Consider the following 55911-nt stretch of genomic DNA (forward strand, 5'->3'; position numbering starts at 1 on the left):
TCGAGCCGAGATCGCCATTGGCGAGCAGATGCGCGAACGCCCACAGCTTGACGCCCGCCAGCATCGGATGCTTCAGCGTGGTGTAGATGCGGCCGCGGATATAGGCGGCCACCACCAGGATCACGGCCGGCAGCATCAGCGCCACCGTGATGTGCTTGAACGCGGTCGGCGGCGTCCAGACGTCGATCCACCCGGTCGCGCGGTAGTGGGCGAAGCCCCAGATGATCAGCGCGAGACCGGCGAACGACACCAGCGAATAGACGCCCTTGTAGGCCCCCTCGCCCATCGCATTCACAATGCCGGCGCGCATCTCGCGCAGGCTGGTCAGCACATGGATACCAAGGAACAGCACGAGACCCAGGATCATGACGAGAAGTCCCACGATGTTCCTCCCTGATTGATTGCTGCCCTCGCCTAACATCTTCGCCGGGCGGGTGGCAATGCGCCACGCCGGGTGGCGGGTCACGGATTGCCGGTTGGCTTCGCCAGTTCGCGATTGTCGACATAGCGGATCATGATCGGCCGGCCGGCCAGCGCGCCGCCGAGCCCGCCGGTGAATTTCAGCGGCAGGCAGGCACTGAGCGAGGCGTTGATCGCGTTGAGGTAGATCGTGCGGGTATCCGCCGGGATGCCTCGCGTCGCGAATGTCAGGCGCGGCATGCCGATCATCTCGCCGGTCCGCTTGAAGCTGAAGCGCACCGACATCTGCATGCCCTCGCGCGCATCGTCCGGCGGCGGCGGCGCCCAGCAGGAACGCAGCGCGGCGAACAGATCGCCGATGGTATCGAGATCATGGTCCGGCCTGCGGTACTTCTCGGCCTGCCCCTCGGGCGGCACCGTCAGGATCGTGAGCTGCAGATTTTCGCCGTACGGATAATTGATTTCGGGCAGGCAGGGCCCGTGGTTGAACACGCTGCAATAGGACGGGATGCAGGGCCCATAGTCGAGCACGCTGCAGGGCGTGTGTGCAAACGGCACCGGGTTGGTCTGCTGCCGCTGTCGCGCGCCGGCAGTGCCCGCGAGGGCAAGGGCCACGGCGATAGCGAGGCAAATGACGACGCGTCGGAACATGCGGTTGGACCCGGGATGCGTTCCCGTGAAAATGGTACCGCGGCCGGACCGCGGCAAGCGGGGCCGCGTTCACTTCCTTGCGCTCGCCCCAACCTCGGTGTCATCGCCCGGCTCGACCGGGCGATCCAGTATCCCAGAGACGGCAGTGAGTCACGGAGAAGCCGCGGCGTACTGGGTCCCCCGGTCGTGCCGGGGGACGACACCGAGTATGTGGCGGCGCTACGCCTTCTTCTTCACGTCCTTGACGTTGGAGAAGGTGATGCCCTCGGCGCGCTCGCGGGTGTAGCCGAGATAGAACTCGTTCTTGGCCATGAACACCGGATCGCCGTCGACATCGTCGGCGATGCCGGAATTGTTGGCGGCGACGAAGGCCTCCAGCTTCTTGCGGTCGTCGGACGAGATCCAGCGCGCCAGCGAGAACTCCGAGATCTCGAACTCGACCGGCAGCGAATATTCGGCATCGAGCCGCGCCTTCAGCACGTCGAGCTGCAGCGGACCGACCACGCCGACCAGCGCCGGCGCACCGTCGCGTGGACGGAACACCTGCACGACGCCCTCCTCCGACATCTGCTGCAAGGCTTCCTTCAGCTTCTTCGCCTTCATCGCATCGGTCAGGCGGACGCGGCGGACGATTTCCGGCGCGAAGCTCGGCACACCGACGAAGGTCAGATCCTCGCCCTCGGTCAGGGTGTCGCCGATCCGCAACGTGCCGTGGTTGGGAATGCCGACGACGTCGCCGGCAAACGCCTCGTCCGCCACCGAGCGGTCCTGCGCGAAGAAGAATTGCGGGCTCGACAGGCTCATGTTCTTGCCTGTTCGTACCAGCTTGGCCTTCATGCCGCGGGTGAGTTTTCCGGAGCACAGCCGGGCGAACGCGATGCGGTCGCGGTGGTTCGGATCCATGTTGGCCTGGATCTTGAACACGAACGCGCTCATGCGCGGCTCTGCCGCCTCGACCTTGCGCAGATCGGAATCCTGCGCACGCGGCGCCGGCGCGAACTTGCCGAGGCCCTCGAGTAAGTCACCGACGCCGAAATTGCGCAGCGCGCTGCCGAAATAGACCGGCGTCAGATGGCCCTCGCTGAATGCCGCGAGCTCGAACGGCTTGCAGGCTTCGGACGCGAGCGCGAGCTCATCCCTGACCTCGGCGACGTCGAGATTGGGGTTGCGCTTGCCGAGATCGGCGATGTCGATCTGCTCGGTGGCGCCGGTCTTGGCGCCGCCGCCCTCGAGCAGCCGCACGCCGCCATTGACGACGTCATAGGTGCCGAGGAAGTCGCGGCCGCGGCCGACCGGCCAGGTCATCGGCGTGGTGTCGAGCGCCAGCGTCTTCTCGATCTCGTCGAGCAGATCGAACGTGTCGCGGCTCTCGCGGTCCATCTTGTTGATGAAGGTGATGATCGGGATGTCGCGCAACCGGCACACCTCGAACAGCTTGCGCGTGCGCGCCTCGATGCCCTTGGCGGCGTCGATCACCATGACCGCGGAATCGACCGCGGTCAGTGTGCGGTAGGTATCTTCCGAGAAGTCCTCGTGGCCCGGCGTGTCCAGCAGGTTGAACACCAGATCGTTGAACTCGAAGGTCATCACCGAGGTGACGACAGAGATGCCGCGCTCGCGCTCGATCTTCATCCAGTCCGAGCGCGTGTTGCGCCGCTCGCCCTTGGCCTTGACCTGGCCCGCGAGGTTGATGGCGCCGCCGAACAGCAGCAGCTTTTCCGTCAGCGTGGTCTTGCCGGCGTCCGGGTGCGAGATGATCGCGAAGGTGCGCCGTCGCGCCACTTCCTCGGAAAGCGGCGAGCGGGACGGCGATTCGGCTGAAACTGAGATGTCGGACATGGCGGGGCAGCGTTTGGCAGGGAAAACGGGCGCAATCAAGGGCGTTTTGTCGCAATGCGGAATGGCCGCACCACCCACATATAAGCACGGGAAAGACGACCTTTTCCTCACCATACCATCCGCGGGGACGACCCTGCCTTATCTGGAGGGTTCGTTATGGCTTGGGCCATTCTGTTCACCGCAGGCCTGCTCGAGATCGGCTGGGCGATCGGGCTGAAATATACCGAGGGTTTCTCGCGGCTGGTGCCGTCGGTGCTGACGCTCGCGGCGATGGCCGGCAGCGTGATCCTGCTCGGCATCGCGCTGAAGACGCTGCCGATTGGAACCGCCTACGCGGTCTGGACCGGGATCGGCGCGGTCGGCACCGCGGCGCTCGGCATCATCCTGCTCGGTGAACCCGCGACCGCGATGCGGCTGGCCAGCATCGGGCTGATCGTGTCCGGCATCGTCGGCTTGAAGCTGGTCGGGTAATTATCTGAGAACCTGCACCGCCCAATAGGTCGCGGCCGCAACCGCGGCCGAGGCCGGGATCGTGATCACCCAAGCGTAGACGATCGAGCTCGCCACGTTCCAGCGCACGGCGGACAGCCGCCGTGCCGCGCCGACGCCGACGATGGCGCCGGTGATGGTGTGGGTGGTCGATACCGGGACCCCGAGATAGGTCGCGATGAACAGCGTGGCGGCGCCGCCGGTCTCGGCGCAAAAGCCCTGCATCGGCGTCAGCTTGGTGATCCGCAGCCCCATGGTGCGCACGATCCGCCAGCCCCCCATCAGCGTGCCCAGCGCCATCGCGCTCTGGCAGGCCAGCACCACCCAGAACGGAATCTCGAACGTGTCGCCGAGATGGCCCTGCGAGTAGAGCAGCACGGCGATGATGCCCATGGTCTTCTGCGCGTCGTTGCCGCCATGGCCGAGCGAATAGAGCGACGCCGAGGCGAATTGCAGTATCCGGAAGGCGCGATCGACGGCGAATGGCGTCGAGCGCACCGAGAGCCAGGACACGATCGCAACCAGCACCAGCGCCAGCAGGAAGCCGACCAGCGGCGACAGCACGATGGCGAGCAAGGTCTTGGTGAGCCCGCTCCACACCGCCGCCGAGATGCCCGCCTTGGCCATGCCGGCGCCGACCAGGCCGCCGATCAGTGCGTGCGAGCTCGACGAGGGAATGCCGAGCGCCCAGGTGATCACGTTCCAGACGATCGCGCCGACCAGCGCGGCGAAGATCACGGTGGCGTCCACCACCGACGGGTCGATGATCCCGGTGCCGATGGTGTTGGCGACGTGCAGGCCGAACACCGCGAAGGCGACGAAGTTGAAGAACGCTGCCCAGAACACCGCATATTGCGGCCGCAACACGCGGGTCGAGACGATGGTCGCGATCGAGTTCGCGGCATCGTGCAGGCCGTTCAGGAAGTCGAACAGCAGCGCGACCGCGATCAGGATGGTCAGGACCGGAAGACCCAGCGTGGTGTCCACGTGATGTCCCCGACCTACACTTGCTCGATGACGATGGAGTTGATCTCGTTGGCGACGTCGTCGAAGCGGTCGGCCACCTTCTCGAGGTGATCGTAGATCTCCGCGCCGACGATGAAGTCCATCGCGTTGGCGTTGCGGTGCTTCAGGAACAATTCCTTGAGCCCGATATCCTGGAGATCGTCGACTCGGCCCTCGAGCTTGGTCAGCTCCTCGGTGATCTGGGTCAGCATCGAGACGTTCTGGCCGATCGCCTGCAACAGCGGCAGCGCGCGGATGACCAGATTGGCGCATTCGACGATCAGGCCGCCCATCTCGCGCATCGGCGGCTCGAACTCGCGCACCTCGAACAGCATGACGGCTTTGGCGGTCGCCTGCATCTGGTCGACCGCGTCGTCCATCGCGGTGATCAGGTTCTTGATGTCGCCGCGGTCGAACGGGGTGATGAAGGTGCGGCGAACCGCGGTCAGGACCTCGCGGGTAACGCTATCGGCGTCGTTCTCGAACTGGTTGACGCGCTGGCAGAAGACCGGGGTCTCCTCGCCGCCCTTCAGCATGTCCTGCAGCGCCAGCGCGCATTTTACCGAGGTCTGGGCGTGTCGGGCGAACAGCTCGAAGAACCGCTCTTCCTTGGGCAGAAAGGCGCGAAACCAGCGCAGCATGTCTCTATTCCATCATTCAGGGACAGCCCTTTTAGCGACTGTCACAGAACTGTCATAGAGCATCTGCCTGGGAAAATACCCCGACCGACCGCCCCAATGGGCGGTCGTCCACCGCTAAAGTCGGCCGAAAATCGCGTGCCCTGCCCTACAGCGACCGCCGCAGCAGGTGGGCCAGCTCGCCGACCAAGCCGCGCCGGAACAGCAGCACGCAGGCCACGAAGATCACGCCCTGGATCACCGTCACCCACTGGCCGAAACCGGCGAGATATTGCTGCATGGCGATGATCACGAACGCGCCGACCACCGGGCCGAAGATGGTGCCGAGGCCGCCGACCAGCGTCATCAGCACGATCTCACCGGACATCGACCAGTGCACGTCGGTGAGCGAGGCATTCTGCGCCACGAACACCTTCAGCGAGCCGGCAAAGCCCGCCAGCGTGCCCGACAGGATGTAGGCCAGCATCTTGTACTGGTCGGTCTTGTAGCCGAGCGAGATCGCGCGCGGCTCGTTCTCCCGGATCGCCTTCAGCACCTCGCCGAACGGCGAGTTGATGGTGCGGTAGATCAGCAGGAAGCCGCCGAGGAATCCGGCCAGCACGACGTAGTACAGCACCGTCGGCTTCGACAGGTCGAAGATCCCGAACAGGTGCCCCTGCGGAATGCCCTGAATGCCGTCTTCACCGTGGGTGAACGGCGCCTGCAGATAGAGGAAGTAAAGCAGCTGCGACAGCGCCAGCGTGATCATCGAGAAATAGATGCCTTGCCGCTTGATCGAGATGAAGCCGGTGACGAGGCCGAGCAAGGCCGCCGCGGCGGTGCCGGCGACGATTCCGAGCTCCGGCGGCAGCCCCCACACCTTCAGCGCATGCGCCGAGACGTAGCCGGCGGTGCCGAGGAACATGGCGTGGCCGAACGAGAGCAGGCCGCCATAGCCGATCAGAAGGTTGAAGGCGCAGGCCAGCAGCGCAAAGCACAGCGCCTGCATCACGAAGAAGGGATAGATCCCCGTGAACGGCACCACGGCCAGCAGCACGGCCATCACGGCGAATACGATCATCTCGTCGCGCATCGCGCGCGGCGTCACCGGAAGTGTATCGTCGGTCAATGCTGACATATCAGGCCGCCCGTCCCGTCAGTCCCGTTGGCTTCACCAGCAACACCACCACCATCAGGACAAACACCACGGTGTTGGAGGCCTCGGGATAAAAATACTTGGTCAGTCCCTCGATCACGCCGAGCGCGAAGCCGGTGATGATCGAGCCCATGATCGAGCCCATGCCGCCGATCACGACCACCGCGAACACCACGATGATGAGATCGGCGCCCATCAGCGGGCGGACCTGGTTGATCGGCGCCGACAGCACGCCGGCGAGCGCGGCAAGACCGACGCCGAGCCCGTAGGTCAGCGTGATCATGCGCGGCACGTTGATGCCGAAGGCCCGCACCAGCGTCGGGTTCTCGGTGGCCGCGCGCAAGTAAGCACCGAGCTGCGTCTTCTCGATCAGGAACCAGGTGGCAAGGCACACCACCAGCGAGAAGATCACGACCCAGCCGCGATAGATCGGCAGGAACATGAAGCCGAGATTGACGCCGCCCTTGAGCTGATCCGGGATCGAGTAAGGCAGGCCCGAGGAGCCGAAATAGTTCTGGAACACGCCCTGCACGATCAGCGCGATGCCGAAGGTCAGCAGCAGTCCATAGAGATGGTCGAGGCCGGCGAGCCATTGCAGCATGGTCCGCTCGAGGATCATGCCGAAAATGCCGACGATGACGGGTGCGATGAGCAGCGCCCACCAGTAGTTGATGCCGCCCAGGTTGAGCAGGAAATACGCCACGAAGGCGCCCATCATGTAGAGCGCGCCGTGCGCGAAATTGATGATGTTGAGCATGCCGAAGATGACGGCGAGCCCCAGACTGAGCAGCGCGTAGAACGAGCCGTTGATCAGTCCCACCAGAAGCTGTGCGTAGAGAGCCTGCATCGAATGAGCTTTCGCTGGATAGATGAAGCCCGCCGGCCACGCCCATGGCCGGCGGGCATGATCGTTACTTCTTCAGGAGCGCACAGGTGCTCTTGTCGAGCGGCGTGAAGGCCTGGTTGCCCGGCACGGTGCCGACCAGCTTGTAGAAGTCCCAGGGTCCCTTGGACTCCGAGGGCTTCTTCACCTCGAACAGATAGGCGTCGTGGGTGACGCGGCCGTTGGCCTCGACCTCGCCCTTGCCGAACAGCGGATCGTCGGTCGGGATGGTCTTCATCTTCGCGACCACCTTGGCGCCGTCATGCGGATTGCCACCGAGCGCTTCCAGTGCCTTGAAGTAATGCAGCAGGCCCGCATAGACGCCCGCCTGCACCATGGTCGGGGGAGCGCCGCTCTTCATCTTCTCCGAGAAGCGCTTCGAGAAGGCGCGGGTCTTGTCGTTCAAGTCCCAGTAGAACGTCTCGGTGAAGTTGAGGCCCTGCGCGGTCTCGAGCCCGATCGCCTTGACGTCGGTGAGGAACAGCAGCAGCGCCGCGAGCTTCTGGCCGCCCTTGACGATGCCGAACTCGGCAGCCTGCTTGATCGAGTTGGTGGTGTCGCCGCCGGCATTGGCGAGACCGATGATCTTGGCCTTGGAGGCCTGCGCCTGCAGCAGGAACGAGGAGAAGTCAGCGGTGTTGAGCGGATGCTTGACGCCACCGACCACCTTGCCGCCATTGGCGGTGATGACCGCGGTGGTGTCGCGCTCCAGCGCCGCGCCGAACGCGTAGTCCGCGGTCAGGAAGAACCAGGTGTCCCCGCCCGCCTTCACCAGCGCCTGGCCGGTGGCGTGCGCCAGCATGTAGGTATCGTAGGTCCAGTGCACCGTGTTCGGCGTGCACTGCGCGTTGGTGAGGTCAGAGGTCGCGGCGCCCGAATTGATGTAGACGCCGTTCTTCTCCTTCACGACGTTGTTGACCGCGAGCGCGACACCGGAATTCGGCACGTCGACGATGGTGTCGACCTTGTCGACGTCGAACCACTGGCGGGCAATGGTGGTGCCGATGTCGGGCTTGTTCTGGTGATCGCCGGAGATCAGGTCGATGGTCCAGCCCTTGGCCTTGAGGCCGGAATCCTCGATCGCCATCTGCGCCGCCAGCGTCGAGCCGGGGCCCGCGAGGTCGGCATAGAGGCCGGACTGATCGGACAACACGCCGATCTTGACCGTCTTGTCGTCAGCGGAGGCGACACTTGCAACGGAGAGCACCATCGCGGTGCCGAGCAGCAGCGCAGAAATCGTATTCTTCATAGGGTATTCCCTCGTCCTAAATTTTCTGGCTCGGGCGACTTCAGACGCCGAGATAGGTATGCAGCTTGTCCATGTTGGCCGACAGCTCCGAATTGGCGAAGCCGTCGATCACCTTGCCGTGCTCGACGATGTAGTAGCGGTCGGCAACGGTCGAGGCGAAGCGGAAATTCTGTTCGACCAGCAGGATAGTGAATCCCTGCGACTTCAGGCGCGCAATGGTGTGCCCGATCTGCTGAATGATGACCGGCGCCAACCCTTCGGTGGGCTCGTCCAGCATCAGGAAGCGCGCGCCGGTGCGCAGGATGCGCGCAATCGCCAGCATCTGCTGCTCGCCGCCCGAGAGCTTGGTGCCCTGGCTGTTGAGCCGCTCCTTCAGGTTGGGAAACAGCGTGAAGATCTGGTCGAGCGGCAGGCCGCCCGGACGCACCACCGGCGGCAGCAGCAAATTCTCGCGCACGTCGAGGCTCGAGAAGATGCCGCGCTCCTCGGGGCAGAATGCGATGCCGAGCCGCGCGATGCGGTCGGAGGTGGCGCGGATGATCTCCTTGTTGTCGAAACGGATCGAGCCGGAGCGCTTGTTGATGACGCCCATGATCGACTTCAAGGTCGTGGTCTTGCCGGCGCCGTTGCGGCCGAGCAGCGTCACCACCTCGCCGGCCCTCACGTTGAAATTGATGCCGTGAAGAATGTGGGATTCGCCGTACCAGGCCTGCAGGTCGCCCACCGTCAGCACCTCGGCGCCGGCCGCAGCCACGGGCCTCTCCGCCAGTTTTGCCTCAGCCATGACCCGCTCCCAGATAGGCTTCCTTCACGCGCTCGTCCTTGGAGAGGTCGGCGTAGTTGCCCTCAGCCAGCACCTGCCCGCGCGTCAACACGGTGATGATGTCGGAGAGGTTGGCCACCACCGAGAGGTTATGTTCGACCATCAGGATGGTGTATTTGGCGGAGATCCGCTTGATCAGCGCGGCGATCTTGTCGATGTCCTCGTGGCCCATGCCGGCCATCGGTTCGTCGAGCAGCATCATCTCGGGGTCGAGCGCGAGCGTCGTTGCAATTTCAAGTGCGCGCTTGCGGCCGTACGGCATCTCGACCGCCGGGGTGTTGGCGAATTCGCTCAAGCCGACGTCGTTCAGCAGTTCATGGGCGCGCGGATTGAAGCGGTCGAGCACGGTCTTCGAGCGCCAGAAATCGAATGACGCGCCGTGCTGGCGCTGCAGCGCCACGCGGACGTTTTCCAGCGCGGTCAGATGCGGAAATACCGCCGAAATCTGGAACGAGCGGACCAGCCCGAGCCGCGCCACGTCGGCCGGCGGCATCGCGGTGATGTCCTGGCCCTTGTAGCGAATCTGCCCGCCCGTCGGCTTCAGGAATTTGGTCAGCAGATTGAAACAGGTGGTCTTGCCGGCGCCGTTCGGCCCGATCAACGCATGGATGCTGCCGCGACGCACCTTCAGCGCAACGTCGCGAACGGCAAAGAAACCCGCGAATTCCTTGGTCAATCCGCTGGTTTCGAGAATGAACTCATCGGCCAAATAGATTCCCCCATACGCCATCGCCGCGAAGCCCGTCGCCCGCGTGGCCAGCTCTTTTTCATGTTCGACAGGTTGTCCGTACGTCTTGGAAACCGTCCGGGGGCCTGTCGCCTCCGGGCCGGAATATGCCGTCATCTGTGGCGGTTACGCAAGGTGGAAAGCTGTGCAGTGCAGTATTGGCACGACCAGTTCCGGTTGATCCTTAGTCGAATGGCCTTCGAGCGCGCTTTGCGCCTCGGAAAGCCGTCATTAAGGCTGTTTTGCTCCTGACTTTCCTTTTCATAGAATATTTCCGCCTCTCGCCGAAGCTCTCGCCATAGTATTAAGGGCGGCCAGGGCCTTGCATTTCGAGAGCACCAATTCCTCGGTCATCAAGTCGATCCGGCAACGTGATTTTCTCAACACGTGGCTGCGACTTTATGCCCGTGGCCAGACCATCCCGCGGATCGATGAATTTCAGCCGGAGCGGATCGAGGAAGATCTGCCTGACACCGTGTTCTTCACCGTCGATGCGGCAGCGCAGCCGCCGCAACTGACGATCGAGAGCGACGGCACGCGGATGGCCACAGCCTACGGACACAGCGGCAAGGGCCGCCTGCTCGACGACTATCTCGGACCGCGGCTCGCGCCGGTCGTGATGCCGGTCTACCATGAATGCATCGCGCGGCGGCTGCCCGCCTACACCATCACCGATATCGACGACATCTACGGTCACGTCGTGGCCTATGAACGGCTGCTGCTGCCGTTCTCGGACGGCGGTGCCGTCACGCATCTTGTCGCATCGCTTAAGACGATCAGCGACAACGGCAGTTTCGAGATCCGCAATCTGATGCGCGGCAACGAGACGCTGCCGAACTTCAAGCTGTGCGCGATCATCGACCGCGACCTGTTCCACCGTGCCCCCGGTCGCATCCCGCCCGCGGATGTGCTCGAGTTCGGCTAGCTCATGCCATTCAGAAGCGCCGATCCATCGGTGGTCAAATCGATCACGCAGCGGGTGCTGCTGAACGCCTGGCTGCGCGCGCTGCGCATGCCGGACACCCTCCCCCTGCTGTGCGATTTCCACACCGACGGCACCGCCGACGAGCGGGCCGACATGATGGGTTTTGATGTCGTCGGCAGCGGCGACGCCGCACGCTTCATGATCACGCAGGAAGGTGCGCGGCTGACGACGGCCTATGGCAACGAGCATGTCGAGCCGCGGCTGCGCACCAACCGCTATCTCGACGACGCGATCGGCCCCGAGCGCTACGCCGGCGTGATCCTGTCCTATCGTGCCTGCCTCGCGCGCAAGCGTCCGACCTACACGGTTGCGGAGGTCACCGACGCCGACGGCAAGGATGTCTCCTATGAGCGGTTGCTGCTGCCGTTCGGACGCGGCGACACCGTCGAGCACATCATCGGCTCGTACAAGGCGATCAGCATCGAGGGCGGCTTTCGGCTGCACAATCTGATGGGCGTGAAGGCGAAGGCCGTGCCGGTCGTCACCGTGCGGGCGGTGATCGATCGCAGGTTCGTGCCGGCGGATCGTCCGGCGAGCCATGATTCAGTCGAGCTGATCTAGGCCCGTGCAAAGCCTCAGACTGCAAGACGATCTAAAGGCACCGTAACCCTCAACCTGAGCCCGCTCGGCAGCCAACTGTGCTCAACCTTGCCGCCGAGCTGATCAGAAATGCTGCGCTCGGCAAGCACGCTCCCAAAGCCCTTGGCTGATGGCGGAGCGACAATTGCGGGGCCGCCTGTTTCCTTCCAATCAAGTTGCAAGTTGTCGCCCTCAGTCGCCCATGTGACACTGATCGAACCGGTCGGCTCCGATAGCGCGCCATACTTGGCCGCATTCGTCGTGGTTTCGTGCAGCGCGAGAGCGAGACCGGTCACGGCCATAACACCCACGGGCACAGTGGGGCCCCCTAGGATGATGCGTTCGCGAGACGTGTCATCTTCGTACGGTCGCAAGACCGTTCGCACGACGTCTCCCACGGTCGTTCGCTCGCTGTGCGTCTCCGTACCCATAATCCCGGGACGGATTAGATCCTTGGCTTGCATGAGAGCGTTCAGACGGCCTCGTAAGGATTGAGCCATTTCCTGCGGCGTTCGAGCTGACCGAGCGCTCAGACTTATGATGCCCTGGAAAACGGCAAACATGTTCTTTACGCGATGGTTTGCCTCCCGAGCGAGCAGCCGTTGGCGCTCTTGCGCAGCTACACGTTCGGTCGTCTCACTGACGATGCAAAGTACACCGCCAATTTCGCCCGCCAGTTTTTGAACAGGAGAATAGGAGATGTCGAAGTAAACTGTTTCCGGGTAGCCGTGACGCTCAATGTAGAAGGGACGATCCTTGGCGAAGACTGTTTCGCCGGTATTGAGGACGCCTCTCAGTAGCGGTTCTAAATCATCCCACAACTCGGCCCAATTCTCGCGTGCGGGCCGTCCAAGAGCCGTTGGGTGCTTCTGACCTATCGACGGTGCATAGGCGTCATTGTATAGCGCCACAAACTCCGGCCCCCAGAACAGCACTATCTGTGCTTTTGCCGGCAGCATAAGGCTGACTGCACTCTTGAGGTGTGCAGGCCAGTCCGCGATTGGTCCCAAGCTGGTGGCGGACCAGTCAAGAGACCTAATGAGTGCGGCAGCTTCGCCCCCACCTTGGGGAAAATCGCCTTCGACGTTGCGAGCGGTGCCCATGGCGTTCAACAAGCAGATTTTACCATCGGGAACAAGGCTCGCGACACCAGCCTGTGTCAAGTCCGCTGCGGGTCATTTTCGACGGTCTCAGCGGGGACTATTGCCAGGTTGATGTCCGCTTCTGCCCGTGCGCGCCGGGGAGCCGAGTCAAACTCCCAAACTGGGTCGCGCCGAACGCGTCAGCCTTTCTTGCGCGCCTTCGCCGGCACTTCCTTGGCGTAGATATCCGGCTTGAAGCCGACAACGCGCTTCGACCCGAGATCGAGCACCGGGCGCTTGATCATCGAGGGCTGCTCGGCCATCAGCGCCAGCGCCTTACGCTCGTTCAGTCCTTCCTTGTCGGCATCGGGCAGCTTCTTGAAGGTCGTGCCGGCGCGGTTGAGCAGCGTCTCCCAGCCGACCTCGTCGCTCCACTGCTTGAGCTTGTCCTTGGCGATCCCGGCGGTCTTGTAGTCGTGGAAGTCATAGCCGACGCCGTGATCGTCGAGCCAGGCGCGCGCCTTCTTCATGGTGTCGCAGTTCTTGATGCCGTAGATGGTGATCGTCAAAGCCGTTCCCCGCATGCGATTGCGGCGGAGAAACTAGCCTCACTGCAACGGCAGCGCCAGATCAGACCGCGCCGCGAGGACGTGAAGAAGGCGTAGTGCCCATACTCGGTGTCGTCCCCCGGCTCGACCGGGGGACCCAGTACGCCGCGGCTTCTCCGTATCTCACAGCCGCCTCTGGAATACTGGATCGCCCGGTCCATGTGCGCAATTGCGCACAGGCCGGGCGATGACAGCGGGGTTATGGCGAGAAAACAGTCTCCACACCGATATCAGTGGCACTCAATGCGCATCATGCGTGAAGACGAAATCGTGATCGCTGGCATGAGCCTCGTGACAGGCGAAGCACGTCTCGTGCTGGGCGGCATCGACCGGCTTGCCGTCGATGAAGCGGCCAAAGCCCCAGCCGCCGGTCGAGGCATATTTGGCGGAGTCCTTGACCATGACCTGGACAGTGGTCGCCTGCCCCGTGATGAACGCACCGTTGAGGCCCGCAACCGGCTTGCGCTTCCAGGCGAGCTTGACCAGCACGGTACCGTCGGGGAATCGCGCGGCGCCGTCCTGATAGGCCTTCACGGCGGTCGCATTGCCGAGCACGCTGCGCAGTTCGTCGAGCCCGGTCTCCTCGCCGACCGCGATCAGCTTCCAGTCGCGATAACCGTCCGGAATCTTCACGCCGAAGATCGGCGATGCCAGCGCCGCATCGTCGGCATGTCCGACGGCGAACGGCAATGACGCGCTGATGCAGGCTGCCGCGATCGCGGCAGCTGCCCATTTCACAAACTGTCTCATGATCCGTGATCCGCGCTCTCGATTCTTGTTTGACGCGTTTTCTTCACGCGAACCGGTATCCACTTCGCTCGAAAACGCTCTAGGCCTTGCTGACGTCGATGATGGCCTGCGTGAAGGCCTGCGGCGCTTCCTGCGGCAGGTTGTGGCCGATGCCGCCAGTCAGGGTCCTATGCTCGTAATGCCCGGAGAACTTCTTGGCATAGGCCGCCGGCTCCGGATGCGGCGCGCCATTGGCATCGCCCTCCATCGTGATGGTCGGGATCGCGATGACGGGCGCCTGGGCCAGCGTTTTCTCGAAGGCGTCGTACTTTGCCTCGCCCTCGGCGAGACCGAGCCGCCAGCGATAGTTGTGGATCACGATATCGACATGGTCGGGGTTCTCGAACGCAGCCGCGCTGCGGTCATAGGTGGCATCGTCGAACTTCCACTGCGGCGAGGCGAGCTGCCAGATCAGCTTGTTAAAGTCGTGCCGGTTCTTGCCATAGCCCTCACGGCCGCGCTCAGTCGCGAAATAGAACTGGTACCACCATTGCAGCTCGGCCTTCGGCGGCAGCGGCATCTTGCCGGCCGCCTGGCTGCCGATCAGATAGCCGCTGACCGACACCATGGCCTTGCAGCGCTCGGGCCACAGCACCGCCATGATGTTGGCAGTGCGCGCACCCCAATCATAGCCGCCGAGCACAGCCTTCTCGATCTTCAAGGCATCCATCAAGGCAATGATGTCGGCGGCGACCGCGACCGGCTGGCCGCTGCGCATCGTGTCGCTCGCGAGGAAACGCGTGGTGCCATAGCCGCGCAGATGCGGCACGATCACGCGGTAGCCGGCCTCGGCCAGCGCCGGCGCGACGTCGGCATAGCTGTGGATATCGTAGGGCCAGCCGTGCAGCAGGATCACTGCGGGACCGGTGGCCGGCCCCATCTCGACATAGCCAGTATCGAGCGCGCCGGCATTGATCTGCTTGACCGGACCGATCGTGGTGTGGCTACCGGCCTTGACCGCGGGCAACGCCGCCTTGGTCTGAGCTTGGGCTTGGGCCGATCCAATGAAGCCGAGCTTGCTAGCGGCGAGGATCCCGCCGGCGATGCCGAGGAAGTGGCGGCGTTGCTGATTGACGGATTGGGACATGGCGATCTCCTTAAGTCTGGTGTCGGGATCGACTATCGCAGAGACCGCCCCCGTCCGCTTTCAGAGGGCGTGGATTTATCCTTCAGACCGTCGTGATTTTGGCCCCACGCCGCCTGTGCTAGGTTCCGCCCCGCATTCAGCCGCCGGCCGCCGGACTCTTCGATTTGACCTACCATTTCAACGACTTGACCCTCGATTCCGAGCGCCGGGAGCTGCGCCGCGGCGATGCCCTGGTGGCCGTCGAGCCGCAGGTCTTCGATCTGCTCGAGTTCCTGATCCGCGCCCGCGACCGCGTGGTCAGCCGCGACGAGGTGCTGGCGGCGGTCTGGCACGGGCGGATCGTCTCGGAAGCGACGCTCTCCAGCCGGGTCAATGCGGCACGAACCGCGATCGGCGACAATGGCGAGGAGCAACGGCTGATCCGCACCCTGCCCCGCAAAGGCCTCCGCTTTGTCGGCGATGTCAGGGAGGAGAGCACGCCCGATCATCCGGCTGCGGACAAAGCCACCGCGTCACGTCCGAGCGAGGGTCCGTCGATTGCGGTGCTGCCGTTCACCAATATGAGCGGCGACCCCGAGCAGGATTATTTCGCCGACGGAATCGCCGAGGACATCACCACCGCGCTGGCACGCTGCAGCCGCCTCACCGTGATCGCGCGCAACTCCGCCTTCACCTACAAGGGCAAGGCGGTCGATATCCGCCAGGTCGGGCGCGATCTCGGCGTCGGCTATGTGCTCGAAGGCAGCGTCCGCCGAGGCGGCGACCGCCTCCGCATCACCGGACAGCTGATCGACGCCGTCTCCGGCGCGCATCTGTGGGCCGACCGCTTCGACGGCGCGGCGACCGACGTGTTCGACCTGCAGGACCGCATCACCGAGAACGTGGTCGGCGCGATCGAGCCGACCTTGCTGGTCGCCGAAGCCGAGCGGGTGCGGACGGCGCCGCCGGACCGGCTCGACGCCTACGACCTGCTGCTGCGCGCCTACAGTCTGAGGTATCAGTTCACGCCCGAGAGCATGGAAGCCGCGCTCGATTGTCTCGACCAGGCGCTGGCACTCTACCCCTCTTACGCGCCGGCGCTGGCGGCGTCGGCCTATTGCCATGCGATGCGTCATGTCCAGGGTTGGCTGAAGCCGAACGACGCCTACCGGGAACGCGCGGTCATGCAGGCTTGGCGCGCGGTCGAGCTCGCGCCGGGCGACCCGCAAGTGCTGTGGATGGCGGCGTTCGCGATCTGGAACATGGCCGACGAGATCGAGCCCGCGCGCGAATTGTTCGAGCGGTCGCTTGCGATCAACCCGAACTCGGCGATGGCGCTCGTGCTCTGCGGCTGGATCGAGGCGATGCGCGGCAACCAGCAGGCCGGACGCGCCATGATCGAGCGCGCACAGCGGCTGAACCCGCGCGACCCGCGCGGCTGGTTCGCCTCAGCCGCGCTCGCAATCTGCGCGGTGCTCGACCAGAATTTTGCCGAAGCGGTGATGTGGGCCGACAAGGCCCTGGCGCAGAACCGCCGCTTCGCGGTGGCGCTGCGCGTCCTGATCGTGGCGCTGGTGAAGACCGGCGAGAGCGAGCGCGCGACCCAGATCGCGCGCGAACTGCTCAAGGTCGATCCGGAGTTCACGATCTCCGGATTCCTGGCGCGCATCCCCTTCCCGGTGGAAGCGATGTCCGCGATCTATCGCGAGACGCTGAAGGCAGCCGGCGTCCCGGACTGACATCGCTCTGAGGACGCTGCGATCGTGCACCCGTGGTGCGCCGCGCGGCTTGCCTGGCAGCATCGGCCTCAGTGCATCCCTCGTCGTCGAGTACGTAGCGCATGATTCAGCCCGCTTCGGTCAAAGATTTGAATCATGGCTCGGCAGTCAGGCTCAATGAGCCGTGCCGACGGGAGCGGTCGCGATGTGCCCGGAAGCGGACGCATAATGCCCACCTTGAGTTTTGCCGAGTTTGACCCGAAGCCGACATCACCGGTCACTCACTCATCATGCCGGCCCGCGAGCCAGAAGGCGGAGTCCGTTGACCTAGATCAACAGAGCTTCGCGACGTTTTGTCCTACCTAACCTCCGGCTCCCACATCTCGTCGACTCGGTTCACCCGGCAAGGCTAAGCGGAGGAAATATCTCATGAAATCTAGATTTGGACTTTTGCGTGTCTTGATGGCGAGCACTGCTGCCGTGGTAGTGACGACGATGCCTGCATCTGCCCAACAGCAGAAGCGACCCAACATCGTCATGCTAATGACGGACGACACCGGCTGGAACGACTTCGGTGCCTATTCGGGCGGTGGCGCTGCACTCGGCCATCCTACACCGAACATCGACAGGATCGCCAAGGAAGGCGCAACATTCACGAGCTGGTACGGTCAGGCGAGCTGTACCGCTGGCCGCTCCTCATTCATCACAGGGCGGATTCCCATCCGTTCGGCACTCTCGATCGTCGTGGCTCCGGGCGATGAGAACGCGATCAAGAAGGAGACGCCAACCATCGCAGAGTTCTTCCAGAAGAATGGATACTCAACCTACTTCTCGGGAAAATGGCACCTCGGCGACAAGCCTGAGTCCTATCCGATCGAGCATGGCTTCGATGAGATGAAGGAATTTGCCGCCTATTATCCTGGCGTCTATACCTATAGCGACACGTCCCGCTACTTCCATCCGTGGTTTCCTTCCTACAATCCCGAGATTGCCAAGGCCTATCTCGAGGTTGTGAACATGTTCGAGTGGGAAGGCGCGGCCGGTCAACCAGCGAGGAAAGTGGCTGAAATAGGCTACGACTATCTGAAGACTTTCGACACGCGGCAGGCGGACTCGGCGATCGAGTACGTCAGGAAGCATGCCAAGGACGACAAGCCGTTCTTCGTGGATGTGAATTTCATGAAGATGCACAACCCGACCAATCCCAACCCGAAGTTTGCCGGGAAATCACATCTTGGCGACTATTCCGACGCGCTGATGGAGCTTGACGACGACATCGGGCGGATCATGGATGAAATTCGCGCCGACGCGCCCAACACAATCGTCATTGTCACCGCGGACAACGGCGCCTGGCAGGACGCCTATCCCGATGCCGGCACCACGCCTTTCCGTGGTGAAAAAGGTACCGCGTTTGAAGCAGGCTGGCGCGTGCCGGGGCTGATGTGGTGGCCGGATCACATTCCAGCTAGTGCGAAATACGATGAAATGATGTCGCATATCGACTGCTGGGCGACGCTCGCCAAGATGGTAGGGCTCACCCCGCCGCCGCACGGCGCTTGGACCGACAACAACGGTAAGCCGATCTACTTCGACAGCATCGACAACAGCGAGTACGTCCTCGGTCGCGCCAAGCACTCGGCGCGCCGATCATGGGTCTATATCGACGGCGAGAACTTCATGGGAGCACGCGCGGATATCGCCGGCGATCCAAGCAACCCCGACATCAGCATCGCGTGGAAGTACTTGTGGACCGCGAAGGACACATGGCTTGGACCAGAACAAAACCTTGGTTCGATCGGCGCGCTCTATAATCTCACCATGGACCCGTTCGAAAAGTACGACATGGTGTTCAACGGCGCGATGTCGGCGCGCATGCCGACACAGTCGCCTGGCAAGTACGCAGGTCAGGACAACGGCTGGGCCGCGGCGCTCATCTTCCCGGTCGTGATGGAGTTCAACAAATCTATCGTCGACTTTCCGAACACGAAGCGTTCGCCGGGTGGGGCTTCCAACGATTGGAGACCCGATCTCCAGCGACCCGACAATCCGGTGCCGCTCCTGGATATGAAGAAGCCGCCTAACGTGAGAAGCCTGGGCGGCGGCTAGCTGGCTAGACGAAAGACGCACTTCGACCAACGCCGATTTCGCAATCGGCGTCGGTCTTATAAGCGACGGGCTATGCTAACCCTCCACCATTTGGGGAGCAAAGCGATGAAGACAGCCTTCTTAGCGAGCATTCCTGCCCATCTAGAATACCAGGGTCGTCCATGCGCGCTGGTCCTTAGAGCCATCGGCCTCGTGCTGGCCGTGGTGCTCGGCTTCGCCCAAGACGCCGTTGCGCAACAAAATCTGGTGACAGCGATCGACATCGCGCTCGAACCCGACGCAACGATGCTTCAACACGCGAAGGACGCCAACGCGCGACTGCTCAAATCCTTTCCAAAGGGCTTTCCTCTGGATGAGACGCACCACCCGCACGTCACCATGTTGCAGCAGTTCGTCCGCACGGAGGACCTCGACAAGGTATTTGCGGCGGCGAACGCGGTACTGGCCAAAGAGAGGCCCAAGGCGTGGGTGCTGAAGGCGTTCAAATACTACTACGTCCCGTCTCCGCCGCTCGGACTCGCAGGGATAGTCGTCGAACTGACTGAAGACCTGCATCGGCTGCAAGACGAGCTCATCAAAGCCGTTGAACCCTACACCGTGAAGACCGGAACCCCGGCAGCATTCTTCAGCGAAGATGGCGGACGCGACATTCAGGAAGACCTGATCAGGTACGTCGCCAATTTCGTCACAGACGCGGCGGGCAAGCGGTTCAATCCGCACGTGACGATCGGCGTCGGAACGGAAACCTATCTAAACGAGATGTTGGCTGAGCCATTTCCATCGTTCACTTTCTCGGCGGCTGGCGCGTCGGTCTATCAGCTTGGCACTTTTGGCACAGCTCGCAAGGAACTCAAGGCGTTACCGCTGACGCCCTGAGCCGGTGAGCAAAATGACGCCTTCGAACATCTCAAAGAAATCCGCGGCTCTTGCAGAGCGTCAGCCTCGGCTGCGACGTTCATCGTTAGGAGAAAGCCGGTGAAGTTCGACGACCGTCCCCCTGAAATTGACCGTCGCGCTCTGGTTTCAAGCTTCGTCTTGTTACCGGTCCTGTCCACAACGCTGCTTTCCTCGCCTGTCCAAGGGCAGACGACGGCAAGCGACCAGCTTGCGTCATGGAACGAGGGCCCGGCGAAACAGTCGATCATCGACTTCGTGCGCGCCACCACCGATCAGGGAAGCTCGAAATTCGTGGCGGTCGAGGAGCGCATCGCGACCTTCGATCAAGACGGCACGCTCTGGGTCGAACATCCAATCTATACGCAAGTGACGTATTGCCTGGACCGCGTTTCGACGCTGGCGGCACAGAAGCCCGAACTCAAGGGAATCGAACCGTTCAAGACCGTGCTGTCCGGCGACCGGGAAGCGATCGCCAAGCTGACGATGCATGACCTTGAGACAATTCTCGCCGCGACCCTGACTGGCATGCCGGTCGAGGAATTTGAAGCCGACGTCAAAAACTGGCTGGATACCGCCAAGCATCCGCGCTGGAAGCGTCTCTATACTGAGTTGACCTATCAGCCGATGCTCGAGGTCCTGCAGTATCTGCGAATCAACGGCTTCAAGACCTATATCGTGACCGGCGGCGGCCAGGATTTTGTGCGCCTCTATTCGCGGCGGGTCTACGGGATCCCTCCCGAACAGGTGGTCGGCACGATGGGCGGCACGAAGTTCGGCTACGACAAGGATGGCAAGCCGTTCCTGACCAAAGAGCCGAAGCTACTTTTGAACGACGACAAGGCCGGCAAACCCGAGGGCATTCATCTGATGATCGGCCGCCGTCCGAACGCGGCCTTCGGCAACTCGGACGGTGACCGCGAGATGCTGGAATATACCGGAGCCGGCGACGGCGCACGGCTGATGATGGTGGTGCTGCACGACGACGCGGCCCGAGAATACGCCTACGGCCCGGCGCGCGGCCTGCCCGACAGCAAGTTCGGTACCTTCACCGCGGCACTCGACGATGAGGCGAAAAAGAAGGGCTGGACAGTCATCAGCATGAAGAACGACTGGAAGCGCGTTTTTGTCTTCGAATAGGGCGCACGATGTCGCCTAGTGGCCCATAGCTGACGGTCTGGACGACCACCGAGAACGTCGGTTCTCCGGAGTGAACTGGAAGTCCGAATGTTCGGTCGCAATCGGCGGCTTTTGCCCCATAACGGTCATTGTGAAGTTGATGGACATATCAAGGTGTTCCTCGGGCGCATCAACACGAGATCGTTAATCGCGCAATCGATCTCAAATAACGTGCCTTCCATCGAAAAAGAGGAAAAGGGGTAGCGATTATAGTCACACGCTCAAGGCCAGTAACTCGATGAAAATAAGGTTTGATGGATGGCTGCCAAGGAAATTCTAGGAAAGCATTTGCCTGCAGTCGCCATCCTCGTGATCGCCGCGGTGATCGCATGTGCTGCCATTATAATGCTGCGCAACATGCCGCCGTTCACAATCGCTATGGCAACTGGACCCGAGGGAAGCGCTTATTACCAGTACGGTCAACGCTATCGCGAAGAACTCGCAAAGGCAGGCGTGGATGTGCGACTGGTGACCACTGCGGGCTCGCCGGAAAACATAGCTTTGCTGCAGGACCCACGTTCCGGGGTTAATGTGGGTTTTATCCGCGGCGGCACTGCTGGCGCAAGCGCTTCGCGCGAACTCGAATCGCTTGGGACAGTCTCCTATCAACCGTTGTGGCTTTTCCATAAGCGCGAGTTGCTGCTAGCGGACGGGTTCATGGGTCTGCGGGGCCGGAAGATATCAATTGGTCCCGTCGACAGCGGCACTCAAACACTATCGCTCGAACTGCTCAAACGTAACGGAATTGATGAACGGGTTAGCGAATTGCTGAACCTGGCTCCAGAGATAGCGGGCGAAAAGCTCATAGGCGGGGAGATCGACGCGATGCTAACGCTGAACTCTTGGGAATCACCCATTGTTCAGACGCTTCTCGCCGACGACCGCATCGAGATTACAAGTTTCCCACGTGCGGATGCGTATGTCGCGCTGTATCCTTATCTGAATAAGGTTGTGGTACCTAGGGGTGTGGGCAACCTGGCAAAGGATCTGCCACCAGCCGACGTTGTTTTGCTCGCGCCGAAAGCTAGTCTCGTCGTTCGCAAGGATCTGCATTCAGCAATTCAATACTTGCTGCTGAATGCGGCCGTGCAGATCCATTCGGGGCCCGGCATTTTTCAGCACGCTGCTCAATTCCCAGCCGCTCAATCTATCGACGTTCCCCTAAGCAGCGAGGCACATCGGTTTTACAAGTCTGGGCCGCCATTCCTGCAGAATTACCTTCCTTTTTGGATGGTTGAACTGGTCGGAAGGCTATTAGTACTGCTCATTCCACTTATCGGCTTGCTCTATCCGATTATAAGGTTTCTGCCGTCATTTTACGATTGGCTGATGCGAACAAAGATTTTTCGGCTGTACGGCGAGCTGAGATTTCTGGATGATACCATATCGAGCCCCGCCGAACGCGACACGGCTGCAATGATCGCGAAGCTCGATCAGCTTGAAGAACAAGCTGACAGTCTCAAGCTACCGGCCGCCTACGCGAGTATGCTGTATATGTTGCGAAATCACATCGATCTTGTGCGGGCCAAACTGCAAAAAAGGCTGACGAATTGACAAATGGCATCCTCCCGCCTTCGGCCCATCGCATCATGTTGCCCACCACGAGCTCGCACGCACCGATGAGGTGAATCAAATAGCCAGCCGTGAGGTCTCCTATTGGCCCATCGGCGATCTCGGGAGATATCTGCTTTTCCGCCGCTGTTGCGGTCAAGCGGACATCAGGCGCCGACCGCTCAATGAGTATGCGGCTTATGTAGTGCTACTCCGGTCGCTTGGCCGCTCCAATGAAGCGAGCACTACAATCCCGGTGATCTCGCCGCCCATGCCTTGGTGGCCTGGCAGCTTTCCATCGCCCGGGCGTAGGCAGGGCGTGCCGTCGTGCGGGCGAGATAGTCCCGCTCGGTCGAACCAGGGACGTAGTTGCCGGTTCGCATGCCGAGCAGGAGGGCGTAGCTCACCGAGATATCGGCAGCAGTGAATCGGTCGCCGGCGAGATAGGGGCAATCCGCGAGGCGACGGACGACCAACCCCAGCCGGCTCTCGAAGGTCTCGAGAGCCCAGCAGGTCACCCGGGCATCTCGCTCGGCTTCGGGCGCCAGTTGGCGACCGACAATGACGGCGTTCACCGGCCCGGCGAGCCCGGCCTCGCCCAAATGGAGAAATTGCAGATAGGAAGCGAAGGCGGGATCATCAGGGGCGACGGCAAGCGAAGCTGAGCCGTGGCGGGCGAGCAGGTATTCAAGGATCGCGATCGATTCGACCATGATCGTCTCGCCGTCCTGCAGTACGGGAATGAAGCCGGCGGGGTTGATCGCGAGGAAATCGCGATCAACCTCGGCTGCGAGCAGATCGACCGGGCGCAGCCGATAAGCCAGTCCCAATTCCTCGAGCAGCCAGACAACACGGAAGCCACGACCTTCGCCATAGACGGTGAGCATAGTTGAGCGTTCCTGGATTGGGCTGGATGAAGGAACTCGGAGGTAAGGCAGCCGCGCAACGGACCAACGATGGCGCATCATGCACCCAAAGCCCGGCGCGTGCGGACATTCTTGGCAATTTCTGAATATTAGAAATATGCGCCTGAGTTGCCCGACATGTCAAGTTGCTTGGTCGAACGCCGACCGCCGCCGGCTACTTTGCATGGGGTTGTTTTCGATATTTTGGCAGCGCCCTACCCGCGGCTCTGACCGCGCTACATGTTGTCGATGACAGCGGCACTGCCCTCGGAAGACGTGCCGGCGGACGCAGCGGCAGCCATGATCGCCGGGATGATGCCGTCGACGCGATCAACCACGATCGGACGGATCAGGTGGCTGCTGTGAAGGAAACCAACGCGTTGCAGGTGGTCGAGCATAGCCAGCATGGGATCCCAAAAGCCCTTGATGTTGGCAAAGACCATCGGCTTCCGGTGTTGCCCGAGCTGGGCCCAGGTCATTACCTCGATGATCTCTTCCACCGTGCCGATGCCGCCGGGCAGCGCCACGAACGCGTCCGAACGTTCGAACATCTTGTGCTTACGTTCGTGCATTGTCTCGGTAACCGTCAGGTCATCGAAGATGGCCAGCGCATCCGTCGTGGACTCGCGGTTGGTGAGAAAGCGCGGAATGATGGCACCGACCTTGCCGCCGGATTGCAGGACCCCGCGAGCGACCGCACCCATGACACCATTGGTTCCGCCACCGAAGATCAGCTCCAATCTTGCCGCCGCAAGATCCCTGCCGAAGCGTTCGCCCGCTTCGACAAAGGCAACATCGTTGCCTGGCGAGGAACCACAATAGACACAGACGGAACGTATCGTATTCATACTGAACCCTTGCACGCTAGCCCGCTCCACCGGGCTCGAGCGCCTCGCCGAGTTCGAGCGGATGCGCCATGGTCTGGTGCAGCGCGTCCTTGTCGAGCTCTCCCTCGGAGAGGCTGATCACGATGCAGGCGACGCCGTTGCCGATCAGGTTGGTGAGCGCGCGGCACTCGCTCATGAACTTGTCGATCCCGACCAGGATGGCGATCGACTGGATCGGAATATCCGGCACGATCGACAGCGTCGCGGCGAGCGTGATGAAGCCCGCGCCGGTGACGCCGGAGGCGCCCTTCGAGGTGATCATGGCGATGCCGAGGATACCGAGCTCCTGCCAGATCGTCAGATGGGTGTTGGTGGCCTGCGCCAGGAACAGCGTCGCCAGCGTCATGTAGATGTTGGTGCCGTCGAGATTGAAGCTGTAGCCGGTCGGCACCACGAGGCCGACCACCGAGCGCGAGGCGCCGAGATGCTCCATCTTCTGGATCATCTGCGGCAGCACCGTCTCCGACGACGAGGTTCCGAGCACGATCAGGAGCTCGTCCTTGATATAGGCGATGAAGCGGATGATCGAAAAGCCCGCCAGCCGCGCGATCGCGCCAAGCACAATCAGCACGAACAGGATGCTGGTGAGATAGAAGGTGGCGATCAGCGCCGCCAGATTCACCAGCGAGCCGAGACCGTAGGCGCCGACGGTAAAGGCCATCGCACCGAACGCGCCGAGCGGCGCGACGCGAACGATCATCCGGATGATGCCGAAGAACATCTTGGACGCCTTGTCGATCGCCTCGGCGATCGGCTCGCCGGGCTTGCCCATCAGGGCAATGGCAAACCCCGAGAGGATCGAGATCAGCAGCACCTGCAGCAGGTCGCCGCGCGCCAGCGCGCCGAAGAAGCTGTCGGGGATGATCGCCATCAAATGGGCGACGATGCCCTGCTCCTTCGCCTGCGTGACGTAGGTGGAGACGGACTTCGGATCGATCGTGGAGGGATCAATGTTGAAGCCGCGGCCGGGCTGCAGCAGCTCGCCGATCAGAAGACCGACCGCGAGCGCGACCGTCGACACCGCCTCGAAATAGATCAGCGCCTTCAGCCCGACCCGGCCGACGCGCTTGAGGTCGCCCATCGAGGAGATACCGTGCACCACGGTGCAGAAGATCACCGGCGCAATCATCATCTTGATCAGCGCGATGAAGCCGTCGCCGAGCGGCTTCAATTCCTTGCCGAGGCCGGGGTAGAAATGACCGATCAGGACGCCGGCGGCGATCGCGATCAACACCTGAATGTAGAGGATCTTGTACCAGGGCTGATGCCTGTGATGGGCGGCGGGCTTGATCGCGTCTGTGGTCATGAGGAGCCCCGGGCTGGAATGAACTCAACTGGTGATGCCATCTTGGCGGAGCCGCGCGCAAGCGACAATGGCCATTCGCGCCGCCGCGCGTGCACACGAATCTGTCATAGACTACGGCCGGCTCGCATCCGGAGGCTGAGATGGAATTCACCGCACTGTTTCTCGCCATCACCATCGCCATGCTGGTGGCCTGGCGTGGCCCGCGTCCCCTCGCGATCGGATTGTTCGCGGTGATCCTGGTCGCCTGCGTCGCGACCTTGCTGCACCACGCCACCGACCGTCTCACGCTGTCGTTCTGAGGGCAGCCATGACCGACACCCAAGCCGTGACCCTCAACGCCCTCGCGCTCTATGGCCTCGCGCTGCTGCTGGCCGCAGCTTTTGCAGCGCAGCTGCTGCTGCACGAGCTGCCCTGCCCGCTGTGTTTGCTGCAGCGCATCCTTTTCGCCCTGCTGGCGATCGGACCGATCCTGAACATCCGCTTCGGACCGCGGCCGAGCCACTATGCCCTGTCGCTGCTGACGGCCGTCCTCGGCGCCTCGGTCTCGACCCGGCAGGTCCTGCTGCACATCCTCCCCGGTGATGCCGGCTATGGGTCAGCGCTGCTCGGCTATCATTATTATTCGTGGGCGCTGATCGGCTTCATCGCGGCGATCGTCCTGCTCGCCGCGATGCTGCTGTTCGACCGCCAGTTCGACCACCGCGCGGCGCCGGGCACTTCGCCCGGAAAATTCGCGCAAGGCGCCGTATGGCTGGTGATCGGGCTGACGGCGCTGAACGTGCTCTCCACCCTGCTCGAATGCGGCTTTGCCGCCTGCGCCGACAATCCGCTCGTCTACGAGCTGCTGAAGCAGACGAGTTAGGGCCGCTTCGGAATATTCAACCCGCGCTCCACGGCCGGCCGCTTGAGACCGCGCTCCAGCCAGGCCGCGACGTAGGTGAACTGGTCGAATTCGACGAGTTCGCGCGCGCCGTAGAAGCCGATCAGATTGCGCACCCAGCCGATCATCGAGATGTCGGCGATGCTGTATTCATCGTCCATGAACCATTGCCGTCCGGCGAGATGCGTCTGCATCACGCCGAGCAGGCGCGCGGATTCGGCGACATAGCGCTGCAGCGGCCGCTTGTCCTCATAATCCTTGCCGGCGAATTTGTGAAAGAAACCGACCTGCCCGAACATCGGTCCGATGCCGCCCATCTGGAAATGCACCCACTGGATCGCCTGGTAGCGGCGCGCGGCATCCGCCGGCAACAGCTTGCCGGTCTTCTCGGCGAGATATTGCAGGATCGCGCCGGACTCGAACAGCGGCAGCGGCTTGCCGCCGGGACCGCTAGGATCGAGGATCGCCGGGATCTTGCCGTTCGGGTTCAGCGACAGGAACTCCGGCGTCTTCTGGTCGTCCTTGTTGAAGTCGACGAGATGGACCTCATAGGGCAGCCCGATCTCCTCGAGCATGATCGAGACCTTCACGCCGTTCGGCGTCGGCAGCGAATAGAGCTGCAGGCGGTCCGGATGCTGGGCGGGCCAGCGTTTTGTGATGGGAAAGGCTGACAGATCGGTCATGTCGACATTCTTTGCACGGTTGTTGTTGGGTGGCTAATGTACGGAGCTCATTGAAAGCCGCAAGGTCTGCAACCGGCCATGAACGATCAACAGACAGAGGCAACGCTCGGTCCCTCCGACGACGAACTCGCGACACATCCGACCGTGTTTGCGGCAGACGCGTTGGCCGGTCGGGTGGTCGTCGTATCCGGCGGCGCCGGCGGCATCGGCCGCGCCATCGCATGGCTGTTCGCCCGGCTCGGCGCACATGTCGTGATCGCAGGACGCAGTGCCGACAAGCTCGATGCGCTGGTCGATCGTCTCGGCCGTCGGGGCCTGAAGGCGTCGGCGCACGTTGTCGATATCAGGGATCCCGACGTGGTCACCGCGATGTTCGACGCGCTGTGGACCGCGCATGGCCACGTCGACCATCTCGTCAACAGCGCCGGCGGCCAGTTCCCGCAAGCCGCGATCGATTTCTCGATCAAGGGCTGGAACGCGGTCATCAACACCAACCTCAACGGCACCTGGTACATGATGCAGGCCGCGGCGCAGCGCTGGCGCGACCGCAAGCATCCCGGCAGCATCGTCAATATCGTCGTGGTCACGACGCACGGCCTCTACGGCATCGCGCATACGATCGCGGCGCGCTCCGGCGTGATCGGCCTGTCGCGCGCGCTCGCGGTCGAATGGGCGCCGCTGAACATCCGCATCAATTGCATAGCGCCGGGCGCGATCGAGACCGAGGGCTGGAACGTCTACAGCGAGGCGGCGCGCGCCGCCTATCCACGCTCCAACCCGATGATGCGTCCGGGCACGCCCTGGGACATCGCGGAGGCCGCCGTCTATCTCGCCGCGCCCTCCGGCAAGTTCATCACAGGCGAGACGCTGACCGTCGACGGCGGCGGCCAGCATTGGGGCGAGACCTGGACGACCGGCAAGCCCGACTACTTCAAGGGCGACGAATAACGCACGCATACGCCGCCCACCGTTCTTCGATTATTTGCCGTCGTCGAAGCTGACGATGACGGCCGCGTTCGCGATCAGGATCGGGTCGTTGCCGAGATCCGACGGAATCTCGAGCCCGCCCGCGATCGCCTTCACGGTCTTGGTGCCATAGGGCAGTTCCCTGGCGACGGCCTCGGTATCGACCGCTTCGGGATTCGGCACGGCGATCGTGACATCGACGAACATGTCGTTGGCGGTCTTGCCGAGCATGCGGAAGAAGCCGAGGCTGGAATGGCGGATCGCATCCGAGACCGCGCGCTTGGCGGCCTTGGTGGCATCTCGGCCGTGGACGTCGACGCCCATGCCCATTTCGGTGATACAGCGCACGCGTGTCATGAAGCTTTCCTGTTGTCGTTGGCGTGAGAGACCTTCATTCCTTCGCCCCCGGCACGCGCGGCGTCAAGCCGGGTCCCTCGCCTCGCTGACGCTGTTGTGATCGCCGCGCGCCAGCAGCCATGCCGCAAGATCGGCAAGGATCGCAGCGGCAACCACCATGACGCAGGCCGCGCTCCAGCCCCACGCCGAAACGACCGCGCCGACGGCGATCGGCGCGGTCACCTGGCCGAAATTGCTGCCCGTCATCAACAGGCCCATCATGACCGGCACCATCGCCGCCGAACGCGCCGCCGCGGGCGCGGTCGCGAGCAGCGTTGCGGGGATCAGGCCGCCGGTCGCGGAGAACAGCAGGCACAGAATGAACGCGCCCTGCCCACCGAGCACCGGCAGGAAGATACCGACCGCGGACGCGCCCATCACGACTGCCGCAACGGCAATCAACAGAGGCCGGCTCACACCACGCGCGAGCAGATTGCCGGCGGCGAGATTGCCGACGACGTTGGCGGCCGCCGCCAGCGCACTGAGCCCGCCGGCGCTCTGGCTGGAGACGCCGAGCCGCTCGGTCAATAGGATCGGCAGGAAGCTGAACACCGCAAAGAACATCAGGCTGTAGAGCCCAAACAGCACCATCAGAAGCGCCGGCGTGCGGCGCCGCGCCAGCGCGGTTGCCTCTTGCATCAAGCCCGCACGCGTCGGGCCGGTCCGCGATGCCACCTCAGGCACGATGCCGCTGGCAAGGACGAACAGCACGGCGGCAAACGCGGCACTGGCCCACCAGATCGCGCGCCAGCCGTCGAACATCGGACCCGCGACCAGCGCCAGCGCGATCCCGAACGGGATCACGCAACTCCACACCGCCATGGTGATATCGCGCGCACCGACATCGACCACGCGGTTGAGCAATGCAGGGGCGGAAACCATCACCAGCAGGAAGCCAAGCCCTTCCAGCAGGCGCGATCCCAGCAGCACCGCAAGGTGCGGCGCGAGCGCGCCCGATGCCGCACCGAGCGTGATCGCCGCAAGCCCGCACAGCAGCACCCTGCGCGCGCCGACCGCGGCGATCACGACGCCGGCCGGAACGCTGCCGATGAGCCCGAGCACTGCAAAGATGCCGGCGATTGTTCCGACCGCGGCGAGGTCGATGCCGAGGTCTTGTTGCAGCATCGCCGCCGCAATCGGCACCTTGCCGACCTGGAGCGCGGCGCCGATCCCGCAACCGGTCACCACAGCGACCGTCGCCCATCGCTTCGCCTCGCTCTGCTGCACCACGGCCGTCTCGATCGTCATGCGTCCACTCCGCCAGTTCAGCCACCACAGATAGCGATTCCAGATCATCGACAGGAGTGATATGTTTTGCATCCATTTGATCGATTTCATAGATCATGCTCGATAACCTCACGCTCGACCAGATCCGGGTCTTCGTCACCATCGCCGAGAGCGGCAGCTTTCGCGCTGCCGCGACGAAGCTCGCGCGAGTGCAGTCCGCGGTCAGCCATGCCATCGCCAATCTCGAGGCTGAGCTCGGTCTCATGCTGTTCGACCGCTCCGGCCATCGCCCGGCGCTGACGGCGGAAGGCAAGGCGCTGCTCGGCAACGCCCGCGACCTGCTGCTCCGCGTCGATGCGATGCGAGCGCGGGCGCACGGCCTCGGCGAGGGAGTGGAATCGGAGCTCTCGCTGGTGGTCGACACGCTGTTTCCGATCGCCGCCGTCGGTGCAGCGCTGACGGAAATGCGCTCAGCCTATCCATCCGTGAGCGTGCGGCTCGCGGTCGAACCGATGGGCGGGCCGATCGCCGCCCTGACCGAACGGCGCAGCGCGCTCGCCGTCACCGTCGGCGAGGATTTTCGCGATCCCCGGCTCGCGCTCGATGCGATCTGCGCCGTGCAGATCATAGCCGTCGCCTCCGCCAGCCATCCGCTCGCGCGGCGCGGCCGCAAGAGCGTTGCCGACCTCGCCGATCATCTGCAGATCGTGCTGTCGGATCCGACGCCGCTGTCGGAGGGCCGCAGCTTCGGCGTGCTCTCGCCGCAGATTTGCCGGGTGAGCAATCAGGACACCAAGCACGCTATGATCCTGGCCGGGCTCGGCTGGGGCCGGCTGCCGCTCTGGCAGGTCGCGCGCGATTTGAAAGAGCGCCGTCTGATGCGGGTCGAAACCGGCGCACTCGGCCGCAACGCCGCGCTCGCGATGGAGGCCTATCTCGCCCACCGGCTCGACGAACCGCTCGGCCCCGCCGCGCGCGCGTTTGCCGATGCACTGACGCGGATCGCCGCGCGCAGCAGCGCGCCGGCGAACAAGACGAAGGTACGCAAGCAGCGCTGAAGTTTCTCTCGGCGCGATCATTTCCCTTGTTGACATCGACCATGACGAGGCGTATGTCCCGCAACCTTCGCGAGCGCTGTCGCTCGCGATCAAACATGAGCACGATGATGCAACACGGATTTGAAAAATTCCGCAGACTGTCGAACGGCCTTCGGCCGAACGATAGCGTGTGCCCGGCTCATGGGAGCGATCTCGCATAATGCGAGGTCGACAGTCCGCCTTAAACGGACCCTCCCGAGCCAGCCGCTCCGGAGGGTTTTTTGTTGTCCGAAGCACGGCTCATTCGAATTGCCCGGCGCAAGCCGGAACGGGAGACCCGGATCCCGGGGCTCGCGCGGCAACGCGCGTGCCCAAGCGCGCGGGGCCTGCCGGAGGGAACAAGGCGATGAGCCGGACACCGATGGCAGAGTGAACTCCAAGGAGTTCGCAAACGGCGGCGCGTCGACAGCGCCGCGACGAAATTTTCAATTCGGTTTGCCTCATTGTGCGGCTTAACCGACGCTGGTGGTGAAGATGTCGGATACTTCGCTCGACCGGAAAGAGCGGGTTCGAATCCCGCCTGTGACACACGCACCGGGATGCGGTCTGGCAAAGGTCCGCACGCGGCCCGGCGCAGTTTTCTCGTCCGCAAGGCGAGGCGCTGCGTTGTCGTCACGGACACCGATATCGCCCGTTCCCCGGCGTACCCATCAATGGCCGGCGCATGGCGCCGGTCTGGCGGTGGTGAAGATGTCTGTTACTTCGTGGTAAGGCGCTCCGGTGCCGAGCGGGTTCGAGGCCCGCACGCCGAAAGGCGGTTCGCCCGCAAGGGCAGCAACAGCATCGCTTGTTCCCCGCCAACCCTCTCCACGACCCGTGGTGAAGATCGCTGTTACATCGTCTGTGAAACGAGAGGTCGCGGGTTCGAATCCCGCCCGGCGTCATGTGCGCCGGTAGCTCAGTGGTAGAGCGCTTCCCAATCGGCAGGGTAAGCTGCCGGCTGGGGTCTCAGCAATCGCCTGTTCCCGGATCGTGGTCTTCGATCGTCGGCATAGTGTCCGCGCAAACGCCTTGCGTTTGCTACGAGGTCGTGCCGACGGCCGGTGGTGAAGAGCGCTGTTACTTCGTGATCGTAGTGTCGAGGGTTCGAATCCCTCCGGACGAACGTCCGTAGCTCAGTGGTAGAGCATGCGAAGCCCGCAAGGGCAGTACAGTCTCGCTTGTTCCCCGGCCCCCCCTTCCAATCCATACTCACCCAGAAAGGAGGCCATCATGGCCACGATCAACAAGATCATGCGCGCCTTCACCCGTGAGGGGGCGCGCGGCAAGCGCTTCACGCCCGAGATGGAGCTGCGGCGCGCGCTGCTGAACTGCCTCCTGTGGGAGAACCAGTTCTACGAGGACGGCGTCGCGATCGCGGATCGCATCAAGGCGCTGGTGCCGAAGGTCGAGCCCGCGCGTGTCGCGGAGCTCGCGATCGCCGCCCGCGAGACCATGAAGCTGCGGCATGCGCCGCTGCTCGTGGTCCGCGAGATGGCGCGGCACGCGACCCATCGCGGCCTCGTCGCCGATGCGCTCGCCCGCGTGATCCAGCGGCCGGACGAGATGACCGAGCTGCTTGCGATCTACTGGGCGGAAGCGCTCGGCCCGCAGCAGCAGCGCAAGCGTCAGCCGGTCTCGGCGCAGATCAAGAAGGGGCTGGCGCGGGCGCTGACCAAGTTCGACGCCTACCAGCTCGCGAAGTACGATCGCGACGGCGCCGTGCGGATCAAGGACGTGCTGTTCCTGGTTCACGCCAAGCCGAAGGACGCCGCACAGGAGAAGGTGTGGAAGCAGCTCGTCGACGGCGAGCTGGCCTCGCCCGACACCTGGGAGGTTTCGCTTTCGTCCGGCAAGGACAAGCGTGAGACCTTCGAGCGGCTGATCGCCGAGAACAGGCTCGGCGGGCTGGCGCTGCTGCGCAACCTGCGCCTGATGCAGAAGGCGGAGGTGCCGCGCCGGACCATTGCGGACGCGATTGAGGCGATGCGGACGGATCGTATCCTGCCCTACCGCTTCATCACGGCGGCGCGTTATGCGCCGGACTTCGAGCCCGAGCTCGAGGCCGCGATGCTGAAGTCGGTCAAGGACTACGCGCGGCTTGACGGCCGCACGCGGCTCCTGATCGACGTGTCGGGATCGATGTTCACGCCGCTCTCGGCCCAGTCCGAGATGACACGTGCGGAAGCGGCCTGCGGGCTTGCGATCCTCGCCCGCGAGGTCTGCGACGAGGTGGAGATCTTCACGTTCAGCAATGAACTCGTGAAGCTGCCGCCGCGCCGCGGCTTCGCGCTGCGCGATGCGATCATCGGCTCGCAGCCGCATGGCGGGACGTATCTCGGCAAGGCTGTGACGGAGATCGACCGCAAGGGCGATCGCCTGATCGTCTTCACCGACGAGCAGAGCCACGACCAGGTGCCCGCGCCCAAGGGACGCGGATACATGGTCAACGTGGCGTCCTACCAGCACGGCGTCGGACACGGCGCGTGGACGCGGGTCGACGGCTTCTCGGAGGCCGTGATCGCCTGGATCGCGGCGTCGGAAGCGACTGCACACTGACGTCTGCATCAACAACGGGCCCGGACGCGCGATGCGCGCCCGGGCTCCATGCCTTTCGGCGCGACCGCCGCGAAAGACAGCGCGCGATCCCGCCTCAATCCTCGATCTCGCCGCTGCGGATCGCGAGCCGGATCGCCTGCGCCGTCGTCGCGACGCCAAGGCGAAGCCGGGCACGCCGCAAATGGTTCTCAACTGTTCGCTCCGACAGTCCAAGCGAGGCCGCGATATCGGCCTGACGCCGGCCGGCGGCGATCCAGCGCAACACCTCGCGCTCGCGCGGCGACAGGCTCGACGCGCCGTTCGCCTCGCGTGCTTCCAATAGCCGGCGCGCGGCCCGAAAGGCCGCGGTGCCAATCATCGTCAGGGCCACTCGCGCCCGCGCCGACGCGTCGATCCGCGTTCCGGCAAAGCTCATCGCACCTTCAAGGCCGCTCCGCCCGAACACCGGGACCTGCAATCCGTGGAAACCGGGCCCGCGCGGCGTGCGCACCACGCGGTATTTCTCGCCACGCGCCGACATCACCTTGGTCCAGAAAAACGCCTCATCCACGTTGAGGAAATTGCGCGTTACCGGACAATGCCGGACATAGGTCTCGGCATCGACCGTCACGCCCTTGCCGAACCAGTCACCCTCGACCCAGTAGATTCTGTCAACCAGGTCCTCACGCGAAGGAGACGCCGAGAACATCACGAAGCGGTCGTAGCCGAGCGGCATGCTCGCCGACCGGACAGCCGCCTGGATCGCGGACAAGCTCCCGCCGCCCTCAATCGCAACCACGGCTTCGATGTAGTGGTCCATGCGGATGCCATCGTATCTCGGGAAACCCCGTCGAGCGCCACCCTGCCCGTTGAGGACTTTCCCTCAAGCCAGGTGGACCGGCAAGGCGCGCAACGTTGTCCGGCCGCGGGCGGCGTGGCGGGCTCGCCGCGCCGCCTCGAGCCGGGCCGATGGCTTCAACGCCCGCCAAGCGTATCAAGCAAGGCCTTGGCCGCCGCCTTGCCGACATTGTTGGCGGCGAAGGGACTGTCTCCGGTGATCAGCTTGCGATCCTGATGTGTCTTGCCGGTGATGTCCTTGTTCAGGATCTCGACGCCGAGCGCCTGCAGCTCCTCGCCGAAGGCCCAGGTCAGCGCACCCGGCATGTAACCGATGTCGGGCGTCGTCCGATCGATCGCATCGGGGAATGCGCAGATCTTGTAACCCTTGAAAGGATAATCGCCCTTGGCTTCACCGACCGCGGACGCCAGCAGCGCCGCCGGGCCATGGCAAAGCGAAACGATATGCTTGTCGTTGTCGAGCGCCCATTTCAGGACCGCCTTGATGTCGAGGCTTTCGGGAAGACCGATCAGCGCACCATGGCCGCCGGGAATGAACACCGCGATGTAGTCGGAATCCTTGCCGAGCTTGTTTTCGATCACGTCGGAGAGTTTCAGCGGCTGCTTCAGCCTGCCGAGATACTTCTGGTAGATGCTCTTGACCGCGTCGTCCTGGTTCGGGAACGCCCAGAGCTCAAACTTGACCGGATTGCCCGACACGGTGGCGATGTCGAATTCGAAGCCGGCCTTGTCGAGGTGATACATCGGCAACAAGGTCTCGACCGGATGATTCCCGGTCGAGAACATCGTGCCATTCTGCAACAGCAGATAGCGCTCGTCCGCGGCGATCATCAGGATTTTCCAGCGGCCCCCCTTGTAGGCGTTGGGATAGTCCGCGCCGGAGAGATCCGACTTGGCCGAGGTGAATTGCCCAAGCGAGTAAGGTGACGGAAAGAAGGCGTTGTTCTCCGCCGGATCGGCTACCGGACGCTTGTCCTGGGATTGCTCGGTCATCGAGATATCCTCTCTCATCGTGTTGCGGTCCGGCAAAGGTAAGCACGCCGCGCGCAATCGCGAATGAGGGATTTCCCTCAATGCGTCACGGGATGGAAGAATTTGACGCCAGTCCGGCGCAGCATGAGGGAACCCATCACGACGTCGGGAGGCCCCCGCGCCTGCTGCCCGCCATTTCGCTGCGGTTCATCTCCGCGGACCGATAGTGCGCGGGACCCTTCCCGGTCTCGCAAGGAGCCGTGCACCATGCCGATCAGCCGCCGGCGCGCACTGACGCTTACCTCATTTTTCATGGCGAGCCCTCTGCTTGGCACCGAAGGCCGGGCCGAACCGGCGCCAACCGCCGGGGCCGCGACCTTCGACATGGCCACTTTCACTGCTACTTCCGGCGGCGATGCCGACGCGGCCTTTGCCAAGGCGCTGGCCGCCGTCGCCAAGGCAGCGGCTGACGCGAGCAAGGCCGGGCCGGTTCACATCGTCCTCAATCTGGAGAAGAACGCCAGCTACCGGATCAAGCGTCCGCTCGCGTTCCGGCAATTGCACGGCTTCGAGCTCAACGGCAATGGCGCGCAGCTGATCAACACGGCGCGCAGCGGGACCTTCGTGATCTCCGGCTGCAACCGCCTCACCATCCGCGATCTCACCATTGATTACGATCCGCTGCCCTTCACCCAGGGAACGATCACCGCCTTCGACAAGCAAGCAGTCGACATCACGGTGAAGGTTGACCCCGGCTATCCCGATGATGCGGCACTGCTGGCCGCCTTCACGGATGGCTTCTTCAAGGTGATGGATCGCCGCAACCGGGCGCTCAAGACCGGCGCCAGGGACTTCCTCTCCCCGGCCCATGCCACGCGGCTCAGCGACGGCCAGATCAAGGTGCATCTGCGGTGGGGCGCGAACGATCGTTTCCTGAGCCAGCTGCCGATCACGGCCGGTGACGTCGTCACTATCGCAAACAGCGGCGCGCACGCCATCGCCGTAGACTCCAGCGTCGCTACCAGCCTGATCGACGTGAAGCTGCTGGCCTCGCCAGGCATGGGCATCATTGAGAACGGCGGCGAAGGCTCGATGATGCTGCAGAAAGTCTCGGTCGTTCCGGGACCCCGGCCGAAGGGCGCGACGACCGATCGCCTGATCTCAACCAATTCCGACGGTTCGCACTTCACCGCGGTCGCGCGCGGTCCGACCATGGAGGATTGCAGTTTCGCCAACACCTCCGACGACGCCGTCAACGTGCACGGCTTCTACTACTACGTGGTGGCGAAGACCGCGCCGCGGCGATTTCTGCTCAGCCCGAAATGGGACGTCGGGCTTGCGGCCGGCGACGATGTCGAGAGCTGCGATCACGCGACGTTTCGCTCGCTCGGGCGCGGCAAGGTCGAGCAATTGACCAAGCGCCACGCGCCAGAGCTGAAGGCGAAGATCGCCCAAATCTGGAAAGGCAGGAGCCCGACCACCCAGCCGGACCTGATCTACGACGTGGTCATGCAACAGGACCTGCCGCTCAAGACCGGCGATTCCATCACCTCGCTGACGCATATCGGATCCGGCGCCACCGTGCTGCGCTGCAATTTCCACGCCTGCGGCCGCGTGCTGATGAAGGCGCCGAATGCCATCGTCGAGAACTGCCAGTTCACGTTCTCGACCGGGGTCGCGTTACAGGCAGGCAGCGACATCGGCTTCTGGTCGGAGTCCGGATTTGCCGACAACCTCGTGTTCCGTAACAACCGCTTCAGCCATTGCGTCAACGGCGCCAATGAGCTGACCAGCGGCAGCGGCACGCTCGGCACCATCTATGTCGGCATGGTGCCGCCGGAAGGCGCCAAGGGATTTCAGGACAATTTCCAGAACCGGCGCGTCATCATCGAAGGCAATCACATCGACGATTCCTACATCTACGCGATCTTCGTCAGCAATGCCGACGGCGTCAAAATCGCCGGCAATGTGATCGGCCAGACATTTCTGCGCGGCGGCGCGTTCGGGGCGGGTGACTTCTTCCACATCAAGCCCGACAGCGCGATCTTCGTCGGCCGCGCCAGAAACGTCGAGATCAGCAACAACGTCGCCGCACACGGCCGGATCGCGACCAATGCCGTCGCGATCGATCCCAGCTGCGACAAGCATTCGGTGCATCTTGCCGGCAACAGGCTGGCCTGAGCGAGCACAACGCCGCTCAGGGCTTCATGCCGAGAGCCCGCCACATCGCGCGGATGATCCGGAACGAGCGCGCGTCGCCGACGAGGCCTCGCTGCATCCGGTTCATCGCATAGGCGAACGTCATCCGCGCGTCGGCATCGACAAGCACGAACGAGCCGCCGCCGCCCGACCAGAACAGCGTGTTGGGATTCGGCGGCACCAGGCTGAGGATCGGGCTCGGCAAACCGAAGCCGAGGCCGAAACGGACCGAGATACCGCGCATCACGAGGTCGGGGCCGTCGATCTGTACCTCCAGCGCCTTGCGGCAGCCGGCCTCCGACATGATCCGCTGCCCTTTCGCGGTGCCGCCGGTCGCGAGGATGGTCTGGATGGCGGCGATCGATCGCGCGTTGCCGTGACCGTTCACTGCCGGGATCTCGGCGCCGCGCCAGGCGCGAGTGCGGGTCGACGGCACGTCGGTGCGGGTGTCGCTGAAGGTGATCTTCTGGATCGTGGTCATTTCCACATCGGTCGCGGCCGCCGCCGGCAGGAATGGCACGAGATCGGCGACACGATGGTCTTCCGATGCCGGCAGGCCGATCCAGAAATCCGCATTCAAGGGAGAAGCGATCTCCTCGCGAAACACCGTGCCGAGCGTCTTGCCGGTAACGCGACGAACGACTTCTCCAATCAGGAAACCGAAGCTGTAGACGTGGTAGCCGGACGCGGTGCCCGGCTCCCACAGCGGCACTTGGGCGGCAAGCGTCGAGGTCGCCTTGTCCCAGTCATAGAAGTCCTCGCCGCTGATCGCGGGATGCCAGCCCGAGAGGCCGGCCGAGTGGCTCATCAATTGCGCCACGGTGATGGCGCCCTTGCCGTTGGCCGCGAATTCCGGCCAGTAGCGCGCCACCGGTGCCGCGAAGTCGAGCGCGCCGCGGTCGGCGAGCCACAACGCGGTCAGCGCGGTCATGGTCTTGGTGATCGAATAGACGTTGACGATGGTGTCGCGCGTCCAGGGCCGCAGCTCGGCCTCATCGGCAAAGCCGCCCCACAGATCGACCACGGTCTCGCCCTCGATCGTGGCGCAGAACGATGCGCCGAGCTCCTCCCCGTCGGCGAAATTGGCCTCGAACGCCTCGCGCGCCGCCGAAAATCGCGCGTCGGCAAATCCGTCTGATATCGCAACTGCCATGACTGTGCTCCCCGCTCCGTCCCCAGGCTTTGAGGGAGGCGGGACATACGCGGTGAGAGGCGCGCCTGACAATTCTTGAATTGAACTGTTTCGTCCCCATTTATCTGAGGAGAGACGTTCCCCTTCAGTCCTGCCCTACCCCTGCTTCTGCACCACCGTGATGTGCAGACGGCGGCGGATCTCCATGCCCTGGCGGCGGTAGAGCGCGATCGCCGAGGCGTTGCCGGTGAAGACGTGCAGGAACGGAAGTTCGCCGCGCGCCACGATCTGGCGGCCGACCGCCGACAGGAGCGCCTGCGCATAGCCGCGGCCGCGATGGTCGGGATGCACGCAGACCGCGGTCATCTCGGTATAGTTCCCCGGCTTCATCCGTTCCCCGGTCATCGCGACCAGCTCGCCGCCGACGCGGATGCCGAAAAAGTTGCCGAGCTCATGCGTCCGCGCGCTGAACGGTCCGGGTTTTGTCATGTCCGTCAACGCCATCATCGCGGGAACGTCGGCGGCGCCGAGCCTGACGATCTCGACGCCGGGCCGAGAGAACTCCGCCGGTGTGCCGATCATCTGCTCGCCGGTCTCGGCCAACAGCACCTTGAACTCCGGCGGCACGGGGACAGGATCGGGCGTGAACAGCACCGCGATATCAGGTCCCGACAGCAGCGCGCCGAGCGCGGCAAAGCTCTCGGGCGACATGTCGGCCATGTCGGCGAAGGGGGCGATCGCGACCGGAAAGCGCCGGGCCTCGGCGCCGCCTTCCGCAAGGTCGCGTTGCCGTGTGGTCAGCGCGCTCCAGATTGGGCGATCAAGCGGATGGATCGGCGGGACTTCGGACATGCGGCGCTTCGCTCCTGATTTTCCTCGAACAGAGCAAGAAGCGCCGACAAAATCCAGCGTGGCGTGACGTCGTTGCGGCTCACAATCACGCCAGCGGGATTTCGTCGGGCCGAACCGATCCTTAAGCCACCTTCAGGCAGAGCTCGGTACCGCCCTTGAGCGGCAGCGTGATCGACACGAAGCCGTTTTTGGGATCGCGCACGAACTCCAGAAAATCCGCCTCGGCATTGTCATTCATGACATAGCCGCCGACGCGAAGCTGCGGAGCGACGATCTCGATCACCTGGCGCGCCAGCGTCGGTCCCTTGTCGCCCGGCCAGCCGTCGATCAGGATGAAGTCGACGGGACCACCGAGATCGCGCAGCGTCTGGCGCGCATCGCCCTCGCGGATCTCGGCGTAGTCGGCAAGGCCGGCCTCGGCAAGATTGCGCTTCGCGGTTGCGACCTTGGCCGGCACGATCTCCGAGCCGATCACGGTGCCGCCGCCATTGTCGCGCATCGCGGCTGCGAAATACAGCGTCGACATTCCGACCGAGGTCGCGAACTCGGCGACGCGTTTGGTGCGCAGGCCGCGGCACAGCAGGTAGATCAATTCGCCCTGCTCAGGGTGGATCGAGAATCCCTGCTCGACATAATCGTTCGGATCGCGGCTCATCGCCGGATTGCCGCGGGGACCGCCGGCAGCCGGCCTGGGGCGCGTGACCTGCAGGCGCGCGATGACGGCAGCGACGCGGGCGTCAGCGATCGCGCTGTGCGGTTCAGCGTTGTACATGAAGGGTCTCCGTTGCGATTGCATCATTGCTGCAGGATTTCAGCGGCAGCGCGGTCGAGGATCTTCGCGATGCGGCGCGCCTCGGCGGCATCGCAGCCGCGCTTCTGGCGCAGCGCGCTCTTCAGGGCGTGGCGGGCGCGGTGGACATCGTCGGACGCTCCGCTGTCCAGATCGCTGACGCCGGCGAAGGCTTCGCGCACCTCCTCCATGCGGCCGCCGATCCGCGACAGTGCTTCGAGAATGGTGTCTGCGGTGGCGCGGTTCTCGGCGAGATGCGCCTTGCCCTGCTCGGTGATGCTGTAGAGCTTGCGCGCCGCGTCCTGGGTGACGCTGGCATGGCCGATCTCCTCGAGGAAGGTCAGCGCCGGATAGATCACGCCCGGGCTCGGGCTGTAGAAGCCGTCCGACCGCTCCTCGATTTTCTTGATCAGCTCGTAGCCGTGCGCCGGCTGCTCGCCGAGCAGCGCCAGAATGACGAGTTGCAGGTCTTGCGACGAGAGCCGCCGCGATCCCGGAAAGTCGCCGCCGCCCCCCCGCCCGAAGAAGCCATGGCCGCCGCGGCCAAAGCGATGGCCGCCCCGGCCGTGCCGGCCCATGGCGAAGAAGCCAAACCGGAAGCCATCATCGTCCCGGCCGCCAAACATCGATCGTCTCATCGTTCATTTCCTTACTGAAAACATATCTTACGATATATCTACCGATGAGACGGTGCCAACCCACGTTTTCGTGAGGTCCCGCGGACGAAGCAGCGACCGGAACCGGCCCGGGACTGGTGGCTCACGCCGGGCTTGCCCGCCTTCGCGCGGCTGGCTTATGGCTTTGACGCCCCGCAAGCCCCTCCGACTCATGCGCCCAAGAACCTTCGAAGCTCATTGCCTGCGCCTGCCCGCCGCCACCAAGGTGGTGCAATGGGAAGGCACGTCGGTGTTCAAGGTCGGCGGCAAGATGTTCGCGCTGGCCGGCGGCTTCGTCGCGAGCAGCGGCGGCTTCATGTTCAAGACCTCGAACATGGCCTATCAGCTTCTGATCGAGCAGGAGCTTGCGCGGCCGGCGCCGTATCTGGCGCGTGCCACATGGGTGCAATTGATCGGCAACGACGCCCTGCCCGACGCCGAGCTCAAGGCCTATCTCGATCAGGCGCATGCGCTTATCGCAGCCAAGCTGACGCGGAAGTCGCGCAAGGCGCTCGGGCTCGACTGATCGGCGCAGCGTGACGCTGTTCAGCCACCCAGCGGCTTGTCGGAATCGCCCGACAGCAATTTCGGAAACAGCTCCTTGAAGGCGAACTTGTCGTCGCCCTTGGCGCGCTCGAAGCGCAGCACGACGTCGAACCGGCTGCTCTCCCATTTGGTGGGCAGCTTGCCCTTGCTGACCGGGATCAGCGGCAGGATGTCTGCGATGATCGCCTTGTGCTCCCAGCACAGCAGCACGACGCCGTTCAGCGCCAGCAGCGCCTTGATCAGCGCCGGCTCATGACCTTTGCCAAAGTCTTCGTTGGGTGTCGCGCCAAGACGCGCCGCAAGCGCCACGATCGTCTCGGCGGGACGGCTGCTCGGGCCCCGGTTGGGCGCGGTGCCGGGCGTCGCGGCATAGATCGCGTCAGGTCTGGCATAGTCGCCCTTGGCGAGGTCGGTGCCAAACAATGCAGCCCATGCGCCGGCGCGCTGCCAGCCGCGGAGCACAAGTGACTCGGTATCGGACACACCGTCCACGGTGAAGCCAGGCCCCGGCCAGCCATCATCAGGCTTTTCGGCGTGACGGATGATGAAGAGCGTGAGCGCTTCCATGGCGTCCTCTCCGGCGAAGATGAGTTGCTGGCAACGGCAATTTCGATCCTACGCTGGCGGCATGCTCCCCGTCATGAACGGCGTCACAATTTGCGAAAACTCGCGCGGTACTGCGCCGGCGACACGCCGAGCCGCTCGGTGAACACGATGCGCATCCGGTCGGCCGAGCCGAAGCCGCAGTCGAAACCAACCGCCTTGAGCGGCCGGTCCGAGCCCTCGAGCAGCCGGCGCGCGGCGTCGACCCGCGCGCGTTCGACGAATTCGTGCGGCGTGATGCCGGTCTCCTGCGCGAAGGCGCGGCCGAAATTGCGCACGCTCATGCCGACGGCCTCGGCCAGCGATTGCAGGGTGTGGCGCTCGCCGACACGCTGCATGACATGCGCCTGCGCGCGCGCGATCGGCGAATCCTCGTCGACCGGCGCGGTGAGATAGGGGCTGAACTGCGACTGCCCACCCTGGCGTTGCGCCACCACGACCAGCCGCTTGGCCACCGCGACCGCGACCTGCGGCCCATGACGCTCGGCGACCAGCGCGAGCCCGAGATCGATGCCCGCGGTGACGCCGGCGGAGGTCATCAGTCTGCCGTCGCGAATGTAGATCCGGTCGAAGATCACCTCGGCATCCGGAAAGCACGCCGCGAGATGCTGCGCGTTCTGCCAATGCGTCGTCACCTTGTGACCGTCGAGAAGCCCGGCATGGCCGAGCGCGAAGGCGCCGGTGCAGATCGAACCGTAGAGCTCGGCGCGCGCCGGCGCGCCGCGCAGCCACTGCGTCAGCGCCGGATCCGGCTCGGCATCGGGCAATGCCGGCCCGCCGGCGACGAGCAGGATGTCGAACTTCTCGTTTGCCTCGTCGAAACTGAGGTCGGCCGATATCTTCATGCCGTTCGATGCGCGCAGCGGTTCGCGGCTGGCCCCGACCAGCACCGTCTCATAGCCGTCGCCATCAGCGACAAAACCGTTGGTCTCCGCGAACACATCGACCGGACCGGCGACATCCAGCGCCTGAACCCCTTCGTGAATCGCGATCGCCACTTTCTGAACCGCCATACCTTCTCCCTGCCCGCTGGCGCGAAACGATGTCTCGTTGGCCCGATCCGGTGGCGCACGATCGTTGCGGGATCAGGCCGAGACGGGCGACAAACACACCACGGTTCACGCCACCAGGCGATCCGGACACACCACAGAGACGAGCGCCGGCGCGCCCCGCGTGTTTCGTACGCCACGGCATCGTCTTGCCATATCGAGGAGCGTCTTGAAATGACCGAGATCATCGCCGGCATCCATGTACCCGACAGCGCCATGGCCCGCGCCGCCACCCAGCTGGTGCGCGATACCGAGGACGACCTGCTCTACAATCACAGCCGCCGCGTGTTCTTCTGGGGCGCGCTCACCGGCAATCGCCGCAAGCTAAAGTTCGATTCCGAGCTGCTCTATGTCGGCGCCATGTTCCACGACATGGGCCTCACCGCCAGGCATGCGAGCCCGGACCTGCGCTTCGAGGTCGACGGCGCCAACGCAGCGCGCGACTTCCTCAAGAGCTACGGCATCGCCGAACGCGACGTCGATGACGTCTGGGCCTCGATCGCGCTGCACACCACGCCCGGCATCCCCGAGCATATGCGTCCGACCGTCGCGCTGGTCACCGCCGGCGTCGAGATGGACGTGCTCGGCATCGCCTATGACGATTTCTCGCACGAGCACCGCGACCATGTCTGCGCGCATCATCCGCGCGAGGCGAACTTCAAGGAGAACATCATCGATCATTTCGCGGCCGGCACCATCAAGAAGCCGCTGACCACCTTCGGCAACGTCAAGGCCGACGTGCTGGCGCTGAAGGACATGAACTACGCACGGGTGAACTTCTGCTCGATCATCCTCGGTTCGAAATGGCCGACATGACCGCGCGCCGAATTTCAATCCGAACCGCGAAGGAGAACACCATGACCATCGCCGTTAACACCGGCTTCGCCGAGGCCGAGCGGACCAACATCGCGGCGGCGCTCTCGACGGTGCTGGCCGACACCTACGCGCTGTACCTGAAGACGCATGGTTACCACTGGAACGTCACGGGTCCGACGTTCCATGCCCTGCACACGCTGTTCGAAGGGCAGTATCGGGAGGAATGGCAAGCGCTCGACGATATCGCCGAGCGGATCCGCGCCCTCGGCGAACTGGTGCCGCAGACCTATTCCGCATTCGCCAAGCTCACGGCGATCAAGGACGGCTATGCTAGCCTCGACTCCGATGCGATGGTGGCCGAACTGCTGCATGACAACGAGACCGCCGTGAGGACCATCCGCGATGCATTCACCGTCGCCGAGTCCGCCGGCGATCAGGCGACGATGGACATGCTCAACGTCCGCGCCACTGCACACGAGAAGCACGCCTGGATGCTGCGCGCGACGCTCGACGTCAAATGACCGAACCGACTGAGCCGCACGAACGTGCCGGTTCAGGCGTGCGGACCGCGGTCAGGGCCTGGAGCTCGCCCAGCGGCCGCGAGCGCGAGCCTGGCAAGGTAGTGCGTCCAACCCTTGCTATGGCTCGCGCACTGTTCAGCGTTGGGCAATCCGCTATGGGTCATCCGCAGCAGCGTGCCGCTGTCCTTGTTGATCAGGTCGATCTCGATCAGGCTCGATCCCGGCGGCACTTCCGCGCCGCCCTCCCAGCCGAAACTGTAGGCAAGACGATGCACCGGGACGACCTCGCGGAACGCGCCGCGCGCAGCGCGGTCGCGGTCGTCGCCGAGGCCCTTGAGCAGATAGAGGCCACCGGGATGCAGCTCGGTCTCGGCCTCGAGCCCCATCCAGCTCACGATCTTCTGCGGATCGGTCAGGAAGGCGAACACGGTTGCGGGCGGCGCTGCGATCTGGATCTCGCGTTGAACGATGAAGGCTTCAGTCATCGATCCATTCTCCATTGACGGTGGGTCTTCAGGGATAATTCGTGACAAGGGTGGCGCATCAACCCCATGATGGGGTGATGCAATTGTCCTCGACACTGAGCTGGCTGGTCGACGCCGCGGCCGAGACCGCGAGCGCCAACCGGTTGCTGGCGGATCTGGGTCATCATCTTATCACGGATGGCCTGCCGCTTGCCGGCGGTGCGCTCACGCTCGAAGTTCCGCACCCGCTGATCGCAAGGCGCACCTGGCTGTGGCGCGCCGGCAATGGCGAGGTCATCGAGGCGCTCGGCTTCGCGCCGGAACAACCCTTTGCCATGCCCGGTATGGTCGGATCCGGCGATGCCGGCCGGCGCTGGCTCGCTGGCCTCGCACCCGGCCCGATCCATGAGGACACGATCGGAACGCGGCCGGATGGCCCGACCCTCGGCTGGATCGGGACCCGCGCCTTCACGCCGGCCGAGGCGGATCAATTGCGCGAGGCGGCGCGCTTCACGGCCGCACCGCTCGCCGCGCTCGCGGCGCGTGCGACATTGACGGCTGCGCTGGAGGCCTATCTCGGCCGGCGCAGCGCGGCGCGCGTGCTGGCATCGCCGTTGCGGCGCAACACCGGCGAAACCATCCGGGCGGCGCTGCTGTTTGCCGATCTGCGCGGCTTCACCGCGCTCTCCGAAAGCCATCCGCCTGCCGAGGTGATCGCGGCTCTCGACGCCTGGTTCGACCGCATCGCCGGCGCGATCCACGCCTTCGGCGGCGAGGTGTTGAAATTCATCGGCGACGGGCTGCTCGCGATCTTTCCGGTCACGACCAGCGCGCGCAGCGCTTCCGAGGCGGCATTGCGCGCGGTGTCGGCGGCCCGCGTCGGCATGGCGCATCTCGATACCGAGCGGCGCGGGCACGGCCTGCCGCCACTGCCGTTCGGCGTGGCGCTGCATCTCGGCGAGGTGCATTGGGGCAATATCGGCGCTGCCGACCGCCTCGACTTCACCGCGATCGGCGCGGCGGTCAATCTGGTCAGCCGGCTGGAAGGCCTGTGCAAGCCGCTCGAGCAGGCCGTGCTGGTCTCGGGGGCACTCGCCGCCGAGACCGAGACGCCGCTGGTCGCGCTCGGCACCCATGAGCTGCGCGGCATCGCGCGGCCCTGCGCGGTCTTCACGCTGCCGGAGGGATGAGCCGGTCATCGGAACAGGCGCAACCACGGCGCCAGATGAAACGCGCTCATCAGCGCGTACATCGGCACCATCCCCTGCAACGAGAGCGGTCCCTGCATGGCGCCACAGATCATGTCGGCAGGCGCCAGCGCCGCTACCAGCGCCATCACGGCGAAGGTCGGCGCCGCCGCCAGCGACAGCCAGCGCGCGAACATGGCACCGCGGCCACTGATGCACCCTTTCAACCAATCCTCATGTGTCTCGATTCCGGTCATCATTCGATCTCTCTGGAGATGATCCATGTCGTCATGTGCTAGGTTAGGAGCAGGCCTCGGAGGGCGAGAGTGACAAGTGTGTCGGGATTCGAATGGACTCGCTGATTACCGCTGCGGCGCGCGCGCTCGCGGCGGGTGATCCCCTCGGCGCACTGAAACGGGTGGCCCTGCGCGACGATGCGCCGGCGCTGGCGCTGCGCGGCATCGCGATGGCCCGGCTCGGCGATTTCACCCGCGCCAAGGAGCTGTTGCGGCGCGCGGGCCGCGCCTTCGGTCCGCGTGAAGCCATCGCGCGTGCGCGCTGCGTGGTCGCCGAAGCGGAGATCGCGCTGGTGTCGCGCGACCTGTCCTTTCCCAGCAAGAGCCTCGCCGCGGCGCGCGCGACGCTCGCGGCGCGCGGCGACGCGCTCAACGCAGCACACGCCGGCTATCTCGAAATCCGCCGCCTGCTCTTGATCGGGAGCCTCGATGCGGCCGAGCGCATGCTTGATGACCTCGACCCGGCGCCCTTCCCGCCGGCGCTGCGGGTCGGACATGAACTGGTCGTCGCCGGGATCGCGATGCGGCGGCTGCGGACCAAGCCGGCCCGCGAGGCGCTGGCACGGGCAAGGGATGCCGCGCGTCGCGCCGGCATCGCCGAGCTTGCAGCCGAGGTCGAAAGCACCGCGAACCTGCTCGCCACACCGGCGGCGCGCCTGATCGCGCGCGGCCAGGAGCGGCCGCTGCTGCTCGCGGAGGTCGAGGCCCTGATGGGATCGAAGGCGCTCGTCGTCGACGCCTGCCGCTACGTGGTGCGCGATAGCGGCACCACGGTCTCGCTGACGCGGCGGCCGGTGCTGTTCGCGCTCGCCCGCGCGCTCGGCGAAGCCTGGCCGCAGGACGTGTCGCGCGGCATGCTGATCGCACGCGCGTTTCGCGGCAAGCACGCCGATGAATCGCACCGTGCGCGGCTGCGGGTCGAGATCGGACGGCTGCGCCGGGCCTTGCTGCCGCTCGCCGATCTCAGCGCGACGCCCGATGGCTTCGTGCTGGAGCCGCGTGGCCGCCGCGAGGTCACCGTGCTGGCGCTGCCGGTCGAGGAGGAACACGCGGCGGTGCTGGCCTTCCTCGCCGACGGCGAGGCCTGGTCGAGTTCGGCGCTCTCGGTGGCGCTGGGGGCAAGCCAGCGCACCGTGCAGCGCGCGCTCGACGCCCTGGCCGCCACGGGCAAGGTGCAGTCGGTCGGCCGCGCCCGCGCCCGGCGCTGGATGACGCCCCCGGTGCCGGGATTCACGACGACGTTGTTACTCCCTGCCCCGCTGCCGAACGGCTAGCATCAAACCGCAGTCACAGGAGCGCCGCATGAAGAAGTCCGAGGCCGAGATCATCCGGGAATATGCCTTCGAGGGCGTCGAGAGCGTGGGCGGCGTCAGCTTCGACGGCGAGCAGGTCTGGTTCGCGGCCGGTGGCCGGCTGGTCGCCTTCGATCCCGACAGCGGCGACACCATCCGCACCCTCGACATCGCGGCCCATGCCGGCACCGCCTTCGATGGCAAGCACCTCTATCAGATCGCCGAGGACCGCATCCTGAAGATCGAGCCGAACAGCGGACGCGTGGTATCGACGATCCCCTCGCCCGGCGGCGGCCGCGACTCAGGTCTTGCCTGGGCGGAAGGCTCGCTGTGGGTCGGCCAGTATCGCGACCGCACCATCGTTCAGGTCGATCCAGAAACCGGCAAGGTTTTGCGCACCATCGAAAGCAACCGGTTCGTCACCGGCGTCTCCTGGGTCGATGGCGAACTCTGGCACGGCACCTGGGAAGAGGACCAGAGCGACGTCCGCCGTATCGATCCGCAGAGCGGCGAGGTGATGGAACGACTGGAGATGCCGCAAGGCGTGTTCGTCTCCGGGCTCGAGTCCGACGGCAAGGACCGGTTCTTCTGCGGCAGCGGCTCGACCAACAACAAGGTGCGCGCGATCCGGCGGCCGAAGCGCAGCCGCGCGTGAAGCAGACGGCTTCACGTGCGCACCGGACTCACGCCGGCGCGGGCACCGCCGAGGACCGCGCCGCCGCCATCGGCCGGAACGTCATCATGATCAGGAACGCGCCGAGGCCGACGGCCCACGAGCCGACATAGAGCCACGTATAGCTCGCAAAGGTGTCGTAGATCAGGCCGCCGGCCAAGGGGCCGGTCGCCATGCCGAGACTGCCGGCCATCGCGGTGCCGCCGATCACGGTGCCCAACATCCGCAGCGGAAAATTCTCGCGGATCAGCACGGAATACAGCGGCATGGTGCCGGCATAGATGAAGCCGAAGATCGCCGCGACCGCATAGAACGCGGCCAGCTCGCGCACGAAGACGTAGCCGAGCGCGCCGAATGCCTGCGCCAGCAGCCCCAGCACCAGCACGCGCTTGGCGCCGAAGCGGTCGCCGAGCAGGCCGAAGGCGATGCGGCCGCCCATGCCGGCGAGCCCTTCCACGCTGTAGATCGTCACCGCCGCGACCATCGGAATGCCGCAGGTGACCGCGTAGCTCACCGTGTGGATAATCGGCCCGGAATGGGTGGCGCAGCAGAAGAAATTGGTTGCGATCAGGATGATGAATTGCGGCGAGCGCAGCGCCTGCGCCAGCGACATCGGCGGCTCCCCGTTCGCGGTAGCCGCTTCGGCGTGGCCGCCTTGCAGCGCCGGCGGGCGGCGAACCAGGAACGAGACCGGGATCATGATCGCGCCGACCACGCCTGAGATGATCAGCATCGACGTCCGCCAGTCATGGTGGGAGATCAGCCAGGCCGCGAGCGGCGACATCGTCATCGGCGCCATGCCCATGCCGGCCGACACCAGCGAGACGGCGAGGCTGCGATGGGTGTCGAACCAGCCGGTGACGCAGGCCATCATCGGCGCGAAGATCGCCGCCGTCGCCGCGCCGACCAGCGCGCCGAAGAGAAGCTGAAATGCCAGCAGTGAGGGTGCCTGGCTTGCGAGCGCAAGGCTTGCCGCCAGCACGACCGATCCGGTCAGCACCACCGGGAGCGGCCCGAAGCGGTCGGACAGCGTGCCCCAGATCATGCTGGTGAAGGCCATCGCGAGGAAGCCGATCGTCATCGCGCTAGAGATGCCGGTCACCGACCAGCCGGTCTCCCGCGCCATCGGCTGCAGGAACACCGGCAGCGAGAACATGCCGCCGATCGCGACGCAGCCAAGCAGGCCGCCGGCCGCGACAATCACCCAGCGATAGGTCGAATTGGTCATTCCGGAACTCCCATGCAGTGCGTTCTGGCTGAAAGACGAACGGACCGGGATGGAACCGACAGCGGACGACCGCCCTAGCTCACTTTTTTGCGACCGTGGCGGCCTTCAAGGCTCATACGCGGCCTACCCTCAGCGACCCGCCAGACTGCATCCGGGCTGCGGCGCGATCTCGCCAAGCGGCCGGACCTGCACCAGTTCGGAACCTTGCGTCCTGGCGATGAACATGTTCATCGCCGCGTGGTGATCCTGGCCGAGCGTCACCGGGCCGGTCGGCGACGCAATGGTGAGGCCAGCCATCGCGTCGATGATGGCCTCCTTGTCGAGCTTGCCGGCTTTCTCGGCCGCCGCCTTGAGCGCGATCAGGGTGTTGTAGTGCGTCATCACATAGTTCGACACCGCGACGCCCGGGTTTGCGGCGGCGCGCGCCTTTGCGACGAACGCCTTCACGGACGGATCCTCGCTCGCCGCGACCGCCGGCACGACCGTGACCATGTTCTGGCCCTTGCCGCGGAAGATGCCGAGATCGACCTCGGACAGTCCGAGGAAAGCGACCGTGATCTCCTTCAGCAACCCGGCCTCGTCGGCCTGCCGGATGAAATCCATCCCGTCACCCTTCAGCGCAAACAGCAGCACCTTGGCCTTGCTCGCGGCGACCTCCTTGATCAGCGGGGAAAAATCCGTCTCGGTCCCCAGCGTGTACTTTGTCCCGACCACCCTGCCGCCGAGCTGCTCGATCAAGGGCTGCGCGATGCCGAACATCTGATGCGGCCAGACGCGGTCGGCGCCGAGCAGGAAATACGTGTTGCCGTAGGTCTGCGTCATGTAGGGCAGCAGCTGGCCGAGCTCCTGGTTCGGCACCGCGCCGAACGAGAACAGATAGCGGCTGCATTTGCCGCCCTCGTAATTGGTGGCGTAGAGCAGCGGCGTCTTCAAGCTCTCGGCAAGCGGCACCAGCGCATTCAGGTTGCGCGAGGTGATCGGACCGACCACGACCAGCACGCCGTCCTTCTCGACGAGTGAACGCATGGCCTCGGCGGCCGACTCCGGCCGCGTCTTGTCGTCGGCATAGATCACCTCCACGGGCCGGCCGAGAATGCCGCCCGCAGCGTTGATATCCCCAGCGGCAAGATCGAGCCCGAGCCTGGCCTGCTGACCATACAGCTCAACGCCACCGGAGAACGGCAGCACCGTGCCGATGCGGATCGGCGCGCTGGTTTCAGCTGCGCGCGAAGGAAGCAGCGCTGTGGGCCCAAGTAGCAGCATGAACGCCATGCAGCTGATCAAGCGTGATGCCATGTGTCCTCGATTCATACCGCCGACAAGCGCAACCTCGGCCAAATTTACCTGCATGGCTTGAAAGGATTGGTTAAGCGCGCAACCGTGCGACTATTGCTTACTTGCGGGGTGCGCCCCGCCATCTCCAAGATGCGCGGCGAATTCACGATGATAATGGACAGCCAACCCTACAAGCGTAGCCGGCGTGAGCCGCGAAGAAATCGGCGCGTAGTTTGATTGTGGGCGATGCAACCCAAATTTGCCCGACATCCAAGATCTGAACTCGGATGAGTTAATCACCTGATCGAGATGTCGCAAGCTGTCCGCGTCGACGCGGAAGGCTCTCATCGCGTCTCGAAGCTTGGCATCCTCGCGAGACTCCCAGTTTTGGGTGCGACCCCACCTGAAAAACACCTCAGGAATATTCGTATTGGGCATCAGATCGTGGCACTCGCGGCACAGCAAGAATAGGTTTGACAGATTGTCGCGTCCACTGAGCGATCTGGGAATTATGTGACAACGTTGAAGGGGAATACGGTCCCAATGTCGCAGGATTTCGTCCCAACCCACGTCCGGCCGCTTGATGTCGTACCTTGAGCCATAATTAAAGCCGCAAGCCCAGCAGCGTGGCTTCCTCGGCTCGACATGAAAGTACAACCGAGAAAGCCGGTGCTTCCAATAGTCATATATTTGCCCTTTCGACGGAAGATTCTCTGAAAACTGCCTCATAGCCATAGCCAGCTCTCCGAACAGTCAGTGGGAAACGCGAAACCATGAGCGGGCTTCACTTTAGGCGTGCTGCCTCGTGTCGAGAATATCAATGAGCGGCTCGGTGACCGATTGCGGGCTGTCAGGTCGGGTTAGATGAGGCGCTCTACATTCGTGTCATGCACCTGCCCGCGCCGTCTCATGCTTATCGAAGGACTCGCTTGGAAAATCGCTTCGTCCTGATCTCCGGCTGCTCCGGCGGCGGAAAATCGACCCTGCTGGCCGAACTGCGCGCACGCGGCTATCCGGTCGTCGAAGAGCCCGGCCGCCGCATTATCGCTGAGGAGCATGCATCCGGTGGCAACGCCCTGCCCTGGGTCGATCCGGCGGCCTTCCTGCGCCGCGCCATTGACGTCGCGATGAAGGATATGGCGATGGCCGAGGCCCATTCCGGTTGGGTGTTCTTCGATCGCGGCCTCGTCGACGCCGCGTCAGCGCTGGAGGCTTTAACGGGCGAGCCGGTGCTGCGCCCGATCTGCTCCGACCATCGCTACCACGTTCGCGTGTTCATGACGCCGCCGTGGCCGGAGATCTACGTCACCGATGCTGAGCGACGGCACGACTTCGAGGCGGCGATGGCGGAGTATCAGCGGCTGATGGAGGCGTTTCCCATGCTCGGCTACGACGTCATCAGCCTGCCGAAGATAGCGCCGTCCAAGCGCTCAGATTTCGTGCTGGCGACGCTTGGCGGCAACCCGGCATCGATAGACTGATCAGACCGTCGCCCCGCGGCTTTGTCGACTAGTCTAGCGGCACGCTTGCCAGCTCAGAACGACGTCCCGCCGCCGAACCTGAACTCCTGCACGATGTCGTACTTGCCCTTGGTGATCGGCACCGCGTAGTCGAAGCGCAGCGGCCCGAATGGCGACGCCCAGATCAGACCGACGCCCACCGAGGTTCGCACCACGTTTTGGTCATCGTATTGCAAGCCGCAGGTCGGGCACGCCGGCGTGTTGACCTCGCCGGTCGCAGTCCACGACGTCGGCCCTTCGTACCCCCAGAGCGAGCCGGCATCGGCGTAGACCGCCCCCTTCAACCCAACCTCCGACGGCAGGAACCAGAACGGCATCTGCAGCTCCATCGACGCACCCCAATATTTGGTGCCGCCGAGCGCATCGCCAACCGCCCCGAAGCTCGCGTAAGTGATGTCACGCGGCCCGATGCCGTTGGTGGCAAAGCCGCGCACGAGGTTCGGTCCCATCTGGAAATGATCCAGCATGCGCAGATCATTGTCGCCGACCTTGGTGAGCACGCCGCCCTGCAGGTGGATCAGTCCGACGAGGTCGGACACCAGCGGCGTATAGTATTTCGCGTCGACCGCACTTTTCAGATACGTCACGTCGCCGCCGACGCCGGCGAAATCCTGCTTGAAGTCGATCAGCAGCCCGTCGGTCGGGTTCTTGTTGTTGTCGAGCGTGTTGTAGGTCAGGGTATAGCCCATCGCCGAGGTCCAGGTCGCGCCCGCAGCGAGCTCCTTGCGCACCGGCAAGGTGGATTCGCCGTCGCCGTAGCAACCATATCCATAGAGTCCTGATGAGACCGAGTTGGTCGGATCGACGCCGCCAAGCACGTCCTTGATGTAAGCGGGCGTCGGGTTGAACGCGAGCGAGGTGTTGGAGGCATTGTTGTTGCAGTTGTTGTAGGCGCTATCGAGCGAGATTTCCTGCTGATAGAGCGAATAGCGCAACTGGAGCGTCAAATCCTCGCGCAAGGCGAGACCCAGCCGCGGCGCGAACCCGATCGTCTTCACGCCATAGGTCGTGTAGTCGGTCGGCAGCTGCTCCTTGTAATACGCATCGAGCCCGAGCGCGACGCGGTAGTCGAGCAGATACGGCTCGACAAAGGACAGCGACAGGCCGCGCGAGTACTGGCCGTAGCTGACGGTTGCCTTCGCGAACAGGCCGCGGCCGAGCAGGTTGCGTTCGGAGACGCTGACCTCGGCGAGCGCGCCGTCGGTCGTGGAGTAACCGCCCGAGACCGAGAAGTCGCCGGTCGACTTCTCCTCCAGATCGACGATCAGGACCACGCGGTCGCTCGACGAGCCGGGCTCGGTGGTGATCTTGACTGTCTTGAAGTAGTCCAGATTCTTCAGCCGCCGCTCGGCACGATCGACCAGCGCACGGTTATACGCATCGCCCTCGGAGAGATCGAACTCGCGCCGGATCACGTAGTCGCGGGTACGGCCGTTGCCGCGAATGTCGATCCGCTCGATATAGGTGCGCGGCCCCTCCTCCACGCGGAACATGATTCCCACGGTGTGGGCCTCGAAATTCCGCTCGCCGTCCGGACGGACCACCGCGAACGCGTAGCCGCGGCGCGACGCCTCGATCTGCATGTCCTCGACCGACTTCTCGATCGCCTCGACATTGTAGAGCGAGCCTTCGCTGACCCGCGAAAGCGGACGCAGGATACTTGGATCGAAGCCTGCAACGGTCGAGCGGAAGCTGACCGTCGCAACGCGGTACTGCTGTCCCTCATCGATCTTGAAGGTGACCTGAAAGCCCTTGCTCTCTCGGTCATATTCGGCGAGCGCGGCCACCACCTGCACGTCCGCATAGCCATGCTTCAGGTAGAAGCGGCGGATCAGGTCGCGGTCGGCCTCGACGCGGTCGGGGTCGTAGATGTTGGCGCTGCCGAGGAAGCTCAGGAAGTTCGTCTCATGGGTCTTGATTACGTCCTTCAGCCGCGCCGCCGTGAAGCTGTTGTTCCCCATGAACTCGATGGTCTTGATACCGGTCTTGGCGCCCTCGTCGACGGTGAAGACGAGGTCGACGCGGTTGTTGGAGCGTTCGATGATCTCGGGCGTGACGCGCACGTCGTAGCGGCCGGAGTGGCGATAGATCTCGGCGATCCGCAGCGCATCCGACTGCACCATCGGTCGCGACAGCGTGCCTCGCGGCTTGGATTGCACCTCGGCCGAGAGCTGCTCGTCCTTGACCTTCTTGTTGCCCTCGAACGCGACGCGGTCGATCACCGGGTTCTCGACGACCGAGACGACGATCCGTCCGCCGGCGTGATTGATCTTCACGTCCTGGAACAACCCGGTCCCGACCAGCTCCTTGAGTCCATCGTCGATCGCAGCCTGGTCGAGATGACCGCCCGGCCCCGGCCTGAAATAGGAGCGGATGGTCTCCGCCTCGACCCGCCGGTTGCCTTCGATCGCGATCGCATCGACCGATTGGGCCGCCGCCGGTGCCAACAACAGCCAAGTCACTGACCAAGTCACTGGCCGGTTCACCGACGTCGCCGGGATCGAAAATCCCGTCAGCGCAAGCGCTGCGACAAAGCTCAGCCACATCTTCATTCCACACCTCGCGAACCAGTCGCCCGTTGTGGCGGGATGGTGATGGCTGTGGTGTGGCTGCGGGATTGCGGGAATATTTCCAGTGATTGGGGACTGTGAGCGCTGTACGACGCAGGCGCCGTCCCGGTTTTGTTTCCGGCCGCGCCCGCCGCTTACAGTTCAGAAACACTATGCTGACGAAAAGGCGCAATGCCGCCCACAAGCGATGCGCATGCTGGTCGATTGGTGGCTAAGCCAGCGCGCTGCAATGCGCGCAAATGACCTGAAGACGAGGCCCAGTCGTAAACCATGCTCGCACATACACCAAAAATCCTGGTCGTCGAGGACGACCTGCCGACCAGAGACTTGATTGCCCGTTACCTGCGCGACCAATCGTGTCTGGTGGCCACCGCCTCGAACGGCAAGGAAATGGATCGTTACCTTGCCGGACACTCGCTCGATCTCGTCGTGCTCGACCTGATGCTGCCGGGAGAGGATGGATTGACCTTGTGCCGCCGCCTTCGCAGCGACTCGACGATTCCCATCATCATGCTCACGGCAAAGGGCGAGGACCTCGACCGGATCCTCGGGCTCGAGATGGGAGCGGATGACTATCTCGCCAAACCCTTCAATCCGCGCGAGCTGCTGGCGCGGATCAATGCGGTGCTGCGCCGCCAGACCCAGGCCGGTCTTGCCGGACGCTCCGGCCAGAGCGCCGCGCGCCTGCGCTTCCAGGATTGGACCATCGATCTTCGCCTGCGCGAACTGCGCGATCCCGACGGCGCTCAGGTCCCGCTGACCAGCGCAGAGTTCGACCTGCTGCAGGCCTTCTGCGAGCGGCCCGGCCGGATCCTGACGCGGGACGGCCTCCTGACCATGACGCGCAGCCGGCCTGCCAGCCCATTCGGGCGCAGCATCGACGTGCTCGTCAGCCGGCTCCGCCGCAAGCTCGATACCAGCGAAGGACCGTCGGTGATCAGGACGGTGCGGACCGGCGGCTACATCTTCACGCCGCATGTGGAGGATGCATGAGCTGGACCCGCAGGATTGCCGCGCTCTTCAGCTTCCGGCGGATCAGCGGCCAGATCGGCGCGCTGATCCTGTTGTCGCTGGTGCTGATCCACGCGCTGATCGGGCTTTATTTCACCAGCCAGAAACCGAAATCGTTCGC

Annotated in this window: 57 protein-coding genes (1 of these 57 cut by a window edge); 23 read left to right on the forward strand and 34 right to left on the reverse strand. The window is 64.1% G+C overall.

The features are described 5' to 3' along the window. From BraRD5C2_RS24990 to BraRD5C2_RS25000, 3 genes are all read right to left on the reverse strand, one after another. Positions 1-382, reverse strand: a 382-nt coding sequence (locus BraRD5C2_RS24990) for an NnrU family protein (protein WP_223972671.1), incomplete at its 3' end; no start/stop codon positions are given. A gap of 80 nt (positions 383-462) precedes the next feature. Further along, on the reverse strand, positions 463-1071 hold the full coding sequence (locus tag BraRD5C2_RS24995; RefSeq protein ID WP_223972673.1) for a hypothetical protein: 609 nt from the start codon (positions 1069-1071) through the stop codon (positions 463-465). Between the two features lie 219 nt (positions 1072-1290). Continuing rightward, positions 1291-2910: a peptide chain release factor 3 gene (locus BraRD5C2_RS25000; protein WP_223972675.1), complete on the reverse strand. Its 1620-nt coding sequence runs from the start codon at positions 2908-2910 to the stop codon at positions 1291-1293. A gap of 156 nt (positions 2911-3066) precedes the next feature. On the opposite strand from BraRD5C2_RS25000, the gene sugE reads away from it, so the two are divergent. Continuing rightward, complete coding sequence (gene sugE, locus BraRD5C2_RS25005; protein ID WP_092113374.1) at positions 3067-3381, forward strand: quaternary ammonium compound efflux SMR transporter SugE; 315 nt, start codon at positions 3067-3069, stop codon at positions 3379-3381. Here the strand turns inward: sugE and BraRD5C2_RS25010 are convergent, their stop codons facing one another. The 7 genes from BraRD5C2_RS25010 to BraRD5C2_RS25040 form a co-directional block, all read right to left on the reverse strand. After that, entirely contained in the window at positions 3382-4386 is a 1005-nt protein-coding gene (locus BraRD5C2_RS25010; RefSeq protein WP_223972677.1) for an inorganic phosphate transporter, read from the reverse strand. A 14-nt stretch (positions 4387-4400) separates the two neighbouring features. Continuing rightward, the gene (locus BraRD5C2_RS25015) at positions 4401-5045 is read right to left on the reverse strand and encodes a DUF47 domain-containing protein (protein WP_223972679.1); all 645 of its coding nucleotides are present in this window, start codon (positions 5043-5045) and stop codon (positions 4401-4403) included. 145 nt (positions 5046-5190) lie between these two features. Further along, complete coding sequence (locus BraRD5C2_RS25020; RefSeq protein WP_223972681.1) at positions 5191-6159, reverse strand: branched-chain amino acid ABC transporter permease; 969 nt, start codon at positions 6157-6159, stop codon at positions 5191-5193. 1 nt (position 6160) lies between these two features. Beyond that, positions 6161-7024: a branched-chain amino acid ABC transporter permease gene (locus BraRD5C2_RS25025; RefSeq protein WP_050406473.1), complete on the reverse strand. Its 864-nt coding sequence runs from the start codon at positions 7022-7024 to the stop codon at positions 6161-6163. Positions 7025-7088: 64 nt separating this feature from the next. Further along, positions 7089-8309 carry an ABC transporter substrate-binding protein gene (locus tag BraRD5C2_RS25030; protein ID WP_223972683.1) on the reverse strand — a complete coding sequence of 407 codons (1221 nt, stop codon included), beginning with the start codon at positions 8307-8309 and terminating at the stop codon, positions 7089-7091. Between the two features lie 40 nt (positions 8310-8349). Continuing rightward, positions 8350-9093 carry an ABC transporter ATP-binding protein gene (locus tag BraRD5C2_RS25035; protein ID WP_223972685.1) on the reverse strand — a complete coding sequence of 248 codons (744 nt, stop codon included), beginning with the start codon at positions 9091-9093 and terminating at the stop codon, positions 8350-8352. Continuing rightward, positions 9086-9841, reverse strand: a complete 756-nt coding sequence (locus BraRD5C2_RS25040) for an ABC transporter ATP-binding protein (RefSeq protein WP_097675648.1) — start codon at positions 9839-9841, stop codon at positions 9086-9088. The genes BraRD5C2_RS25035 and BraRD5C2_RS25040 overlap by 8 nt, the downstream gene beginning before the upstream one ends. A 340-nt stretch (positions 9842-10181) precedes the next feature. On the opposite strand from BraRD5C2_RS25040, the gene BraRD5C2_RS25045 reads away from it, so the two are divergent. After that, entirely contained in the window at positions 10182-10784 is a 603-nt protein-coding gene (locus BraRD5C2_RS25045) for a PAS domain-containing protein (RefSeq protein WP_223972687.1), read from the forward strand. A gap of 3 nt (positions 10785-10787) precedes the next feature. Next, positions 10788-11405 carry a hypothetical protein gene (locus BraRD5C2_RS25050; protein WP_223972689.1) on the forward strand — a complete coding sequence of 206 codons (618 nt, stop codon included), beginning with the start codon at positions 10788-10790 and terminating at the stop codon, positions 11403-11405. A gap of 14 nt (positions 11406-11419) precedes the next feature. Here the strand turns inward: BraRD5C2_RS25050 and BraRD5C2_RS25055 are convergent, their stop codons facing one another. The 4 genes from BraRD5C2_RS25055 to BraRD5C2_RS25070 all read right to left on the reverse strand — a co-directional run bounded on the left by BraRD5C2_RS25055 (position 11420) and on the right by BraRD5C2_RS25070 (position 14989). Next, positions 11420-12586 carry an HWE histidine kinase domain-containing protein gene (locus BraRD5C2_RS25055; protein WP_223972691.1) on the reverse strand — a complete coding sequence of 389 codons (1167 nt, stop codon included), beginning with the start codon at positions 12584-12586 and terminating at the stop codon, positions 11420-11422. Between the two features lie 119 nt (positions 12587-12705). Next, positions 12706-13074 carry an ArsC family reductase gene (locus tag BraRD5C2_RS25060; RefSeq protein ID WP_223972693.1) on the reverse strand — a complete coding sequence of 123 codons (369 nt, stop codon included), beginning with the start codon at positions 13072-13074 and terminating at the stop codon, positions 12706-12708. Between the two features lie 279 nt (positions 13075-13353). Further along, positions 13354-13863 carry a cytochrome P460 family protein gene (locus BraRD5C2_RS25065; protein WP_223972696.1) on the reverse strand — a complete coding sequence of 170 codons (510 nt, stop codon included), beginning with the start codon at positions 13861-13863 and terminating at the stop codon, positions 13354-13356. A gap of 79 nt (positions 13864-13942) precedes the next feature. Beyond that, positions 13943-14989, reverse strand: coding sequence for an alpha/beta fold hydrolase (locus BraRD5C2_RS25070; protein WP_223972702.1), 1047 nt, complete (start codon positions 14987-14989; stop codon positions 13943-13945). A 164-nt stretch (positions 14990-15153) separates the two neighbouring features. On the opposite strand from BraRD5C2_RS25070, the gene BraRD5C2_RS25075 reads away from it, so the two are divergent. The 5 genes from BraRD5C2_RS25075 (at position 15154) to BraRD5C2_RS25095 (ending at position 22419) form a co-directional block, all read left to right on the forward strand. Then, complete coding sequence (locus tag BraRD5C2_RS25075; protein ID WP_223972705.1) at positions 15154-16707, forward strand: winged helix-turn-helix domain-containing protein; 1554 nt, start codon at positions 15154-15156, stop codon at positions 16705-16707. A 408-nt stretch (positions 16708-17115) separates the two neighbouring features. Beyond that, a complete protein-coding gene (locus tag BraRD5C2_RS25080; protein ID WP_223972707.1) occupies positions 17116-18792 on the forward strand; it encodes an arylsulfatase in 1677 nt (558 codons plus the stop codon). Between the two features lie 105 nt (positions 18793-18897). Then, the gene (locus BraRD5C2_RS25085; RefSeq protein WP_223972709.1) at positions 18898-19668 is read left to right on the forward strand and encodes a 2'-5' RNA ligase family protein; all 771 of its coding nucleotides are present in this window, start codon (positions 18898-18900) and stop codon (positions 19666-19668) included. Positions 19669-19767: 99 nt separating this feature from the next. Further along, entirely contained in the window at positions 19768-20826 is a 1059-nt protein-coding gene (locus BraRD5C2_RS25090) for an HAD family hydrolase (protein WP_223972711.1), read from the forward strand. Between the two features lie 297 nt (positions 20827-21123). After that, positions 21124-22419, forward strand: a complete 1296-nt coding sequence (locus BraRD5C2_RS25095) for a TAXI family TRAP transporter solute-binding subunit (protein WP_223972719.1) — start codon at positions 21124-21126, stop codon at positions 22417-22419. Between the two features lie 242 nt (positions 22420-22661). Here the strand turns inward: BraRD5C2_RS25095 and BraRD5C2_RS25100 are convergent, their stop codons facing one another. The 3 genes from BraRD5C2_RS25100 to BraRD5C2_RS25110 form a co-directional block, all read right to left on the reverse strand. Beyond that, entirely contained in the window at positions 22662-23303 is a 642-nt protein-coding gene (locus tag BraRD5C2_RS25100; RefSeq protein ID WP_223972721.1) for a glutathione S-transferase family protein, read from the reverse strand. 254 nt (positions 23304-23557) lie between these two features. Beyond that, positions 23558-24169: an LOG family protein gene (locus BraRD5C2_RS25105; protein WP_223972723.1), complete on the reverse strand. Its 612-nt coding sequence runs from the start codon at positions 24167-24169 to the stop codon at positions 23558-23560. A gap of 16 nt (positions 24170-24185) precedes the next feature. Beyond that, positions 24186-25514, reverse strand: a complete 1329-nt coding sequence (locus tag BraRD5C2_RS25110; RefSeq protein ID WP_223972725.1) for a dicarboxylate/amino acid:cation symporter — start codon at positions 25512-25514, stop codon at positions 24186-24188. Positions 25515-25654: 140 nt separating this feature from the next. Between BraRD5C2_RS25110 and BraRD5C2_RS25115 the strand changes: the two genes are divergently transcribed. Both BraRD5C2_RS25115 and BraRD5C2_RS25120 read left to right on the forward strand, forming a co-directional pair. Continuing rightward, positions 25655-25813, forward strand: coding sequence for a DUF5993 family protein (locus tag BraRD5C2_RS25115; protein WP_021080068.1), 159 nt, complete (start codon positions 25655-25657; stop codon positions 25811-25813). A gap of 8 nt (positions 25814-25821) precedes the next feature. Further along, positions 25822-26376 (forward strand): disulfide bond formation protein B, encoded by a 555-nt coding sequence (locus BraRD5C2_RS25120; protein WP_223972739.1) that lies wholly within the window; start codon positions 25822-25824, stop codon positions 26374-26376. On the opposite strand, the gene BraRD5C2_RS25125 is transcribed toward BraRD5C2_RS25120, so the two are convergent. Continuing rightward, complete coding sequence (locus BraRD5C2_RS25125; protein ID WP_223972747.1) at positions 26373-27077, reverse strand: glutathione S-transferase family protein; 705 nt, start codon at positions 27075-27077, stop codon at positions 26373-26375. The genes BraRD5C2_RS25120 and BraRD5C2_RS25125 overlap by 4 nt on opposite strands. 78 nt (positions 27078-27155) lie before the next feature. Between BraRD5C2_RS25125 and BraRD5C2_RS25130 the strand changes: the two genes are divergently transcribed. Continuing rightward, entirely contained in the window at positions 27156-28025 is an 870-nt protein-coding gene (locus BraRD5C2_RS25130; protein ID WP_223972749.1) for an SDR family oxidoreductase, read from the forward strand. Positions 28026-28055: 30 nt separating this feature from the next. Here the strand turns inward: BraRD5C2_RS25130 and BraRD5C2_RS25135 are convergent, their stop codons facing one another. Both BraRD5C2_RS25135 and BraRD5C2_RS25140 read right to left on the reverse strand, forming a co-directional pair. Continuing rightward, a complete protein-coding gene (locus BraRD5C2_RS25135; RefSeq protein WP_212014469.1) occupies positions 28056-28400 on the reverse strand; it encodes a Lin0512 family protein in 345 nt (114 codons plus the stop codon). A 63-nt stretch (positions 28401-28463) separates the two neighbouring features. After that, positions 28464-29759 carry an MFS transporter gene (locus BraRD5C2_RS25140; RefSeq protein ID WP_223972757.1) on the reverse strand — a complete coding sequence of 432 codons (1296 nt, stop codon included), beginning with the start codon at positions 29757-29759 and terminating at the stop codon, positions 28464-28466. A gap of 23 nt (positions 29760-29782) precedes the next feature. On the opposite strand from BraRD5C2_RS25140, the gene BraRD5C2_RS25145 reads away from it, so the two are divergent. Together BraRD5C2_RS25145 and BraRD5C2_RS25150 are read left to right on the forward strand one after the other, a co-directional pair. Then, entirely contained in the window at positions 29783-30724 is a 942-nt protein-coding gene (locus tag BraRD5C2_RS25145; protein ID WP_223972760.1) for a LysR family transcriptional regulator, read from the forward strand. A 1251-nt stretch (positions 30725-31975) separates the two neighbouring features. Beyond that, positions 31976-33301, forward strand: a complete 1326-nt coding sequence (locus BraRD5C2_RS25150; RefSeq protein WP_223972762.1) for a TROVE domain-containing protein — start codon at positions 31976-31978, stop codon at positions 33299-33301. A 94-nt stretch (positions 33302-33395) separates the two neighbouring features. Here BraRD5C2_RS25150 and BraRD5C2_RS25155 read toward each other — a convergent pair whose 3' ends face one another. After that, a complete protein-coding gene (locus BraRD5C2_RS25155) occupies positions 33396-34100 on the reverse strand; it encodes a PA1136 family autoinducer-binding transcriptional regulator (RefSeq protein ID WP_223972764.1) in 705 nt (234 codons plus the stop codon). A 155-nt stretch (positions 34101-34255) separates the two neighbouring features. Beyond that, positions 34256-35131, reverse strand: a complete 876-nt coding sequence (gene hchA, locus BraRD5C2_RS25160; protein WP_223972766.1) for a glyoxalase III HchA — start codon at positions 35129-35131, stop codon at positions 34256-34258. 246 nt (positions 35132-35377) lie between these two features. Here hchA and BraRD5C2_RS25165 point away from each other — a divergent pair, with 246 nt between their 5' ends. Next, positions 35378-37291, forward strand: a complete 1914-nt coding sequence (locus BraRD5C2_RS25165; RefSeq protein WP_223972768.1) for a right-handed parallel beta-helix repeat-containing protein — start codon at positions 35378-35380, stop codon at positions 37289-37291. A 16-nt stretch (positions 37292-37307) separates the two neighbouring features. Here BraRD5C2_RS25165 and BraRD5C2_RS25170 read toward each other — a convergent pair whose 3' ends face one another. The 4 genes from BraRD5C2_RS25170 to BraRD5C2_RS25185 all read right to left on the reverse strand — a co-directional run bounded on the left by BraRD5C2_RS25170 (position 37308) and on the right by BraRD5C2_RS25185 (position 40709). Further along, positions 37308-38462, reverse strand: a complete 1155-nt coding sequence (locus BraRD5C2_RS25170; protein WP_223972770.1) for a serine hydrolase domain-containing protein — start codon at positions 38460-38462, stop codon at positions 37308-37310. Between the two features lie 135 nt (positions 38463-38597). Further along, positions 38598-39293, reverse strand: coding sequence for a GNAT family N-acetyltransferase (locus tag BraRD5C2_RS25175; protein ID WP_223972772.1), 696 nt, complete (start codon positions 39291-39293; stop codon positions 38598-38600). Positions 39294-39414: 121 nt separating this feature from the next. Next, entirely contained in the window at positions 39415-40065 is a 651-nt protein-coding gene (locus BraRD5C2_RS25180; protein WP_223972774.1) for an O-methyltransferase, read from the reverse strand. 23 nt (positions 40066-40088) lie between these two features. Beyond that, positions 40089-40709 (reverse strand): PadR family transcriptional regulator, encoded by a 621-nt coding sequence (locus BraRD5C2_RS25185; protein ID WP_223973953.1) that lies wholly within the window; start codon positions 40707-40709, stop codon positions 40089-40091. Between the two features lie 202 nt (positions 40710-40911). On the opposite strand from BraRD5C2_RS25185, the gene BraRD5C2_RS25190 reads away from it, so the two are divergent. Continuing rightward, complete coding sequence (locus tag BraRD5C2_RS25190; protein WP_223972776.1) at positions 40912-41265, forward strand: MmcQ/YjbR family DNA-binding protein; 354 nt, start codon at positions 40912-40914, stop codon at positions 41263-41265. A 20-nt stretch (positions 41266-41285) separates the two neighbouring features. On the opposite strand, the gene BraRD5C2_RS25195 is transcribed toward BraRD5C2_RS25190, so the two are convergent. Together BraRD5C2_RS25195 and BraRD5C2_RS25200 are read right to left on the reverse strand one after the other, a co-directional pair. Then, entirely contained in the window at positions 41286-41852 is a 567-nt protein-coding gene (locus BraRD5C2_RS25195; protein ID WP_223972778.1) for a histidine phosphatase family protein, read from the reverse strand. 83 nt (positions 41853-41935) lie between these two features. Continuing rightward, a complete protein-coding gene (locus BraRD5C2_RS25200) occupies positions 41936-42901 on the reverse strand; it encodes a GlxA family transcriptional regulator (RefSeq protein WP_223972780.1) in 966 nt (321 codons plus the stop codon). Positions 42902-43111: 210 nt separating this feature from the next. Here BraRD5C2_RS25200 and BraRD5C2_RS25205 point away from each other — a divergent pair, with 210 nt between their 5' ends. Beyond that, the gene (locus BraRD5C2_RS25205; protein ID WP_223972781.1) at positions 43112-43753 is read left to right on the forward strand and encodes an HD domain-containing protein; all 642 of its coding nucleotides are present in this window, start codon (positions 43112-43114) and stop codon (positions 43751-43753) included. A gap of 41 nt (positions 43754-43794) precedes the next feature. Then, on the forward strand, positions 43795-44274 hold the full coding sequence (locus tag BraRD5C2_RS25210) for a Dps family protein (protein ID WP_223972790.1): 480 nt from the start codon (positions 43795-43797) through the stop codon (positions 44272-44274). A gap of 32 nt (positions 44275-44306) precedes the next feature. Here BraRD5C2_RS25210 and BraRD5C2_RS25215 read toward each other — a convergent pair whose 3' ends face one another. After that, positions 44307-44759: an SRPBCC family protein gene (locus tag BraRD5C2_RS25215; protein ID WP_223972791.1), complete on the reverse strand. Its 453-nt coding sequence runs from the start codon at positions 44757-44759 to the stop codon at positions 44307-44309. 77 nt (positions 44760-44836) lie between these two features. On the opposite strand from BraRD5C2_RS25215, the gene BraRD5C2_RS25220 reads away from it, so the two are divergent. Further along, on the forward strand, positions 44837-45928 hold the full coding sequence (locus BraRD5C2_RS25220; RefSeq protein WP_223972793.1) for an adenylate/guanylate cyclase domain-containing protein: 1092 nt from the start codon (positions 44837-44839) through the stop codon (positions 45926-45928). Positions 45929-45933: 5 nt separating this feature from the next. Here the strand turns inward: BraRD5C2_RS25220 and BraRD5C2_RS25225 are convergent, their stop codons facing one another. Continuing rightward, entirely contained in the window at positions 45934-46122 is a 189-nt protein-coding gene (locus BraRD5C2_RS25225) for a hypothetical protein (protein ID WP_223973955.1), read from the reverse strand. Positions 46123-46274: 152 nt separating this feature from the next. Here BraRD5C2_RS25225 and BraRD5C2_RS25230 point away from each other — a divergent pair, with 152 nt between their 5' ends. Together BraRD5C2_RS25230 and BraRD5C2_RS25235 are read left to right on the forward strand one after the other, a co-directional pair. Then, positions 46275-47495: a helix-turn-helix domain-containing protein gene (locus BraRD5C2_RS25230; protein ID WP_223972795.1), complete on the forward strand. Its 1221-nt coding sequence runs from the start codon at positions 46275-46277 to the stop codon at positions 47493-47495. Positions 47496-47523: 28 nt separating this feature from the next. Continuing rightward, complete coding sequence (locus BraRD5C2_RS25235; protein ID WP_223972803.1) at positions 47524-48168, forward strand: Vgb family protein; 645 nt, start codon at positions 47524-47526, stop codon at positions 48166-48168. A 28-nt stretch (positions 48169-48196) separates the two neighbouring features. Here BraRD5C2_RS25235 and BraRD5C2_RS25240 read toward each other — a convergent pair whose 3' ends face one another. The 3 genes from BraRD5C2_RS25240 to BraRD5C2_RS39720 form a co-directional block, all read right to left on the reverse strand. Beyond that, a complete protein-coding gene (locus BraRD5C2_RS25240) occupies positions 48197-49414 on the reverse strand; it encodes an MFS transporter (protein WP_223972805.1) in 1218 nt (405 codons plus the stop codon). Between the two features lie 129 nt (positions 49415-49543). Continuing rightward, complete coding sequence (locus tag BraRD5C2_RS25245) at positions 49544-50710, reverse strand: substrate-binding protein (protein ID WP_223972808.1); 1167 nt, start codon at positions 50708-50710, stop codon at positions 49544-49546. Between the two features lie 90 nt (positions 50711-50800). Next, entirely contained in the window at positions 50801-51424 is a 624-nt protein-coding gene (locus BraRD5C2_RS39720; RefSeq protein WP_374708045.1) for an HNH endonuclease, read from the reverse strand. 152 nt (positions 51425-51576) lie between these two features. Between BraRD5C2_RS39720 and BraRD5C2_RS25255 the strand changes: the two genes are divergently transcribed. Further along, on the forward strand, positions 51577-52170 hold the full coding sequence (locus BraRD5C2_RS25255; RefSeq protein WP_223972810.1) for an AAA family ATPase: 594 nt from the start codon (positions 51577-51579) through the stop codon (positions 52168-52170). A 53-nt stretch (positions 52171-52223) separates the two neighbouring features. Here the strand turns inward: BraRD5C2_RS25255 and bamA are convergent, their stop codons facing one another. Beyond that, a complete protein-coding gene (gene bamA, locus BraRD5C2_RS25260) occupies positions 52224-54761 on the reverse strand; it encodes an outer membrane protein assembly factor BamA (RefSeq protein WP_223972812.1) in 2538 nt (845 codons plus the stop codon). A 288-nt stretch (positions 54762-55049) separates the two neighbouring features. On the opposite strand from bamA, the gene BraRD5C2_RS25265 reads away from it, so the two are divergent. Both BraRD5C2_RS25265 and BraRD5C2_RS25270 read left to right on the forward strand, forming a co-directional pair. Further along, on the forward strand, positions 55050-55772 hold the full coding sequence (locus tag BraRD5C2_RS25265) for a response regulator (RefSeq protein ID WP_223972814.1): 723 nt from the start codon (positions 55050-55052) through the stop codon (positions 55770-55772). Continuing rightward, positions 55769-55911, forward strand: partial view of an ATP-binding protein gene (locus BraRD5C2_RS25270; RefSeq protein WP_223972822.1) — the 5' end (the start) only. 1204 nt of this gene lie beyond the right edge of the window; the window shows 143 of its 1347 coding nt (coding positions 1-143); its start codon is at positions 55769-55771; its stop codon lies beyond the right edge, outside the window. The genes BraRD5C2_RS25265 and BraRD5C2_RS25270 overlap by 4 nt, the downstream gene beginning before the upstream one ends.

The sequence above is a fragment of the Bradyrhizobium sp. RD5-C2 genome, from assembly GCF_019972155.1.
Taxonomy (GTDB): Bacteria; Pseudomonadota; Alphaproteobacteria; order Rhizobiales; family Xanthobacteraceae; genus Bradyrhizobium.

Coding starts and splice junctions, on each gene's coding strand:
- BraRD5C2_RS25085 (WP_223972709.1), top strand. CDS start 18,898: ATGAAGACAGCCTTCTTAGCGAGCATTCCTGCCCATCTAGAATACCAG.
- BraRD5C2_RS25215 (WP_223972791.1), bottom strand. CDS start 44,759: ATGACTGAAGCCTTCATCGTTCAACGCGAGATCCAGATCGCAGCGCCG.
- BraRD5C2_RS25020 (WP_223972681.1), bottom strand. CDS start 6,159: ATGTCAGCATTGACCGACGATACACTTCCGGTGACGCCGCGCGCGATG.
- BraRD5C2_RS25235 (WP_223972803.1), top strand. CDS start 47,524: ATGAAGAAGTCCGAGGCCGAGATCATCCGGGAATATGCCTTCGAGGGC.
- BraRD5C2_RS25175 (WP_223972772.1), bottom strand. CDS start 39,293: ATGTCCGAAGTCCCGCCGATCCATCCGCTTGATCGCCCAATCTGGAGC.
- BraRD5C2_RS25035 (WP_223972685.1), bottom strand. CDS start 9,093: ATGGCTGAGGCAAAACTGGCGGAGAGGCCCGTGGCTGCGGCCGGCGCC.
- BraRD5C2_RS25120 (WP_223972739.1), top strand. CDS start 25,822: ATGACCGACACCCAAGCCGTGACCCTCAACGCCCTCGCGCTCTATGGC.
- BraRD5C2_RS25245 (WP_223972808.1), bottom strand. CDS start 50,710: ATGGCATCACGCTTGATCAGCTGCATGGCGTTCATGCTGCTACTTGGG.
- BraRD5C2_RS24995 (WP_223972673.1), bottom strand. CDS start 1,071: ATGTTCCGACGCGTCGTCATTTGCCTCGCTATCGCCGTGGCCCTTGCC.
- BraRD5C2_RS25100 (WP_223972721.1), bottom strand. CDS start 23,303: ATGCTCACCGTCTATGGCGAAGGTCGTGGCTTCCGTGTTGTCTGGCTG.
- BraRD5C2_RS39720 (WP_374708045.1), bottom strand. CDS start 51,424: ATGGCTATGAGGCAGTTTTCAGAGAATCTTCCGTCGAAAGGGCAAATA.
- BraRD5C2_RS25110 (WP_223972725.1), bottom strand. CDS start 25,514: ATGACCACAGACGCGATCAAGCCCGCCGCCCATCACAGGCATCAGCCC.
- BraRD5C2_RS25230 (WP_223972795.1), top strand. CDS start 46,275: ATGGACTCGCTGATTACCGCTGCGGCGCGCGCGCTCGCGGCGGGTGAT.
- BraRD5C2_RS25015 (WP_223972679.1), bottom strand. CDS start 5,045: ATGCTGCGCTGGTTTCGCGCCTTTCTGCCCAAGGAAGAGCGGTTCTTC.
- BraRD5C2_RS25195 (WP_223972778.1), bottom strand. CDS start 41,852: ATGGAAGCGCTCACGCTCTTCATCATCCGTCACGCCGAAAAGCCTGAT.
- BraRD5C2_RS25220 (WP_223972793.1), top strand. CDS start 44,837: ATGCAATTGTCCTCGACACTGAGCTGGCTGGTCGACGCCGCGGCCGAG.
- BraRD5C2_RS25050 (WP_223972689.1), top strand. CDS start 10,788: ATGCCATTCAGAAGCGCCGATCCATCGGTGGTCAAATCGATCACGCAG.
- BraRD5C2_RS25185 (WP_223973953.1), bottom strand. CDS start 40,709: ATGTTTGGCGGCCGGGACGATGATGGCTTCCGGTTTGGCTTCTTCGCC.
- BraRD5C2_RS25070 (WP_223972702.1), bottom strand. CDS start 14,989: ATGTCCCAATCCGTCAATCAGCAACGCCGCCACTTCCTCGGCATCGCC.
- BraRD5C2_RS25170 (WP_223972770.1), bottom strand. CDS start 38,462: ATGGCAGTTGCGATATCAGACGGATTTGCCGACGCGCGATTTTCGGCG.
- BraRD5C2_RS25115 (WP_021080068.1), top strand. CDS start 25,655: ATGGAATTCACCGCACTGTTTCTCGCCATCACCATCGCCATGCTGGTG.
- BraRD5C2_RS25095 (WP_223972719.1), top strand. CDS start 21,124: ATGGCTGCCAAGGAAATTCTAGGAAAGCATTTGCCTGCAGTCGCCATC.
- BraRD5C2_RS25255 (WP_223972810.1), top strand. CDS start 51,577: ATGCACCTGCCCGCGCCGTCTCATGCTTATCGAAGGACTCGCTTGGAA.
- BraRD5C2_RS25125 (WP_223972747.1), bottom strand. CDS start 27,077: ATGACCGATCTGTCAGCCTTTCCCATCACAAAACGCTGGCCCGCCCAG.
- BraRD5C2_RS25180 (WP_223972774.1), bottom strand. CDS start 40,065: ATGTACAACGCTGAACCGCACAGCGCGATCGCTGACGCCCGCGTCGCT.
- BraRD5C2_RS25030 (WP_223972683.1), bottom strand. CDS start 8,309: ATGAAGAATACGATTTCTGCGCTGCTGCTCGGCACCGCGATGGTGCTC.
- BraRD5C2_RS25025 (WP_050406473.1), bottom strand. CDS start 7,024: ATGCAGGCTCTCTACGCACAGCTTCTGGTGGGACTGATCAACGGCTCG.
- BraRD5C2_RS25140 (WP_223972757.1), bottom strand. CDS start 29,759: ATGCAAAACATATCACTCCTGTCGATGATCTGGAATCGCTATCTGTGG.
- BraRD5C2_RS25190 (WP_223972776.1), top strand. CDS start 40,912: ATGCGCCCAAGAACCTTCGAAGCTCATTGCCTGCGCCTGCCCGCCGCC.
- BraRD5C2_RS25145 (WP_223972760.1), top strand. CDS start 29,783: ATGCTCGATAACCTCACGCTCGACCAGATCCGGGTCTTCGTCACCATC.
- BraRD5C2_RS25065 (WP_223972696.1), bottom strand. CDS start 13,863: ATGAGACAGTTTGTGAAATGGGCAGCTGCCGCGATCGCGGCAGCCTGC.
- bamA (WP_223972812.1), bottom strand. CDS start 54,761: ATGAAGATGTGGCTGAGCTTTGTCGCAGCGCTTGCGCTGACGGGATTT.
- sugE (WP_092113374.1), top strand. CDS start 3,067: ATGGCTTGGGCCATTCTGTTCACCGCAGGCCTGCTCGAGATCGGCTGG.
- BraRD5C2_RS25200 (WP_223972780.1), bottom strand. CDS start 42,901: ATGGCGGTTCAGAAAGTGGCGATCGCGATTCACGAAGGGGTTCAGGCG.
- BraRD5C2_RS25080 (WP_223972707.1), top strand. CDS start 17,116: ATGAAATCTAGATTTGGACTTTTGCGTGTCTTGATGGCGAGCACTGCT.
- BraRD5C2_RS25150 (WP_223972762.1), top strand. CDS start 31,976: ATGGCCACGATCAACAAGATCATGCGCGCCTTCACCCGTGAGGGGGCG.
- BraRD5C2_RS25105 (WP_223972723.1), bottom strand. CDS start 24,169: ATGAATACGATACGTTCCGTCTGTGTCTATTGTGGTTCCTCGCCAGGC.
- BraRD5C2_RS25205 (WP_223972781.1), top strand. CDS start 43,112: ATGACCGAGATCATCGCCGGCATCCATGTACCCGACAGCGCCATGGCC.
- BraRD5C2_RS25265 (WP_223972814.1), top strand. CDS start 55,050: ATGCTCGCACATACACCAAAAATCCTGGTCGTCGAGGACGACCTGCCG.
- BraRD5C2_RS25210 (WP_223972790.1), top strand. CDS start 43,795: ATGACCATCGCCGTTAACACCGGCTTCGCCGAGGCCGAGCGGACCAAC.
- BraRD5C2_RS25225 (WP_223973955.1), bottom strand. CDS start 46,122: ATGTTCGCGCGCTGGCTGTCGCTGGCGGCGGCGCCGACCTTCGCCGTG.
- BraRD5C2_RS25000 (WP_223972675.1), bottom strand. CDS start 2,910: ATGTCCGACATCTCAGTTTCAGCCGAATCGCCGTCCCGCTCGCCGCTT.
- hchA (WP_223972766.1), bottom strand. CDS start 35,131: ATGACCGAGCAATCCCAGGACAAGCGTCCGGTAGCCGATCCGGCGGAG.
- BraRD5C2_RS25240 (WP_223972805.1), bottom strand. CDS start 49,414: ATGACCAATTCGACCTATCGCTGGGTGATTGTCGCGGCCGGCGGCCTG.
- BraRD5C2_RS25165 (WP_223972768.1), top strand. CDS start 35,378: ATGCCGATCAGCCGCCGGCGCGCACTGACGCTTACCTCATTTTTCATG.
- BraRD5C2_RS25155 (WP_223972764.1), bottom strand. CDS start 34,100: ATGGACCACTACATCGAAGCCGTGGTTGCGATTGAGGGCGGCGGGAGC.
- BraRD5C2_RS25135 (WP_212014469.1), bottom strand. CDS start 28,400: ATGACACGCGTGCGCTGTATCACCGAAATGGGCATGGGCGTCGACGTC.
- BraRD5C2_RS25130 (WP_223972749.1), top strand. CDS start 27,156: ATGAACGATCAACAGACAGAGGCAACGCTCGGTCCCTCCGACGACGAA.